Below are 57,671 nucleotides of genomic sequence, written 5' to 3' on the forward strand. Positions count from 1 at the left end.
CTCCTCGGTTGGTTTTTCTAAAGTGGCTTTTGCGTGCTTCTGTTCTAAGCTGCCATGACGCCACGTTTCTCGTAGGTGCAAGATGGCTTTCTCCATATCAACAAAAGCAAGGATGACTGCGACAACCCATACCCAATGCCAAAGAAAGCCGATCCAGGTTAAGGCGGTGATCAAGCCGATTTGATGATGGTCTTTACTGTGGGCCTTGTTAATCGGGATCTCATGCAGTTTCCAAAACCCATACACACCAGCGACAACTGAGGCGACAAGAATAAAACCCGCAACAATATGTAGGGCAGTGTCACTACCCGTGTCGACAAAAGGAACGCTCAAAAGACTCATACCATGCTCCATAATCAAGGGAGCCGCATTGTGCATATTGCTCATCAGAATCTTGCAAGAGCAACCAAAGACGTCAAAATGTATTAGGATTTGAAATAATCAGTATTTTTTAGGTTAAGGCGTAGTGAAATGTATTTTTTACGAGCGATAGGTTTTTCTCATCTTCATTTTAAGATCAAGCAACTGTACCAATTGCCGGAAGGGTGCAGTAGCTTACCTGAGTCGGTGTTCTATCAGCCGATGACATTGATCCCTGCGAACGAGGTCAATATTTGGTATCAGTGCATGGAAGAAGCCACAAAAGATCCCGATTTTTTGCTCAAGGCGACTCAAGAGAAGCGACTGGATATGTCGTCCCCTGCACACCGGTGGTTTTTCTCTGGCGCGGATTTAGCCTCAACAGTTCGGCGTATTAACTACGGGTTTAGTAGTGTGCAATCTGGGTGTTCAATGGTGGGTGCGCAAGTCGGCCCCATTTTGAAGTGGATTTACCGCAATCCACAGATTCAAACCGAGATGAAAGTGCATGATGGTATTCGCATGGCCACATTTATGTTGAAAGTTTTGCGGGAATATCTAGGCGAACATTTTGCACCGATGCGGGTACATTTACCTGGCAAAAGGGATAACCACAGTTTGTATCGTGACTATTTTGGCTGTGAGGTGGAGTGGAACCAACCACGGGTGGAGATTTGGTTTCATACTAGCCATCGTTTAGCCACTCAGATGCAGCATCGGCCAAAAGTGAAATCGTTAGCCATGAGCTATCAAGAACTGGATGATTTTCTCAATATGCCCGATCCGACGGATGAGCTTAAAGTGTTGTATGAAACCATCAACTACGCTTGTCATTACGGTTATCCAAGCCTTCAACGGGTATCTGATCTACTTGGTCTTTCTACGCAGCAGTGCCAACGTCGTTTGCACGCGTTAGGGATGAGTTACTCGATCGTACTGGGTTATGTATTAAGTAATATCGCGGTGAATCTACTCAGTCGTAAAATATCGATCGAAGAAGTCGCGCATCGATTGGGTTATGAACATGTTGCCAGTTTTAATCGCATGTTTAAAAAACAGCGCGGTGTAACGCCGAGCCAATATTGCCAACGGTTTGAAGTGTGACTGTGTTCGGTGGCATCAAGCGCCCACCAGAAAAAATGAATGAAATGAAGACATTTATGCAAGTTTATGTGTGATAACTAACAGTTGTCATAACGACAAATTATTATCATTAGACACACCCTAGCTTTTCACCGATAAAGCGCGTGACATCTAGGGTGTCAGGTGTGATTTCAACCGATGAAATCATTGTAATCCTCTCTGTTTTTGTGAGATACGATGTGGAACAACCATCCAAATTAGACCGCGTTCGCGCTGACTACAATGTGCATTACTGGAGCCAAGGTTTTTTTGGCATTGACGATCAAGGCGAAGTGTATGTATCGCCGAGAAAAGACAAAGCCCATCAAACGCAATTAAGCTCAATTGTTAAACAGCTCGAAGCGCGTGATTTAAATTTGCCTGTGCTTGTACGCTTCCCGCAGATCCTGCATCAACGCGTGCACAACATTTGTGACGCTTTCAATCAGGCGATTGAAGAGTACGACTACCCGAATAAATACCTGCTGGTTTATCCCATCAAAGTGAACCAACAAAGAGAGGTAGTAGACGAAATTCTGGCCAGTCAGGCCGAATTAGAACACAAACAACTCGGCTTGGAAGCGGGCAGTAAGCCTGAGCTTCTGGCGGTGTTGGCAATGGCTCAACAAGCCAGCTCAGTGATTGTATGTAATGGTTATAAAGACAGAGAGTACATTCGTCTGGCACTGATCGGTGAAAAACTGGGTCACAAAGTCTTTATCGTTCTGGAGAAACTCTCAGAGCTGGATCTGGTCCTGAAAGAAGCGAAAAGCCTTGGCGTGAAACCACGTCTGGGTCTGCGTATTCGTCTGGCTTCTCAAGGTGCGGGTAAATGGCAATCGAGCGGCGGTGAAAAATCGAAGTTCGGTCTGGCGGCATCGCAAGTGCTCACCGTGATTAACCGCTTGAAAGCGGAAAATCAACTGGAAGCGCTGCAACTGGTGCATTTCCACCTTGGTTCACAAATGGCGAACATTCGTGATGTACGTAATGGCGTGAACGAAGCAGTGCGTTTCTACTGTGAACTGCGTGAGCTGGGTGCGCACATTGATTTCTTCGACGTTGGTGGCGGCTTGGCCGTCGACTACGATGGTACGCGTAGCCAGTCATCCAACTCGATGAACTACGGTCTGCACGAATATGCGCGTAACATCGTGAGCACAGTCAGTGATGTATGTAACCTGTACGGTCAACCGCGTCCGGTGATCATTTCTGAATCCGGTCGTTCTATCACGGCGCACCACGCGGTGTTGATCACTAACGTAATCGGCACAGAAGCGTATTCACCAGAAGATATTCCTGCACCGGATGCAGAATCTCCAATGCTGATTAAAAACATGTGGCGTGGTTTTGAAGAAGTGCAGCACGGTACCGATGACCGCGCACTGATTGAAATTTACAACGACACGCAAAGCGATCTTTCTGAAGCGCACAGCCAGTTTGCTACTGGAGTACTGAACCTTGAGCACCGTGCATGGGCAGAGCAGTTGTCACTGCGTATCTACCATGAACTGCGTCAGAAGATGAGCAACAAAAACCGCTTCCATCGTCCAATTCTGGATGAGCTGCAAGAGCGTTTGGCGGACAAGTTCTTCGTGAACTTCTCACTGTTCCAGTCACTGCCAGATGCTTGGGGTATCGACCAAGTGTTCCCAGTGCTGCCGCTTTCTGGTTTGGAAGAGATGAACGATCGCCGCGCAGTAATGCTCGACATCACCTGTGACTCAGACGGTGCGGTTGAACAGTACGTGGAAGGCCAAGGCATTGAAAGCACACTGCCTGTACCAGCGTGGACAAGCGACAAGCCTTACCTGATGGGCTTTTTCCTCGTCGGCGCATACCAAGAAATCTTGGGTGATATGCATAACCTGTTTGGTGATACGCACAGCGTAGTGGTAAACATTAATGATAAAGGCGACTCTGAAATTGCCTTTATCAATGAAGGCGACACGGTTGAAGATATGATGCGCTACGTTCACATCGACGTAGATAAAATTCGCACCAACTATCGTCAACTCGTTTCTCAACGTGTTGCCAAAGAAGAACAAGAAACCGTATTGGCGGAACTTGAATTAGGCCTGAGCGGCTATACTTACTTAGAGGATTTCTAAATGAATGATTTGTTTACTAAAACTGATTATTCACTCTACTCAAACGCGATGACGTTTGTCCGTCGTCCTTATGTGCGTAACCCAGTAGATACTAACGCTGATGTCGTGGTACTTGGCGTGCCTTTGGATATGGCGACTTCAGGTCGTCCGGGTGCACGTATGGGGCCAGACGCGATTCGTCGCGCTTCAGTGAACCTCGCTTGGGAAGGTAAGAAATTCCCTTGGGATTTCAACCTGTTCAAAAAAATCAACGTGGTTGATGCTGGCGATTTGGTTTTTGATTGCGGTGATGCAGAAGATTTCACTTACCGCTTAGAAGCGGCGACCAACGAAATTCTGAAAAGTGGCAAAACTATGCTGGCACTGGGTGGTGATCACTTCATCACTCTGCCAATCCTGCGTGCTTATGCTAAGCACTATGGTGAAATGGCATTGATCCACTTTGATGCACACACGGACACTTACGCGAACGGCAGTGCGTATGACCACGGCACCATGTTCTATCATGCGCCAAAAGAAGGTCTGATCTCGGCTAAGCACTCGGTGCAAGTGGGTATTCGTACGGAATACAAACAAGAAGGCCACGGCTTCAACGTGATTAACGCGATGCAAGCCAACGATATGTCTGTCGAAGAGATTGTGGCGCAAATTCGCCACATCGTAGGTGACAAGCCGGTTTACCTGACGTTCGACATTGACTGCCTGGATCCCGCTTTCGCACCGGGTACGGGTACACCAGTGTGTGGCGGTTTAACGTCAGACAAAATCCTGAAAATCATCCGCGCGCTGAAAGGCATCAACCTGATCGGTATGGATGTGGTAGAAGTGTCTCCTCCTTACGATCAAAGCGACCTGACTTCACTGGCAGGTGCGACGATCGCTCTGGAACTGCTCTACGTTTGGGCATCCAACAAGAAAGACGAAGAGTAATCTGAGTTAAGCAATGTAAGGGCCTGAGAGATCAGGCCTTTTTCTTTTGTTCGGCTTGTTGAGCGGTTTGGTGAATACGATGTTTTTAACGGCATCATGGATTACATCGCCTAAACGCCAAACTTGACAATCATGACTTAGGCAGAATAAAAAAGCCTGATGGAATTCCATCAGGCCACAGAAATAACTGAAATAACGAGGGATTATTTCAGCGTTACACTGTAAGAGATTAACACTTTCAAATCGTTACGATCGTTCTTGTGCACGATGTCATCGCCGCGGAACAAGCTACGGAAAGTTTGAATGTTCAGACCTTCCAAACCGCCATCAAGGAATTTGTAACCGACGTTCCAATCTACCGAATACATGCTGCCATCGTAGATAGCTTTCTGTGCATCAGAGCGAACATGAGTTGCGTAGTTACCGCCCATTCCCGCTGATAGCCCTGGTACTCCAAAGCTTGCGAAGTTGTAGTTCACACCTAATTTTACTGCGCGAGTACCATCGGTGTTGTAATCGTCTAAGCCGGAAAGCGTCTGTTGGAAACTGCGGTTATCTGAGTTCGCCCATGGTGTGAGTCGGAAGTTGTAGTTGAGCTCTTCACCTTGAGTATCGGTTGCCGAAACTCCTGCAATCCATGTGAAGTTACCTTGTTTGATGTTTGCGCCAAAGCCGATATAGCTCTGAACTTTTGCATCTTTCACACCGGTTAACTCGGTTTCTTCTGCAATCGAACCGTGGTAGAAGCCAGTCAAATCGACTTTTGCACTACCTAGCTCAAAACCATATTTCGCCAGTGCTTGCCAGTTTGTACGGTATTCTTTACCGATACCGTAACCCACATCGAATGAGCCACCATCAAAATTGTAAACAGCACCCACAGTCTGAATGTAGTCAATTACATAACCTTGAGTCGGCGAAAGAGGGTTTTGTTGTTGGTGCCAAACTGTGGTCATGGGTAGGAAGTCTTTGCGCCAGTCATTCTTGAATTCATCAGCGAAAGCATAGCCGACTACCCAGTTACCAAAGTGCGCTTTAGCTTCAATACCACGGTAAGCGTGTGGGTTCAAACCCCAGCTCGAACGGATGGTTCCGAAGTTAATCGGGGTGTAACCACCACGTAGAGCTAAGCCGGCAGCGTCATCACCAAATTTTGCTTTCAGCGCAACTACCGATAGGGCTGCATAAGATTTTTCACAAGCGACACGAGTTGTTTTGCCTGTCGCTGGGTCATAAGTTTGGCTAGAAGGGTCGTTAGCACACTCATGATCAAAGTAAAGGATCTCAGACATTCCAGTGGTGTCGCCGATTTTCTGGTTGATGTTAGCCCAGATGTCGAGCCCCACGGTGTCTTTGAAGTAACCAGACTTGTAATCCCACGCCAATTGCAGAGTTTGGTTTTCAATATTGGGTTTGAAACTCTCGCCTTCTTTCCGCTCTTCGCGATCACGGAAGTAAAGGAATGAGTGCAGTTTAGAGCTAGAGCTGTCGTAGAACGCTTGTTTGGCTTCAGTCGCAAGATCAACCGCAGCTGCACTTTGGTTACGAATATCGTTTGGATCCAGTGTTTCTGCAAAGGCAGATGCAGCAAACAGAGCCGTTAAAACGGAGGTACAAACGAGGGTTTTAGAGCCTACATTTTTCATTTTCATACGCTTTCCATTTCTTAAAATTATTGATTTTTTGGTGAACTGATTCACCAGTGCAATAATATAGATCTTTTTATTCATTAAAATAGAAATGGTGTTTTAATTATTTAAAGTAAGATCAAAATCAAAACTGTAGATAAAAATCTAAAATAATAAAACAAAAATCACAGATTGAGACGGAGAGGTATTTACACCTGATTAAAGTGGGGCTAAGTGGAATGAAGTAAAGAAATAACGGTTGAAATATGATTTATCTTTCTGTTTTTTTTAAATAAAAAACGCCCATGAAGGGCGATTTGAGTTAAGAACAGCTATGCATTATCTTTTTGTGATCCAACGCGCTCATCATCCAAGTTATCTGGTAACTCAGAGGCTCATTGAATCCAATCGATGTGTTTCCATGTTATCCATGGAACGATCCCATCACTTTTCCTAATCGCTTAGGTTGGCCAAAAAGTGAGGAAATCGCTTGGTTATAGCAAGTCTTGCATTGCGATATGATCCATATCGGTGAAGACTTGGTTTTCACCCACCATACCCCAGATAAAGGTGTAAGCCTGAGTCCCCACTCCGGAATGGATAGACCAGCTTGGTGAAATAACCGCCTGCTCGTTACGTACAACGAGGTGACGTGTTTCTTTCGGTTCGCCCATCAAATGGAACACAGCTGCGTCATCTTGCATGCCAAAGTAGAAGTAGACTTCCATCCGGCGCTCATGAGTGTGGCAAGGCATGGTATTCCACAGTGAACCTGGTTCTAGTTGAGTGAGCCCCATCAGCAATTGGCATGTTGGCAACACATCTGGAACGATGTACTTGTAAATGGTTCGCTTGTTACTGGTTGCGGCATCACCCAAAGTTACTGGTGACGCTTCTTGTAAGGTGATCTTTTTGTTTGGATAAGCTTGATGAGCTGGCGCGCTGTTGTAGTAAAACTTCGCAGGATCCGCAGGGTTTACACTAGCGAACGCGATCTCTTTAGCCCCCATACCCACATACAAGGCTTCTTTGGCCGCAACTAGGTAAGTTTCACCATCAACCGTTACCACGCCATCGCCGCCGATGTTAATAAGCCCTAATTCGCGGCGTTGTAAGAAGTAATCAACGCCGAAAGTTTTGCCTAGGTCTGCCGCAAAACTCAGCGTTTGGTTAAGGGGCTTAATCCCACCAAACACGATGCGGTCGATATGGCTGTAGGTCATGGTGTATTGGTCATCGACAAAGATCGATTCAACCAAAAACTGGCTGCGTAGATTTTCAGTGTCGAGGGTTTTCGCATGTTGGCTATGGATTGCTTGGCGTATTTGCATTACTCAATTCTCTTTCAATAAGTATGTCACCTTGTTTCCCAGTGACATGAATCAACTGTATGGCCGTGTTTTTCGGTAATGGTGTTGCTCTTTTTTACCTTCTACACAGCCACCCGCATTCAACTTGTCCGCACTTTACCACTCTTACTTTAAATGAAAATTTTTGAAATGACGTTTTATTAACTTGCTCACAGAAAAGAAAACAACACAAAACTTAAATTGAAATGTCGTTTTAAAAATAAATTTCGTGTGATTAAATACTCTACATAGCTTGAAATGTAGATTGCAGTGTTAGGTGCGTCACTATGAAAAAGAAAATTGCTGTGCTGGGCGAATGTATGCTGGAGATCCAGAAAACTCAGTCGGGACTACGACAGGGTTTTGGTGGCGATACGCTGAATACGGCTGTCTACCTTGCTCGTTTAGCTCGCGCTGCAAATGTCGATCTATCGGTCAGCTACTTTACCGCACTGGGTAAAGACCATCTTAGTGATGACATGATCAAAAGCTGGCAACAAGAAGGCGTGGATACCACTCACGTGGCTCGTTATGCAGATAAATTGCCCGGCTTGTATCTGATTGAAAATCGAGAAGATGGTGAGCGTGATTTTCATTACTGGCGACAAGATGCAGCCGCACGTTACTGGATTGCACGGGAAGATAATGACCACTTGTACACCATTTTGTCTGACTACGACCTTATCTATCTCTCGGGAATTACCTTAGCCATCCAAGATAGTGTCTCGCTAATCAAGCTACTGAATTTAATGAAAAAGCTAAAAGAATCGGGCTGTGTGGTGGCGTTTGATAGCAACTATCGGGAGCGCTTATGGCCAACGCCAGCACAAGCTCAGGAATGTTATGAACAGATGTTGGCACTGACGGATATTGCATTACTGACCCTAGACGATGAGCAAAAGCTGTATCAAGAAAAAACGCAAAATGACACCTTAACGCGCTTACAAGCCTTTGGTCTGACTCAACTGGTACTCAAGTCCGGCAGTGATGGCTGCATGGTTGTGACGAAAGGCAAAGAGCAGTGGGTACCGACAACGGCGATTCACGATGTGGTTGATACCACTGCGGCGGGGGACTCGTTTAACGCTGCATATATCTATCAGTGGTTGTCTAGCCAAAACGCAATTCAAGCGGCTTTAGCTGGGCATACATTGGCGGGGCAGGTGATACGCCACTACGGAGCCATCATCGCGCAAGAGGCAATGCCAACACTGTGAACAGTCATGCTAGGAGAGAAAAATGAGTAAAAACCAATTAGAGAAACAGTTAAGTGCGATGAAAGTCGTTCCCGTGATTGCGATTAAGCGTTCGGAAGATGCGGTGCAATTAGCAAAAACCTTAGTGGAGAACGGTCTGCCTTGTGCTGAAGTGACATTTAGAACGGAAGCCGCAGCAGAGGCGATTCGCTTAATGCGCCAAGCTTATCCCGAGATGTTGATTGGGGCGGGCACCGTGCTTAGAACCGATCAAGTGGATGCCGCGATTGAAGCGGGGGTCGATTTTATCGTCAGCCCCGGTTTTAACCCAACCATAGTCAAATATTGCCAACAACGAGGTGTCACCATAGTTCCCGGCGTCAATAACCCGAGCCTTGTTGAGCAAGCAATGGAAATGGGCTTGAAGACATTGAAGTTTTTCCCTGCGAGTGCATCGGGCGGTACTGAAATGCTCAAAGCGTTGAATGCGGTTTACCCGGTGAAATTCATGCCAACAGGCGGAATTTCAGCCGCCAATATTCAAGATTATTTAGCCATTAGCAGCGTGCTGGCTTGTGGCGGTACATGGATGGTTCCGGGTCAATTAATTGATGAACAGAACTGGCCTGAGATCGGCAATCTGGTTCGCAAAGCGGTAGATACACTGACGGCTTGAAAGTGGTGATGGATGTTGAGGTAACGCCATCAAGTTGAAATCTGGGATGTAGAGAGTATTGGAAACATGACGTTAGAACAATTTGAAGTAGTAGAGCATCCGCACCGTCGCTATAACCCGTTGACTGGTGAGTGGGTGTTGGTGTCTCCCCACAGAGCGAAGCGCCCATGGCAGGGACAGCAAGAAGCTGCCTGTGAGCAGTCACTACCAAGCTACGACAAAGGCTGCTTTCTATGCCCCGGCAATCAGCGAGTCAATGGGGAAGTCAATCCTACCTACAGTGGCACCTATGTGTTTAAGAATGACTTTGCAGCATTAACGGAAACCACCCCCTTTGCAGAACAGTTGAATGATCCGCTTTTTAAAATGCACAGCGCACGAGGCGAAAGCCGAGTGATCTGTTTCTCTGCCGATCACAGCAAGACACTTCCGGAATTGGAATCTGCTGAAATTGAGCAAGTGATCCGGACTTGGATTGAGCAAACTCAAGAGCTGAGCCAACACTATCCTTGGGTTCAAGTGTTTGAAAATAAAGGTGCGACCATGGGCTGTTCCCAGCCGCACCCGCATGGACAAATCTGGGCCAACAGCTTTGTGCCTACGCTGGTGAGCCAAAAGGATCGACATCAAGCGGAGTATTTTGCTGAGCACGGTTCGCCTTTGCTGTACGACTATGTTCAGCGTGAATTAGCGCTGCAAGAACGCATTGTCGTTGAGACAAAGTTTTGGGTAGCACTGGTGCCTTATTGGGCGGCGTGGCCGTTTGAAACCTTGCTGCTACCTAAGCAACGAGTGAGTCGTTTAACGGAACTGTCTGGTGAACAACGTCAGGACTTAGCTATCGCGATCAAAGCACTGACCACACGTTATGACAACCTTTTCCAATGCTCATTTCCGTACTCAATGGGCTGGCACGGTGCCCCTTTCTTGGGAGAGCAAGATTGCCAATATTGGCAAGTACATGCGCTGTTTTATCCACCGCTATTGCGTAGCGCGACTGTGCGTAAATTTATGGTGGGCTATGAGATGTTGGCAGAGAGCCAGCGTGATTTAACGCCAGAACAGGCTGCAGAAAGATTGAGAAGTGTGAGTGCGGTGCATTACCGACAACAAGCTAGGTAAGAGCAGCAGTAACGTTTGTATATCCGCATAAATTTTTTTGCCTTAATTAAAATTTGGAACGTTGTTTTTAAAAAATATTCATCACTTTCATAAAACGAAAGCGAACATCGAAGTTACAGGAATCCAGAAATGATATTAGAAGCTTTTGATCTTAAAGGAAAAGTGGCATTGGTCACGGGGTGTAATACCGGTTTAGGTCAAGGAATGGCAGTCGCGTTAGCGCAAGCGGGTTGTGACATTGTAGGGGTTAACTATGCCGATGCAGCGGATACGCCTGAACTCGTTCAAGCGGCCGGTCAGCGTTTTTTCTCAATGACGGCCGATCTGAGTGATCATCAAGTTATTACTAAAGTCGTTGATGAAGCGGTGGGATTAGCCGGACGCATCGATATTCTAGTCAACAACGCGGGCATTATCCGTCGTGCGGATGCCATCGAATTTACAGAAAAAGACTGGGATGATGTCATGGACATCAATATTAAAAGCGTTTTCTTCCTTTCGCAGGCGGTCGCAAGGCAGTTCATCTCACAAGGCCAAGGCGGAAAAATCATCAATATTGCTTCCATGCTTTCTTTCCAAGGCGGGATCCGTGTGCCTTCTTATACCGCATCCAAAAGTGCCGTTATGGGTATCACTCGTTTGCTGGCCAATGAGTGGGCTTCACAAGGCATCAATGTCAATGCGATTGCTCCAGGATACATGGCAACCAATAACACGGCGGCACTCAGAGCGGATGCCGATCGTAATCAAGAAATTCTGTCACGCATTCCGGCTCAACGTTGGGGTTTGCCAAGCGATTTAGCTGGCCCGGTGGTGTTCTTGGCTTCGCCAGCATCTGATTACGTCAATGGTTACACCATTGCCGTAGACGGTGGTTGGTTGGCTCGCTAGTAAGCCTGTAATTCACCGCGTATCAGTCACAAACTTAGCATGTTTGTTTTGAAATTGTATTTTTGAAATGATGTTTTGGAAAATGTGACTCGACGTAATGTGAATATTTCATAAGCAAGTTATGATTTCAGTATGAGCTTGCTTATGAAGCAAATCGAATCATTGATGAGAATGACTTATATGACCAAACCTATTGCACTTCGACCATTGCCAAGCACTTTAGATGAACCTCGGGTACTCAATCATCTGAGTAAAGTGGTGGAAGCTATTGCACGTAATATTCCGAAAATTGGTGAGCGTAACCCTAAAATCGGTACTCACGATCATCAATGGGAATTTTGTGGCCAATTTGATTGGGTATCCTCATTTTGGACGGGGGAACTCTGGCTTTGTTACCAAATGACAGGCCAAGAAACCTTTAAAAACAGCGCTAAACTGCGCAAATCTTACTTTGCCAACATGCTTTTGGATCCGTTCTGGTTGGATCATGATTTAGGTTTTCAATACAGCTTAAGCTGTGTTGCGGACTACCAACTGACTGGGGATGAAGAATCCAAGATGATGGCGATTCGCGCCGCCGATCATCTGATTCATCGCTTCCGCAAAATTGGCGGTTACATTGTCGCGTGGAACGATACGCATCCCCTTGGCCCTGAAATCACCCAAGGGAAATCGATCATCGATTCTTTGCAAAATACCGCACTGCTCTTTTGGGCATCAAAGATGACAGGTTCACCCGTCTATGCAAATGCCGCTAAGCGCCACAGTGAAACGTTAGCCAAGCACATAGTGCGTGATGATTTCTCAACCTATCACTCATTTAATTTCCATCCTGTGACTCAACAGCCGCTTAAGGGTGAGACTTTCCAAGGTTACGCGGATGATTCTTGCTGGGCTCGTGGTCAATCATGGGCGATTCATGGCTTTGCCCAAACCTACCTTTATACCGGTGATGAGCAGTTTTTAACGCTCGCGAAGCAGCTTGCGAAATACGCGACTGACCACATCACGGACGATGGTGTACCTGTGTGGGATTACAGCCTACCGGCTGATGAAATTCAGTATAAAGACAGTTCTGCAGGCGCAATTACCGCGGCAGGCTTGCTGCTGATTGCGCAGTGCATTGACGATGAAAAAGAAGCAAAAATGTACCGCGATTGGGGGCTGTTCTTGCTGCAAGGTCTCATGACGCAATGCGATTTAACCGATGATGAACAGGCACTCGGTCTGCTGGCGGAAGGTGCATCCTTCGTCAAAATTGGTCTTTGCAACAACATGCTGCCTTATGGTGATTACTACTATTTAGAAGCACTGATGCGTGCAAACGGCTACCGGAACTTCTTCTGGTAAGTCAGTAACTTCTCTTCTCTAGGCTGAGGGAGTTCAGCCTAGAATCGCAACTTTTCGGAGTATGAAAGATGACTAAGATGACCTCACGTAAAGGGCATATGACCCTGCCTGTCGAAGTGGGACAGGAAGAGGTAGTTTTGGATTTATATCAGCGTTGGCAAGCGGATGCACTGCGCGATAGTGATGGCACCAGCATGCCAGCTTGTCTGGCAGAGCAAGACAGCGAAATCTATTCGATCATGTGTTTAGTGCGCGCCGACCAAGCCTTTGCGAACCAACACCCAGAATACTTGCACCGTAAATACTTAATGTCTTTCCCTGTTACGGCAATGGATGAAACCTTAGTGCTGACACCACTAAAAGGTTACAGCAAAGACAAGTATGAGCTGGATGACGACAGCGATCCTAAGCAATGGTGGGAAGTGCGTAACCGCACAACGAACCAAGTGATTCCTGCTGCGCAGTGGGAGTTTGATGCTGATCGCCAGCAGGTGACAATTTTCCAAGCGGTGCCTTACCATGAATACACGGTGACTTTCATGGCGCGCCAGGTTTGGGATAGCGTATCCATGTATAACGCGCTAACCAACGACTGGAAAGGGCCAAAAATCAAGAGTTTGGATCCTTATCATCCTGAGTGTCGAGCACACCTTCTTGCACATTTCCAAAAATGGCTGGATGAGCACCCGCACACGACCGTGGTTCGTTTCACGACTTTCGCTTTCCTCTTTGTGATTGATACTGGTGAAAAGAACCAAGATATCTATCGTGATTGGACGGGTTACGGTGAAACCGTTAGCCCGCGTGCTTTGGAAGATTTTGAACGCCGCTTTGGGTATAAACTCTCCCCTGAAGATTTTGTGGATGCAGGCTATTACAACGGAACGTACAAGGTACCATCGCAGCGCTACCGTGACTGGATGACCTTTGTGCAAGATTTTGTGGTGGAGTTTGCTGCGCAGTTGGTGGAAATGTCTCACCAAGCAGGCAAGAAAACCGCCATGTTCCAAGGCGACCATTGGATCGGTACAGAGCCTTTCTTGGATAGCTATCAAAAAATTGGTTTAGATATCAACATTGGTGCGGTGGAAGATGGCGTGGCACTGCGTCGCTTAACCGATTCACAAGGTAGCCAAATTCGCGAAGCACGGTTCTATCCTTATTTCTTCCCAGATGTGTTCCGTGAAGGGAATGATCCAGTTGTGGAATCCATGTCGAACTGGACTAAGATTCGCCGTGCGATGTTGCAAAAACCATTGGATCGAATTGGTTACGGTGGTTATCTCTCCTTAGCTAACCAGTTCCCGCATTTTATTGACCATGTGAGTGAGATTTCACGTGAGTTTGGTACTTATTTGGATAAAACGGCACGCACTGAGTCACAGAAATTGCCGGGTAAAGTCGCAGTATTAAGCTCGTGGGGCAAAGCACGTAGCTGGTTACAAAACCAAGCACGCGATCAGCGTTTTTATGTTCCGCCTCGTCCGGATGTGATGGAGTTTGTTGGCAATAACTTACTCGAATGTTTGGCAGGGCTGCCATTTGAAGTCGAGTTCATCAGTTTTGAAGACATCATCCAGCACGGCATTGGTGATGACATCAAAGTGATCATCAACACGGGCGATGCGAATTCTGCATGGAGCGGTGGCGAGTGTTGGGCCGATCCACAAGTGCTGGTGGCTTTACGTCGATTTGTTGCCAATGGTGGCGGTTTACTGGGCGTATGTGATCCTTCTGCACTGCAAAAGAATGGACGCTATTTCCAACTGGGTGATGTTTTTGGCCTTGAGAAAGAAACGGCATTGACCATGGGACGTGTCGCTATGCCACTGAACATCGCCAAAGATCATTATCTGAGCCAGTTTGTCGTTGGGGAAGAAGACTTCGGTAATCCAAGCTACGTTTACCCACAGGCAGATGATTTGGCCGTACTTGCGGCGCAAGGGCAGCACCTCGCTCTGACAGCAAGAAATTATGGCGAAGGTCGAGCGGTTTACTTAGGTAATCTGCCGTTTACTATGGTCAACGCGCGCTTGTTGCAACACATTCTGGTATGGCTGGGGGGGAATGAAGAACATCCTCAACCTTGGTTGTCATCTCATCCACTGGTGGATGTTGCCTATTATCCAGAGATGAACGTCGCGACCGCGGTGAACTTTTCAAGCTTGCCACAAATGCTGACTGTTGTGGATGAATGTGGATATAAAGTTGAGATTCGCTTACAAGGCTATGAATGGAAATGGATTGAATGATGAATTCATTCATAAATTAATAAAGGACGCTTAGGCGTCCTTTTTATATAACCCTATGTTTAAATTAATTTAAATCTCATACTACTACCTCAGGCTACGCATGTAGAGAATTCATACAGATGTTTTAAATTTGATCGAAATTACATTCTCTTAAAAATAAAAAAGCTTTTCATTATGGCTGTGTTACTGTTCCAAATAGAATTGCTTAAGCAATCAGTAAAGTGAAACACAGTGCCAACATTGGCAATGACGCCAGTGTTCGCGAAAGTTTTACGACAACGTCAAGTTTGGTTTCTCCTAATAACAAATGAAATCCCCTACAAAGAGAACAAACCATGATGATCAATAAACTGAAGACAAAGTGGTGGCTACTGGCACCCTATATGATCTGTCAATCAGCATTGGCCGACGACATTCAAACCCTCACGCAGCGTATTGCACCTGATTTTGCTCAGGTTGCCGTTGAAGCGGCTCAAGGTCTTGGGCAACCACTGTCTACACTCGCAGCGCAATATCTGGCTAATCAGCAAACGGATGGTCATTGGGCGGATATTGACTACGCGGCGATTCCAACTCAAGAAGCGCCTATTCGTGAGCACTTGACTCGTGTGCGTGCGTTGGCTGCCCAATATTACCTTTCCAATGATCCCACTTTTGCGGCAGGCGCCATCGCGGGTCTTTATCACTGGTACAGCGCTGACCGTACCAACAGTAACTGGTGGTGGAATGAAATTGGTAAACAGATTTATCTCGGCCCAATCGCCTTTTTGCTTGGTGATCAGTTACCCAGTGATTTGAGCACTTCGATACGCTCAGACATGCCGACAGAGCCTTACAAAACCGGCGCTAACCGCACGGATATTTCAAAAGGGGTGATTTATGGCGGTTTGCTCGGTAGCGATTCAGCGCAAGTGAAACGTGGGTTAGGTGGCATTGAAGAAACCATAGTGATCACTGAAGCGGAAGGTGTGCAAGCGGATTTCTCCTTCCAGCAACACGGTGCCCAACTTTATAACGGCGGGTATGGTGATGTTTTCTTTGATGCTGCTTCATATTGGGCTTACCAAGTCCGCGATTTGCAGTGGCATTTTGCGCCAGATAAAAATCGTCTCGTCGCGGATTACTTTCTAGACGGTGTCCGTTGGATGAGCCGGCATGGCACGTTGGATTATAATGCGCGAGGCCGTGGCTTAAGCCGAGTAGATAAGGCAAACCTCGGGCCTATTCTACGGCAAGCAGATTACGTTGCTGCGTTGGCTCCTGAACGCGCGGCTGAAGCGCAGCAGTTTAAACAACATGTGAATGGTGCGCCGGAAAGCATCGCAGGATTTCGCTCTTTTTACCGTTCAGACTATGCCAGCAAAGTCGGTACTGGCCACTTCATTGGCATCAAGATGAATTCTAAGCGAATCAAACCTACGGAAGCTGGGAACGGTGAGAATCTACTCGGTAACTGGATCGGTTTTGGTAGCACTTTCATCATGCAAAGAGGCGATGAATATCATGGCATCTTCCCTGTGTGGAACTGGGCTTTAGTGCCGGGCACAACGGCACCACAATTTGCGATTAAACCCGCAGACTGGGGACGCATCGAAATGCAAACTCAATTTGTTGGCAGCGTGTCGGATGGGCGTAATGGTGTTGCTGTCATGGATATGGATGCTTACCAAACCAAAGCAAAAAAAGCGTGGTTTAGTTTTGATGATGAGTTGGTGGCCTTGGGGGCTGGCATTCAATCTACCCGAGCAGAATATGTGAATACCACAGTTAACCAAACACGCTTGAATGGGCCTGTTACTGTGGATGGACAAGTATATAGCAAAGGCAGCCGTCAGTTAGTAAATGCTTCTTGGGTTCACCATGATGGTATTGGTTATGTTTTCCCAGCCAATTGGTATGGGCATATGGATAATCAAACCCAAAATGGTAACTGGAGAAACATCAACACAGGTCAACCGGATGCCCCCGTTTCAGCCGATGTTTTCATGCTACGTATAGGCCATAGTTGGCAGCCAACAAACGCCTCTTATCAGTACATAGTGGTACCGAATCGTGATGCGCAAGCGGTGGCCAACTACGCAGCCTCAGTGCCGGTTAGCGTTCTATCGAACACGCCACAGATACAAGCGGTAACGCATGTGAGCAAGCAGGTGAGTGGCATTGTGTTCCACCAAGCGGGAATGCTGCAATTGCCGAGTGGTAAAACCGTCACTGTGAATAAGCCAAGTGTGTTGGTGATTGATGAATCTCAAGCGACACCTCAAGTCACGTTGGCAACGCCTGGAATCGGTGATCAAGTACAGTTAAAAGTGGAAGAGGGCTCCACGGTTTGGGCAGCGACAGTCGTCACCGCTAAAGAGCCCCGTTTGCTTGGTAAAGGGGTGGTGGTTGAATTCAACGCCGTACCGGTTATTCCACCGGTGACGATGAGTGCCAATGCTGATGTTTTTGTGCGTGATGGGCAATACGCCAACCAAAGCTTTGGAACCAACAGTTACTTAGTCGTAAAAAGCGATATTACGGGCTATAACCGTAAAACGGTTCTAAAGTTCGACTTGAGTCAACAGGCGCTGTCCTCCCATTCACAAGCGGTGTTGAGACTGCATGTGAAAAACGTCAATACCGCCGCATCCCGAGCGATCACAGTATCTCGTTTAAAATCCAGTGCATGGCAAGAAAACAGCCTAACTTGGAGCACCCTGCCGCCGATTGAACAACAAGGTACGACGGTGACGATCTCACCTTCTCAAGTGAATGAGTGGATAGAGATAGATGTCTCGAATCTTATAGTGCAAGGTGAGTTGTCTTTGCTTTTAGAGAATAAAGGTGCCGCACATCAGAAATCGGATGTGAATTTCTCTAGCAAAGAGAGTGGGCTAGCCCCTCAATTGGTGATTCAACCATAATTCGATCCTTCCTAGGGCTTACTCTATTAGGCCTGCGTGAATGCAGCACGTGTGAGTAAGCCCTGTTTGCTTTCTGATCAAGGTGTGGGATAAATGACCAACTGCTGTTTGCCATTGGCTTTCGCTTGATAAAGTGCTCGATCAGCAAGGCTGAAAAAGCCATCGGTGTTCATATCGAGATTGGGGATCACAGTGGCAGATCCGATAGACACTGAAAGACCGTTAAACTGTTGCGCTGTTTCTTGAGCGAACTTAGCGATCAATTGATTTAATAAATGGTGATGTGTTTGTTGATCAGCACCACACATGATGACGGCAAATTCATCTCCTCCGAGACGGCAGATACGATCACCAGATCGCTGGAATGTGGCTTGCAAAAGATTAGCGAACTGTTTGAGCAGTTCATCTCCCGCCTGATGTCCTAGTTGATCATTGACCTGTTTAAATCCATCTAAATCTAACACTGCAAGTGTGATAGGTTGTTGTTTTTGGTAGATTTGCCAATATTCTTGAATGAATTCTTCATAGGCTCGTCGATTATAGAGTTGAGTTAAACTATCGGTACGAGCTGCGAGTGCTAGCTTATGGTTGACGCTTTGTAGCTCGTTAGTTCGAGCTGTGATGCGTTCTTCGAGAGTTTTGTTTAATCTTTCGAGCTTTTCTTGTCCTCGAAGCCTTGCCAGCATTTCGCCAAAGTTACGAGTGAATAACTGAATTAATTCATGTTGATGCGAGGAAAGTAGGCGTTGTCGCAGTAAATTATCGGCACAGATTAGCGCCATCAATTGGTTATCAACTGAAAGTGCAATCGCGGCATTCCAGCCATGGCCAACCATTTTTCTGTCATGCCACAGCGGAACATCATTGAGCATGATCAGCGTATTCGGAGTGGCATAGGCCTGATTAAATAAAGGCGATTCAGGATAAGGCATAGAAAAATAACTTTCGTTACGGATCACGCCATCGGTATCCACGCCATAAGTGCCTTGCAGTTTATCCGGCTCAGAATCGCTAGGAAGAAAAATACCAATGCGATCAATATCAAGTTTAGACACTGAGAATTCGACAGCTTGTTGGCAGATCTCCAGCGAATTTCTTGCTTGAGACATCAACTGGAGTGCTTGGCTAATCATTCTAACTCGGTTGTTATGGCGAATTTCAACGAGGATCCGTGAAGCCGTTTTAGCAAAGACTTCTAATGCCTCTTGAATATCGAAATCAAAAGGTTTTTGGGTGAGTAAATTATCCATGGCAATCCAGCCAAGAGGCTCTTGAGATTCGTTGCGTAGTACCACCATCGCATTCCACCCATGCCCAATCGGTTGGTGTTGATGATAAAGCGTAATATCTGACACTAAATGAAACCAATTATCTGGTTGGCTTAATACGCTTAAAAATCGAGGGTCTAGTTGAGTGTAAGGATAGTAATCATCAGATTCATCGCGATACTGGCCTTGGTCATCGGTTCCAAACACTCCGTGGTAGCGGCCCACCTTATGATCAATTAGAAAAGTACCGACACGATCTAATCCCAAATCTTCACGTAACAACTTAACACTCTGTTTTAATAGATCGAATTCGGTTCGGGCAGCCGTCAGTTCGGCGACGCCGAGTGCGACTTTACTCATGGCTTGGTGACGGCGAGTCTGTGTCTGTAGTTTATTGAGAATTAGGCCATATTGGTGATCAACGGCACGACGCTTCTCTGCCGCAGTCAGTTTTATATATTGAGTTAGCCAGAATTGTTGTAAAACGGTGGAAAGCATATGCCATTCATCGGCATAAGCTCGAAAATGTTGTTCATCTTCTAGCAATAAAATCAGTACGGTGGAATGCTCTTCCTCAAAAGAAAGACGGCACACCAAACTCGTCCTTTGCTCAATTAATAACGAGTGTGGAATAAGGACAAATCCAGCATCTCTTCTGAGTGTGGAAAGCCATTGCCACCAAGTGCTATCGAGTGTGTCGACAAAGTCAGACTCCATTAAACAAGAGCCTTCATGTAAAGCACAAAGAGTGAGTGCAGCGGGGTGACAGATTTGAGCGCCTGCTATCGGTAATAACGTACTTAAATGCTGGCATAGGAGCTGGGAAACATCGTATTGGCTTATCCCGATATGTTCAAGTTGCAGCAATGATGCTGCGGTTTCGGCCAGTTTTCTAGGCATTTAAGCGACCTATTGATAATGGAACAGATGAAGTGAGGAGTGACTACCAACTTAACTGTAAGCGGTGTCTGGCTACTTATTCGGTTTACAGATCTTGTTGGGCAACAACTATCACAAACTAGGAGTCATCAGAAAGTTTATTCTGTGAAATAAGTCTTTGAGTGTGACATTACAAATTATCTAACCCAAATATTCTGAAAATTTTCAAAGCAGAATGTGAAGTCGATAACACGACTCTGTATGGATGAGAGGGCTGTTCATTCATGAACAGCCCATTCTGTTTAGCGAGTTTTAGGTTGCTGAATGGCTTGGTTAAGCGCTTGTTCTAACTCCTGAACCAAGTCGGGCATTTGTTCTGCCAAGTTGGTGATCTGTCCAACGTCATCCTTTAAATCATAAAGTTGAGGTGAAGATTGGTTACCTTTCTCGTTCCCCGTGTATTGGCAAACAAAGTCATCATCGTGTGCGGGAATATAAGCATAACGTTGGTTTCGGAACACTTTTTTGTACTGCATACCTTCTAGCACCATGTCACTTCGCCCGATAGGATCTTTACCTAACAGGGTGTCGAGTAAAGGTTGGCTATCGGGGGCTTCTGTTTGGGTCAACGGGCGGTTGAGCAACTGAGCGAAGCTATGGTATAGGTCGACCTGATTAAAAAGCGCGGAGCTTTGACCAGAAGCGATTTGCTTCGGCCAACGGACGATAAAGGGAACCCGTGTTCCGCCCTCAAATAAGCTGTATTTCCCGCCTCGTAACGGTCCCGCCATACGATGTTGTCCATTGAGTTCAATGGCTTGATCTTTGTATCCATCGTTAAGTACGGGGCCGTTATCGCTAGAGAAGATCACTAAGGTGTTGTCTTTGAGTCCAAGTTCATCGATTTTTTTGAGGACTTTGCCGATACACCAATCCATTTCAACAATCACATCACCACGCACACCATGTGGGGTCACGCCACGAAATTTAGGGTTAGGAATACGAGGAACGTGCGGCTGATGAAGCGCGTAATACAAGAAGAAGGGCTGTTGCTGATGTTGCTCAATAAAGGATATGGCCTTATCCGCAAAGACTTCTCCCATGGTTTCATCATTCCATAACGCCGATTTACCACCCCGCATATGGCCGATACGGCTAATGCCATTGATGATGGTGCCGTCATGGCCGTGATCGTACATGACGTCCAGCAATTCTGGGTTTTGGCGACCATTGGGTACCTCAGGAAAGGCTTTATCCCAATCATAGGTGACTTCGATAGGGTCGTTGGGGTCGAGATTCGCGACTTGGCGGTTATGGATATAAACACAAGGCACGCGGTCGTTGGTGGCCGCCATAATAAAGGAGTGATCAAAACCAACATCATTCGGTGTACCTTGGATCTCCTGATTAAAATCCAATTCCCCATTGCCTAAGCCAAGATGCCATTTGCCAACAATGCCAGTGGCATAGCCGTGTTCTTGGAACAAATTGGCTAAAGTAGCATCGTCACTGGTAATGATTTGCGCGGCATCACCGGGTAACACCGCAGCATCAGGATTGCGCCAAGGGTAACTGCCCGTCAATAAACTGTAGCGAGAAGGCGTACAGGTTGCGGCAGTGGCGTAGGCTTGATCAAACTTCAGCCCCTCTGCGGCGAGTTGATCCAAATTCGGGGTTGGAATGTGATTCGCGCCATAGCAACTTAAGTCGCCAAAACCTAAATCGTCGGCATACAGAATAATGACATTGGGTTGGGTATTACTCATGAATTATCCTTCATTGATTGAACTGGATAGGGCAGGAGTGAGGCCAAAATGCCTTGTTCTGCCCAAGGATCCTGAATTCGGTGCAGTTCTTCGGCCATCAGTTGTAGGAGTGGTTTGACGAATGAATCCTGAGGCTCAAAGGGTAAATTAGTTAACTGGTACGGATCTGTTTGGTTATCGAACAACTGGGTGGCGATAAGCTCTGCTTGACGGTTGATTTCCAATGCCAGTGTGTAGCTATGGGTTCGGATGCCGCGACTCTGCGGGAAATAGGCAATCACTTCGCCTAAGGCGTTTTTCTCCCCATCTTGATTGCGTAAATAAAGTGCGCAGTCTGGTGAAGCAGGATGAGCGAGTGGTTGGTTAATCACGCAAGAGAGATCGCGACCATCTATCGAAAGAGGATCCGCCATCGTAACGCCAAGTAAGCCCAAGATGGTCGGCATAATATCAGGGCTGCTGAGCAAGGTTTGGCTGATGGTCGATTGCTGCTGGTGGCCTGTTTTAATCACAAAAGGCACGCGTAGTGCTTCATCGTAAATGACGTTTTTCGCATCGCTGAGGCTGTGGCTACACAAGGTTTCACCGTGATCACTGGTAAACACGACCACGGTATTGTCCCATTCGCCGATCTCTTCGAGTGCCTGAAAAATGCGCCCAATTTCTTTATCCACACCGCTGATGTTGGCGAAATAGTAACGCGCACTGTCGGCCTTGCTGGTTGAAGCATCGGCATTTTGGCGGACCAACAGTTCCTGATTGCTGGCAGCCTGATATAAAGCGAGGTCACTCTCGCGGCAATCATCAACACTGTTATACGGGCTGTGTGGCGGATTCATGGACACAAAAAGCGCGAAGGGCTTCTGTGCATCCCGCTCGCCATGCTGATTAAGTAGATACGCGATCGCTTTATCCGCCTCATGCTCGGCCGACCATGTTTTGGGCTGATGGCGTTGACCCTGCGTGTCGTAATAGTGGGGATTGCGATGCTCATCAAAAGTGCCGTAGCCATACCAGTAATCAATGCGGTGTCGGCGTTCTGGCTCGGTATAGGAATCCCAAACCGGGAACTGTTCTTCTACATAGCAGCCCGGCTTATCAGGCGCATTGGGAGTTGGGTAATCGAGATGCCATTTACCGATGTAACCAATGTGATAACCCGCATGTGAGAGTACATCCGTAAAGCATTCTGCCTCAGTCGGCAAATTTGAGATGGGGCGTAAAGAGTGGCAGTTCAGTGGAACGCCACTTCTATTAGGATATTGCCCGGTGAACAAACTACCACGATGAGGGCTGCATAGTGGGCAATTGCTGACAGCATGAGTCAGCAAGGTGGCTTGCTGAATAAAATTGTCCAACACCGGAGTGAAAACGGGATCTGGCTCGCCAGAGCAAAAGGGGCGGTAAGCGGCGTGTTGCCAAATACTCAACGCCATCACGCGCCACTGATCGGGAAACACATAAAGTAAGTTTGGTTTTTTCATTGATCCCAATCGGGCAGAGTTGTTTAGAGCAAAATTCTATAATGGAACGCCATTTCGAATTTGTGATCAAATCGCTACCTAAAGAAAAAATGAAAAGATGTTTTGATAAAAATGGATAAAATCGATTGGGAAGATAATTTGTCCTGCCATTGCAGGGCCGGATGCCTACACTGGATTTTTATTGATGTCAGAACAACGGATTTTTACTCGCAAACCAACGGCAAAACGGCCATTTCATATCTTGGCAAAGCCGATTGGGCCTTTGTGCAATCTCGATTGTGCCTACTGTTTCTATCTCGATAAAACCCAGTATTACCCCGGACAAAATCGCTTTGATATGGATGATGCCCTGCTAGAAGCGCATGTGCGGAACTACATTGAAAGCCAGCCAGCAGGATGTCGTGAAGTGACTTTTGGCTGGCAGGGTGGCGAACCCACTTTGCGTGGTATCGATTTTTATCGTAAAGCGGTGGCCCAACAGCGCAAATACGCGAGGCCGGGAATGCACATTGTGAATACCTTACAAACCAATGGGGTACTCATTAATGAAGAATGGGCGCAATTTTTGGCCGACCATCAATTTTTGGTGGGCATCAGTCTGGATGGTGATGAAGAGCTGCACGATCACTTCCGTAAGACGCGCAGTGGGCAAGGCACTTACCAATCGGTAGTGAAAGGGCTGCGTTGTTTGCAGCGTTATCGAGTGGAATACAATGTGCTGACTGTGGTGCAAGCGCACAACGGAGACCATGGGACAAGGGTTTACCAGCATTTAGTTTCGCTTGGCGCTCAGTTCATTCAGTTTATTCCGGTGGTGGAAAGTATTGCGGGGGAAGGCATATCTTCACGCAGTGTGAGTGCTCAGCAGTTTGGCCAGTTTATGATTGATGTCTTTGAAGAGTGGCGTCAGCATCATATCGGGCAAGTTTTTGTCAGCCACTTTGATAATGCGTTGGGCATGAGCCTCGGTTTGCCTTCATCGATCTGTGTGCATGCCCAACGTTGCGGCGACAACTTGGCGGTTGAACACAATGGCGATGTGTACAGTTGTGACCACTTTGTTTTTCCTGAATTCAAACTGGGTAATCTGCGTGAACACGATTATCCCGACCTGATTGAAACCCCAATCCAACAGAGTTTTTCAGAACGTAAACCCATAGGCAGCCAGCTTCATTGCCAAGGGTGTCCGCAATGGGATTTATGCCATGGCGCATGTCCTGCACAACGCTTAAATGATCGAGGGGAGCTTTCGCTCACTGCGCCACATCATCTTTGTGCCGGCTATATACAGTTTTTCACTCACCTTCGCCCCTATTTGCGTGCGATGGGCAAATGCTTAAGGGCAGGAAAAACAGCGCAGCAGTACCAAGATTTTCTTGGTTAGTCGCCAACCTTTTTGGTTGTAGCCCTTTCATGGCAAGGGGCTGCGCCTTATTTTCCATCACGATGTTTGTCCTTGCTGGTGGCTATCTTTCATTGAGTGTTCATCGAAGAAACCAGTATCTGATACGTTCCATTGTGTGAAATCCATAAATGAAATGGCTTTTTAAATTAAACGAAATTTTCATGATGAAAATGTGATCGGGGTAATTAATCACTGTGATTTATGGGGATGAGTTTTGATCCAAATATCATAAATATAAAAAAGCGTTTCAAAAATATTTGTTTGTGCGATTAAATTAATTCAATAGAGCAGCAAATGTCATTCAGGAGTCAGCATGTGCATGCGGTTGAAAGACCTAATTCAGCAACCTAAACCATTTAATCGCCGCAGCAATGTTAATGATTTAACAAAGAAAATTGCGGATTTACAGCTTGCCGTTGTTGCGGGCTCGGTGAACTGGGATGCACAAGCTTATGGTGCTGCACACTATTCTGAACAGACGGCTCAAATCGAATATTACTGTCGTCTACTTTGGCTGGCGGTACCGGCGAAGACATTATGCCTAGAGCTAAATCAGCAGTTGGCGCAGAAAATCATGGAGGGAACCAACCCTCAGTCCCCCAATTATTGGCAGAAAGCCAAAGATTATGATCAACGAGTGGTGGAGATGTCGGCCATTGCGATGGCTTTAGTGGAAGCACCTGAAATCTATTGGTCTCCCTTTTCTTCGACTGAGCAGCAAAATTTGGCACTCTGGCTGCTATCTGTAAAGCATCTGACTTTACCGCCGAATAACTGGTATTGGTTCCGAGTGCTTATCCTCACCGCTTTGCAGAGTGTGGGTGTTCGGATTGAAGATTGCGAGTGCGAAAGTGACCTTAATGCGATTGCTCAGATGCAGTTAGAACAAGGTTGGTACAAAGATGGTAGTGACTCGGTGATGGATTATTACAATCCGCTCGCCTTTCAACTTTATGCATTGATGTATTGCCGCTGGAAGCCGCAATGTCCTCGTGTTCCCAATTTACTTAAGCAAGCGGTTCTGTTCGCTGAAACTTATGTGAATTGGTTTGGTACCGATGGTAGCCAATTAGGGTACGGTCGATCACTGAATTACCGTTTTGCGATTTTGGCTTTCTGGGCTGAATTGGCGCGATTACTCCCTGAACATCGCAATCTACCTTTATGGCGCACGTTATGGACGCAGGGGATGAATTGGTGGGCAGAACAACCAATTTGGGATTGCAACGGCACGCCGATGCCGGGCTTTGCTTACCCTAATCTTTTGATGAGTGAGTTTTATACCAGCTCAGCTTCCCCATTGTTGGCCTTTAAAGCGTTTAACGCATTAGCGTTGGGAAATGACCATCCGTTTTGGCAAAGCGATGTTATTCCTCTTAATCCTCATTCCGAGGCTTATTGGGTCAACAATCATCATCAAGTTTGGCGAAATGGGGGCAGTTACCTCATCAGTAATGCTCCGGGAAGTAGTGAATTGCGCGAGTGTTCGGACAAATACTACAAATTCGCCTATAGCTCTCAACATGGTTTCTGTATCGATAGCTTGCGTTGGGTCAGCCAAGGTTGGATCGGTGACAACCTTCTCGCGATACAACACCCCGATACCCATGGTTGGTATGGGCGGAAGTCGAACCATCGAACATATCGAGTGGGCGATACCTTAGTTTCAGAGTGGTCACCTTTTACTGGTTGTGATGTGACGACTTACCAAACCCTGAAAGAGGGAAAAGAAATCCGAATTCATCGAATTGAAAGCCAGCGTGAATTGGCTTTCATTCAGACGGGCTACTGTGTGGACGCATGGCGTGCGTGGTTTACCCACAGTGAACCTGCATCAAAACGCATCGAGTCAGAACAATTATTTAGTGAACTGGCATTAATTCGGGGTCCTGGGGAAAACCGTTGTTACCCCTGTGCTCCTAATACCAACATCCTTTACCCACACGCTTGTGTGCCGGCTATATCTGGGGTTACGCACCAAGGCATTACGGAGTTAGAGGTTCATGTATCAGCAGGAAGTAAAAGCGTTGCATGAAGCAGCGTTAACTTAAACTTGGACAATCAAAAACATCAGGGAGTGACTGATGAAACAACATAATCTTATTCCAATATTCGGCAAAATCGCACTATCGGTTGCGGCAGCGCTGTCATTTTCAACTTGGGCCGCCACTTATAATGAAGCCCCACAACTAGCGGAGTTAGTCAAAGCAGGCAAATTGCCAGCGGTTGAACAACGTTTGCCCGAAAACCCATTGGTGGTTGAACCGAATGAGTCGATTGGTCAGTACGGCGGTACGTTAAATCTTGTCGGTACCGTTGTTGATAATGGACATCGTATTCGCACGGTGGCATACGATAACTTGTTTAACTTTGATACCACCTATTCAAAAGTTATCCCAAACTTGGCGACGGGTTTTACTTCTAACGCAGAGAACACAGAATATGTGATCACGTTGCGCAAAGGCGTGAAATGGTCTGATGGTTCTCCGTTTACCGCGGAAGACATCGCTTTTTATATCAATGAAATTGTGGGTGATCCAGAACACTCAGGTAACCGCCCGCTTGCTCTACCAACGCATGATGCAGCGCGTGCAGAAGTTGTTGATACGTACACCGTCAAAATCACGCTGAGCAAACCCAATGGCCTGTTCATCCGCAGCCTTGCGACGGTAGATAGTGAAAGTTATACCGCTTTCCCTAAGCAGTACTGCTCACAATTCTTACCTAAGTTCAACGATAAAGCGGTGGCTAATGCGAAAGCGGCAGGTTTTGACTCATGGCGCCAATATGCGGCAACCAAGTGTGAAGCGCACTACTTTATTGAGCATTACACTAACGTTGATCGCCCAGTGTTAACGGCATGGAAAGTGACTACGCCTCCGGGACCAAACGCAAGTTATGCCGTGTTTGAGCGTAACCCTTACTACTGGCAAGTCGATACCGAAGGAAACCAACTGCCTTACCTAGACGCGGTTCGTTGGCGCTATAGTGAGGATCAGGAAGAGATGGTGTTACGCGCCGCCAATGGTGAAGCGGATTACCAACATCGTAATATTGGCCAAACATCCTACCGCCCACTTCTGATCGAAAATGAGAAGAAAGGGGGCTACACCTACGAGTTCCGCCCCAGCACGCTCAGTACTGAACTGGCGATTGCGCTGAACCAAACCACGAAAGATCCACTCAAGCGTGAACTGTTCCAAAATAAAGATTTCCGCATTGCGCTATCTCATGCGATTGATCGCGAAGAGATCAGTGAAACCGTCTTCTCTGGTTCGGTTGGACCTTATCAGGTCGCTCCACTGAAAATCTCGCCTTTCTATGATGAGCAAATGGCGACGCAATACACGGAATTTGATCCTGAAAAAGCGAACAAAATCCTAGATTCACTCGGTTTGAACAAACGTGATAAAGAAGGATACCGTTTGCTCAAAAATGGCCAACGTTTGCGTATTGAAGCCATATCAAAGGTAGCGGATAAAGGTGTACTGGCCGATTCACTTGAGCTGGTGAAAAACCAGTGGAAAGCTGTCGGTGTGTTCTTAGACATTCGTGTACTTGAAATCAACCATGTGACCAACCTTCGTTTGACTAACGACTTCGACATGATCCCAATCATCGGTGATGGCGGTGTCGGTATCATTGACGATGCTCGTCACTATATGCCCTTTAGCCCTGAGTCAACCTGGGGATTGGGTTACTACCTGTGGGTCAGTGAGCCAACCAATGAGTTTGCAGTTGAGCCACCTGCACATGTTAAACGCCAACTTGAGCTGTGGAAAAAACTGACACAAACCTCATCGCAGGATGAGCAAAATGGGTACATGAAAGAGATTATCCAGATTGCTAAAGATAACTTCTATGTGATTGGTACTGTGGAATCCATGCCTGCCGGTGTTGTGGTGAATAATAAGCTGCACAACGTGCCTGAAAACATGCCTCAGTCATACAATTTCCCAACCCCGGGGCCAATGCGTATGAGCCAACTGTGGAAATCGAAGTAAACCCATCCCTTTGATCGTTAGACAGCCCCATCTTCGGATGGGGTTTTTTATTGCCTTCAATAAGCGATTGCCGCTGCCGTTGGTTGTCCTTACTCGGCTTGCAGTGATCACTTTGGTTTCTTGTATGCAAATTTCCATGTCATTTGCACGATGAATTGTCTGAGTGTGATCACGCTTCTTAAATAGGATGATGATCTACACATCAAAAATATGAAAAAGCGTTTTAAAAATTAAATTCAATGCGTTCTAATAAAATTGAACTTGAGTGAGGCTAAATCTTTGATCGACTTACTGCCCGTAACACAGGCCAAAACTTGAGATTAAAGATGAGCCATTTTGCTAGTGATTTACCGTATCGTAATTAAGGAACAGTAATGAGCAGTTTTTTTCTGTTTGCAGGTAAGCGTTTGGTGTCGATACTTGTCACGCTTTTCGCTGTCTCGATTGTTGTATTCGCCGTTATAGATCTTCCCCCCGGAGATTTTGCTTCATCAAAAATTGCTGAGTTGCAATCGATGGGGCAAACCGTGGATCCGCAAATGATTTATACCATGCGCGAAATGTATGGTTTGGATAAGCCGTTGCTCGAACGCTACGCTTACTGGATGTTGGGTTTAATGACAGGTGATTTAGGTATTTCCCTGACCACCAACCAACCGGTTTGGAATACGATTGAACCTCGTATTTGGCCCACCGTGTCACTGGCGGCCGCAGTGTTCCTCTTCCAATTTTTAATTGCTATTCCAATCGGTATGTACTCCGCATTGCGCCAATATTCGTGGGGGATTACGTTGCCACCATCTTTGGTTTTATTGGTATGGCAACGCCGAACTTTGTTATCGCGATTGTTGCTCTGCTGATTGGCTATTACAGCTTCGATACAGTGGTTTCTGGCCTTTATTCTGAAGCGTATCTTGATCAGCCCATGTCCTGGGCCAAATTCTTTGATGCCGCTTCACGCAGTTGGATTTATATATTGATTGTCGGGACTGCGGGATTGGCTGGCATTATTCGCATCATGCGCGCTAACTTGCTCGATGAATTGAAAAAACCGTATGTCAAAACGGCGCGAGCGAAAGGGCAAACCGAAGCGAAGCTGATCCTAAAATACCCAGTACGCATCGCAATTCTGCCTATTGTTTCAACCATAGGTTGGATGCTTCCTGCCTTACTGGGGGCTGACATCATCGTCAGTCAGGTCATGAATATTCCTACTTTGGGCCCTCTGATGTTGGCCTCTCTGCGCGCCCAAGACATGTATGTGGCGGGTGATGTTCTGCTCATCATGTCCATCTTGACCATCATTGGTACTTTAATTTCCGATTTACTTCTGTACTGGGTTGATCCTCGGGTACGAGTTGGCATCGCGAAGGAGTTTTAATTATGACAACCTCTACGATTCAAAGGGTCGGCCGCCTGTTTAGCCGTAAAAAGAAAGCACTGGATCTCTCAACAGCAACTCAGTGGCAGTTAATTGGCTTAAAAATGCGCCAACATAAGCTGGCTTGGTATAGCTTGTGGTTTCTGGTCATCGTGTATTTTATTGCTCTGTTTGCTGAGTTTTTTGCCCCGTTTCAACCAAGTGATAACTGGCGTCGTTTTACTTATGCGCCACCACAAGCGGTTAGTCTGTTTGAGCAAACGGATGCGGGTTGGCGTTGGGCACCTCATTTGGATCTCTATACCAGCAAAACTGACCCTCGGAGTTTGAAACGATATTACGATCTGAATCCGGATAAAAAGGCCTATTTTTCTTTCTTCGGAAAGACAGAAAGCTATGAGCTACTAGGATTCATTCCATTCAGCTACAAATTCATAGTTCCTAAAGATCCTAAAAAGCCGTTCTTCATCTTAGGTTCTGACCGCATGGGACGTGATTTGTTATCTCGCCTCATTTATGGGGCGCGAATCTCGCTCTCGGTTGGTCTGATGGGGGTATTCACTACGTTTGTGCTGGGTATCTTGATCGGTGGCATTTCTGGATACTTTGGTGGTGCGATTGATAACTTTATTCAGCGCAGCATCGAATTCATGAAATCCATCCCGACATTGCCATTGTGGATGGCGTTGTCAGCCTCCTTACCGGCACAGTGGAGCTCATTAACCAAGTATTTCCTCATCACCATTATTCTTGGCCTCGTGTCATGGCCTGATATGGCTCGTGTGGTACGCAGCCGATTTATGTCTCTGCGTAACGAAGAGTATGTTGCCGCAGCATGGCTGGATGGTAACAGCCCATTTGAGATCATCCGCCGTTACATGGTGCCCAACTTCCTCAGCCACATCATTGCGGTGGTGACTTTGGCGATCCCAGCGATGATTTTGGGTGAAACCGCGCTCAGCTTCTTGGGCTTAGGCTTGCAAGCTCCGATGGTCAGTTGGGGTGTATTACTGCAAGAGGCACAGAATATCCGAGCACTGGCAGATGCCTCTTGGCTACTCATTCCAGCAGTAGCGGTTGTCGTCGTGATATTGGCAATGAACTTTGTGGGAGATGGTCTGCGTGATGCCTGTGACCCATACCATGATCAGGGAGCAAAATAATGAATAATAAAATTCTACAAGTCATCGATCTGAATGTGAGTTTCCCAACCAGTACCGAGCACTTTCATGCGGTGAAAGGGGTATCGTTTGATCTGTATCGTGGTGAAACGCTCTCGGTGATCGGTGAATCAGGCTCTGGTAAATCCGTGACTTCTTCAGCGATCATGCAATTGTTGGATAGACCTGGTCGAATTGACTCAGGCAAGATTCTCTATACCACAGAGACCAATGAAACCATCGACATCGCGCAAATCGATCCTCGCAGTGCTGAAATGCGTTTATTGCGCCGCTTTAATTTCTCACTGGTATCGCAAGAGCCGATGGCGGCATTAAGTCCAGTACATACGGTTGGCGATCAGATTAAAGAAGTGTTGTGCTTGGTTGAGCCAAACATCAGCAAAGAAAATGCTCACCAAAGAGCGATTGAGCTGCTCTACCAAGTGCAAATGCCGGAGCCAGAGAGCCTCATCAATAAGTATTCGTTTGAGTTATCAGGCGGGCAGCGCCAACGGGTTGTGATTGCTATGGCGATCGCTTCTCGCCCTGATATCTTGATTGCGGATGAGCCGACGACTGCGTTGGATGTGACCACCCAAGCGGAAATCCTGCACTTATTCGACAAGCTCCAGCAAGAGATTGGTATGGCGATTTTGTTTATCACTCATGATCTTGGTGTGGTGGCACAGATTTCAGATCGTGTCGCAGTAATGGAGAAAGGGGTACTCGTTGAATGTGGTGACGTTCGACAAATCTTTGAAAACCCGCAACATCCTTATACCCAGAAATTGATGAAAGCCACTCGCGCGTTAGAGAAACCATCCAAAGTCAAAGTGCCTTACGCAATGCGAGAAGAGAAGAGTAATCAGCCCATTCTCGACTTACAGGGTGTCACTAAAACTTTTGAAAAACCGGCCAAAATGTTCCAGAAAAAGAGCTGGATGACGGCTGTTGATAATGCTGATCTTACTCTCTATCCAGGAGAGTCTCTGGGTATTGTGGGGGAGTCAGGGTCTGGAAAAAGTACACTTGGTCGTGCCATCTTAGGGATGTCTCCGGCGAGTTCTGGCACCATTCTTTATGTCGATGGAAAGAGTGAAACTACCATTGAGCTTGCTAGTTATAAACGACAGGTGCGTGATCCTCTGTTTGCTGACATGCGTTTGATTTTTCAGGATCCGTGGTCGTCACTGAATCCAAGAATGACCGTATTCGATATCATTGAAGAACCACTGACCAAACTGCGTACCGAAATGAATAAAACGCAGCGTGAAGAACGAGTACGTAACATCATGAAGTGGGTTGGTTTACCACCGGAATTTTCAAGCCGTTATCCACATGCCTTTTCTGGTGGTCAACGGCAACGAATCGTGATTGCTCGCGCATTGGTGACGATTCCGAAAGTGGTCATTGCTGATGAAGCCACTGCTGCATTGGATGTATCACTACGTTCACAAGTCTTGGACTTGCTGATTGAGTTTCAAAATATCTATGGCACCGCGTTTATTTTGATCACTCATGATATTGCAACAGTAAAGTATTTTTGCGATCGAGTGCTTGTCTTACAACATGGCAAAATTGTTGAGCAAGGCAGCGTGGATGAAGTGATATTTAACCCACAGCAAGCGTATACCAAACAATTGATCTCTGCGGTTCCTATTGCCGAGTTGCCACCTGAGGCCGTTTATCACTACGCCATGGGAAGTTGTTAAACCTCTTCGCTTGCGGCCTATATTGTTCAAAAACGCGAATATAGGCCGCAAGCCGATTTCTGAAAATGCCAACGATTGTGCTTTAAGAAAATTTATTAAGGTTATTTTTGATAACTGGATGCATAACTTGCCTTGTGCTTTGGTTCTCTATCAATTTGTTATTGAAGTAATTTGTGCTCAAAAGCTCGTAAAATTCACAAATTGTGTTAATTCGGGCGAGAAAAAAACAAAAAAATCGAACTCAGGTCTGTTTTTTTGTAGAACATTATTTTAGATTGGCACCTGACATTGAAACCAGTTGAATTGTTTGAACTAAATAAAAGTCGGTGATTTGGGCCGTTTTTGGTAGGTCATAGCAAAGTTGAGCATGTCAAAAGCCGGAATTTAGTAATAGGTATAAAAAATGACAATTGATAAACAACCTGAATCTGTTTCATCGGTAATGAAAACCTTTGGTATTCTTCAAGCACTAGCAACTCAGAAAGATATTGGTATCAGTGATCTAGCACAGCGTCTGATGATGTCTAAAAGTACGGTTTACCGTTTTTTACAGACGATGAAAACGATGGGCTATGTTTCTCAAGAAGGTGAAACGGAAAACTACTCACTGACATTGAAACTGTTTGAATTAGGGGCTGCGGCCTTAGAATATGTTGACTTGGTTGAACTGGCGGATGTGGAAATGCGCCGAATTTCAGATTTAACCATGGAAGCACTGCATTTGGGTGCTCTTGATGGGGATGGAATCATTTATATCCATAAAATTGATTCTAAATACAACCTGCGTATGCAATCTCGCATCGGACGCCGCAATCCGCTTTACTCGACTGCAATTGGTAAAGTGTTGCTTGCCGAGCGTAACGAAGAGGAAGTGCGCCAAATTTTGGCTGATGTAGAGTTTACTCAATCCACCGAAAATACACATAGCGATGTAGATTCATTGTTGAAAGAGTTGCCTGTTGTTAAAGAGCAAGGTTTTGCTCAAGATAATGAAGAGCAGGAAGTTGGACTTCGTTGCCTAGCTGTACCCGTTTATGATCGTTTTAACCGTGTGGTTGCTGGCATGAGTGTTTCACTGCCAACCATTCGTTTTACTGAAGAAAAGCAGGTTGAGTATGTGCAAGAGCTGCACCAGGCTGCGGCACGTATTTCTGCGAAACTAGGGTGTGCTGAATACCCTTATTTAAGTCAAAAATAAGCACTAAACGCTTTATTGATGGTGACAAGAGCAGCTTCTGGCTGCTCTTGTACTTTTCCTTTCTATGACGCTTTATCGCATAAAATTCACGAATGAAAATTATGTTGATATTCATGGTTTTAATTCATCTTTGTTCTCCTGAGCGTTTGAACTTTCTGTGATAGATCTTGCATATCTTCAATCTATGCACCAAGTTTTAATGGTTGGCTAGGTGGCCCTCGTGTCATTTCTTTCAATTACTCTAAGACACGATCCCACCTGAAGAGGAACCGCAATTGAATGCATGAAAAACGGCAGGGGGAGTCATGACTCTAGGATTCAAAGCAAGAATTTATACCAGCGTGGTTATTCTAGTGACCATATCGCTGGTTATTCTAGGTACTATCAATATGTTATCTCTTAAGCGAGAGATGATTGATTCATTAACCACCGAAACACAAAACAAGCTCAACTATCATGTTTCTGAACTCGAATTTTGGGTAAAAAGTCGCTACGAAGCGGTATCTCGTGGTGCGAAACTGTTTAATCCGCAGCTTTCCGATGCAGATAACCTCAACCAAGTCCGTTTATTAGCTGAAGCAGCCCAAATCACCAATGTGATTGTGGCCTATGAAGATGGCCGTTCTTACATGTCGTTGGATAAAGAAGGGGGCATAACCAGCGATCGATTTAAATTTACTGAACGAGATTGGTATCAGCAGGCGAAAAGTCGTCGTAGCTCCTTTTTAACGGAAATTTACCAAGATCAGGTGACGGGTAAGAAAGTCATCAGTGCTGTCACTCCTATTGTGAATCAAGGCCGATTTGTTGGGGCTTTGCTGGGTGATATCCAACTGGATGATATCATCACCCAAGTGAGTAACATGCGCTTTGCTGGTGGTGCCGCGACGCTGACTGACAAAAATGCAGTGTTTTTTGCCAGTGACGATCCAACGGATATTGGCCGTACGCCTTCCCAAGTTAGCCCCTCATTCCGTGAAATGGAAGAAGGGTTCCATCGTCAAGAAAGTGGTCATCTCTCCTTTCCTTATTTGGGGATTGAGTTTGATGGTTATTACAAACGTGTAAACCTGACCGATGACATGTATTGGACCTTGATGGTGTTTGTCGATAAAGGTACGGCGCTAGCGGATGTGAACGTTGCGGTGACAAATGCTGTGACCACAGGGATTGTTTTGATTGCGATCAGTGTTGGGGCGATCATTCTCATCATCAATCAAATCTACAAACCTTTACTGCGTTTAAAAGCAGCGGTGCTGGATTTAGCACAGGGTAGTGGTGATCTCACCCGTCGGCTTGAGGTGAATGGGAATGATGACTTGGCGCAGATCAGTGCGGGCTTCAACCGATTTTCATCTAACCTACAAGACATGATGTTGCAAATATCCGATGCCACACAAGTGATTTCAAGCAGCATCGAGCAGCTAAGCCATACCGCGAAAGAGAATGAGCAGATGTTGATTACTCACTCTTCGGAAACGGACCAAGTCGTCACTGCCATTACACAGATGAGTGAAAGTGCGCGTACTGTGGCAGAAAGTGTTACCCAGTCGAATCAAATTACGGATGCGGCGAGTAAAGAAGCACAACAATCACTGGTGATTGTAAATAACGCGGTTTCAACCGTGACTTCTTTGGTCAATGATGTGGAAAAAATGTCGGAAAGCATCACGAGCATGAACCGTGATGCGAACAAAATCAGTGAAGTGCTGAGTGTGATTGGCGCGATTTCTGAACAAACCAATCTACTGGCCCTAAATGCGGCGATTGAGGCGGCGCGAGCCGGGGAGCAAGGTCGCGGGTTTGCGGTGGTTGCGGATGAGGTTCGCGCATTAGCAGCGAGAACACAAAATAGTACTACGGAAATTTCCGATATGCTGACCAAGCTACTAGAAGGCACCGACAGCGTTGTAGTGGCAATGGATCGAACAAAACAACAATGCCAAACCACGGCGGATAAAACCTCCGAAGTGTCCGGTAGTTTGAACATGATGAGTTCGTCAGTCAGTGATATTGACGATCTGAGTACGCAAATTGCTGCTGCAACCGAGGAGCAAAGTACGGTGGCGGCTGAACTAAGCCGTAACATGCTGTCGATTCGGGAGATTGTTGAGTCTTTGGTGGTCAGTGGACGCCAAACGGTGGGGGCGACCGAATCGCTTTCTCAATCTAACCATGACCTAGAGCAACTGGTAAGCAAGTTCAAACTGCGTTAATTAGGGTGTTTTATCATGAGTCATGCGTTATCAGATAGCTGGTTGGCTTTGCAAGCCAACCAGCTTCATCCTCGTTTTGAACAGCACTATTGTGCAGTCAAAGCGAAGTTTTTCTCACGTGATCCTGAACTATGGCCGTTATATCGCTCATTAGAGATTCAGCCTCTGCTACATTCACGTCGAGAAACACCAGCGGTTAACCACCACTTATTAAAATTGCTTACCACGCGAGATGAAGTTCCACGTTTTTCACGCTATCAGGGAAAACCGTTTGATGAAGTTGCGTTGTATGCGGCGCAGCATTCGAAGAACTGGGACGATCCAAGATCGGTCGAGAATGTGATTTCAACGCCCTGCGATCCTGCTATTCACGGTGGATTACTGGCAATGATTGCCAACCCCAACTTAGTGTACGGCGAATATTCCGGTATGGCGGCTGAGCTAGAAAAGCTAGTGGTGCGGCAAATTGCCTCGTTGGTGGGGTATTCAACGGAGCAAGCAACGGGCATTTTTACGCAAGGCGGCACTTTCTGTAATTTGTACGGTTATCTTTTGGGGCTGCGTAAAGTAATACCAGAATCGATCTCTAAAGGGATCGCGACACGCACGTTCAAAATGTTTAATTCAGAAGCAGGACATTACTCGAATATGACCAACTTGGCTCTGTTGGGAGTGGATGTTCAATCACAGGTGATCCGAGTTCGTGTGACAGACAATAATGAAATGGATCTGAACGATCTCCATCGACAACTGAGTCAGTGCTTCGAGCAACAACAATTGGTTCCAACGATTATGCTCACATTTGGTACCACAGATACTTTCGCGCTAGATGATGTCAAAGCCGTGTATGATTTGCGTGAATCTCTGTGTCATCAGTATGCCATCTCGCGTCGACCCCATATCCATGTCGATGCGGCAGTCGGGTGGCCCCTGCTTTTTTTCGCTAGTTACGATGTGCAACGCAACCCTTTAGCGATTAATCCCGCAACATTGGCAGCATTCACCGAATGGTTGCCTAAAATTCGCGCGTTACAGTGGGCTGACTCCTTTACTGTCGATTTCCAAAAATGGGGTTATGTCCCTTATACCTCCAGCTTGGTGATGGTGAAAAATAGCCATGACATGCAATCGTTGAAATCGGATCCGAGTTATTTTTCGTATTTTGAAAGCACAAGGCAGCAAGAGACGCATTTGCAGGCAACGATTGAATGCTCGCGTAGTGCGGTGGGGGTTTTTGCCGCGTATTCCGCATTACAAATGATGGGGATTGAAGGCTATCAAGTAATCTTGGCGCACGGTTTACAAAACGCGAGTTATTTACGCGCACAACTGGCAACACTTCCCCACTGTAAACTGATTGCCGAGCAAAACCATGGTCCAAGTGTTGCTTTTCGCCTTTATCCGCCGAATGTTAAATCAGCGCGTGAAGCGTTTGCTTTAGAGATGGATCTCAGCCAGCATCCCGACTATGTTGAAAAATTAGTCACGCACACCTTGTACCACCGGCATCATTTTTTAGAGCGTAAGGGAAAATCACTCAACAGCAACTGGGTAGAGTCATTAACCCGTACGCATTATGATCGTGATGGTCGATGTTTGCATTTACCGGGTGAAAAAGTGGTGCTGATGAATCCGCATACCACGCGCACTCACCTCGATGCCTTTATGAACGACATCAGCCGCCGATGATCACGTTGTTAGAGATTGACTGCGTGGAAATATCGCCAATTGGGGCGGATATGTAACACAATGTAAGTATCTGAAGAACAACTGTAAGAGTTGGTAAAGAGAAGCTGTGCTGGTGTCGCAGTTAGTTATACTGCGGGCTTGGTATTTATTGGGGGACACATTATGACCAGCACCAAGTTTCTCGTTAGGTTTTCCATGGCTTGCATGGCGTTTGTGCCAACGTTAGGTTTTTCTGCCCTGACAGTGATTCCTGAGCCACCACAGTTGGCTGCAAATGGATATGTTTTAATCGATTTTCATACTGGGAAAATTCTGGTCGAACACAATGCTCATCAAAAACTCAATCCTGCCAGCCTAACCAAATTAATGACTTCGTATGTCGCTGGACAAGAGATGAAGCGTGGCAATATTCACGCGGATGACCAAGTGCGGATCAGCAACAATGCCTGGGCAAAAAAATTCCCAGACTCATCAAAGATGTTCATTGAAGTAGGTACTTACGTCAACTTGATGGATCTTTACCGTGGATTAATCGTGCAGTCGGGTAATGATGCTAGTGTCGCGATTGCTGAGCATGTCGCAGGCTCCGAAGGGGCGTTTGTGAGTTTAATGAACTCATGGGCGCTGCAACTGGGGATGAACAATAGCTCGTTTGCGAATCCACATGGGCTAGATAACCCGAATTTGTATAGCACACCCTATGATATAGCTCTGCTCGGACAAGCGATTATTCGTGATTTACCGGAAATCTATACCCTCTATAGTGAACCGTCATTCACTTATAACGGTATTACGCAATATAACCGTAACGGTCTACTGCGTGATGGCAGCATGAATGTGGATGGGATGAAAACGGGTTATACCAGTGGTGCGGGTTACAGTTTGGCCAGTTCAGCAACCAACGGGGAAATGCGCTTAATTTCCGTCGTTATGGGGGCTAAAAGCGTTAAAATTCGTGAGGCAGAAAGCAAGCAGTTACTCAGTTATGGTTTTCGATTCTTTGAGACAGTGAGCCCTCATCAAAAGGATAGCGTGGTTCAAAGTCAGCGGATTTGGTACGGAGACAAAAATGAAGTGGCGTTAGGCAGCAAAGAAACGGTGTACCTGACTCTGCCTCGAAATGATGTCAAAAAACTCAATGCGGTGATTGAGCTAGACAAAACGTTAGAAGCTCCGATTAACAAAGGCGATCTGGTTGGATCCATTATCTACTACATTGATGATGAGAAAGTTGGGGAGGCTCAGTTGGTGGCGCAAGAATCTGTTGAGCAAGGTGGTTTCTTTAAGCGTTTATCTGACTGGTTCAAGTTGCTTTTTGCAGGTTGGTTTTAGGCTGACGATTCCAGTCTATCGATAATTATCTCACTACAAACTGGGAGTTTGATCCCAGTTTGTAGCCTGACGATCAACATACATCGCAAACTCACATCAGTTTGACACGCGCCACAGCAAATTCTGGCATTCTGCTTGCCATTCACAACCACGATGAGGAGGCTGAAATGGAACTGAACCAAGAAGACCGTAATGCACTGTACGATGTTTGGATGACAAAAAAAGCCAAAATGCATATGACCCAGATGGAAATGACCAAACGTCTTGGTGTGAGTCAGGTTGAGTTTTCAGATCTGCTGAGAGGCGATGCGCCGCTTTCCATGTCTTTTGTGAGCCGTTTTTGCCAGCATTTACATGTTGAACCGCACAACGTGTTGCCGACCTTAAAACGCAAAGCACGGGCTGGTGAAAAATTAGTGCATTTACAAAACCGAGTGACAGTGGATGGGGATATCAAGCGGGTATATGTTGAAGGCAATCAAGTCATTATCGAATATACTCACCTCGCCAAATAGTTGCCTTTGTTTCTCGGCGCCCCTCAAGCAATATTTTCTATTCCAGAACCTGAAATTGCAGCCAATAGTGCTGCAATTTCAAGCGGTAAGATCACTTCAACTCGTTTATCGTTCAGCGTAACGGTACAGCAATTCCGTCAATTGCGTTGACCACGCTAGCGCGCTTTCAGGTTGTGCAGCAATCAGCTTTTCAACTTCAGCACAATGGGTTTCTAGATCAACAGTTTGTTCTAGATGGAAAGCAATTGCATAGAAATGCCACATGAGTAAGCGAGTCATGCGCTGAGTATTTTGCATGGCTTGATCTGTTCCTTCAAACAGGCTAGGAAGATCACCAAGGGCAATCGCATGCATTTTTACCATCGCATCAATGTGAGCCATATGGGCTTTTTCTTCGCCTTCAAATTCTTCGTCATCAAAGTGATACAACTCACGCAAAATGTCTTCACTGATCAAACGATGTAAAATGCGTAAGCTGAATTCAGTCAGCTCTTCTTTGTCCATCGCACGAATGCATTGATAGGTGTAGTCTCGCTCCATGGAGTTACTCTTTTCTTAGTCAACAGAATGAAACATTGTAAAGCCTTTTTTAATGAGTGCCAGTCAATCTTATTTGAGTAAGTTGTCGATTACATTCGGCCGTGATGAGTTTCTAGAATCTTATATTTCGAACATATTCATTTTGTCTGCCAATACTATTCTGCATCATGTCAAACCTGAATCATGAATTAATCAACCATTTAAGTGAGGGACTATGAAAAAGACAGCGTGGGTATTAGCGATGGCGGCCAGTATGAGCTTCGGTGTACAGGCTTCCGAATGGGGGTATGAAGGAGAGCACGCTCCGGAGCATTGGGGCAAAGTAGCCCCGCTTTGTGCAGAGGGTAAAAATCAAAGCCCGATTGATGTCGCGCAAAGCGTTGAAGCGGATCTACAGCCTTTCACGCTCAATTATCAAGGGCAAGTGGTTGGGCTGCTCAATAACGGGCACACTTTACAAGCGATAGTTAGTGGTAATAACCCACTGCAGATTGATGGCAAAACGTTTCAGCTTAAGCAGTTTCACTTTCATACCCCTTCTGAAAATTTGCTAAAAGGAAAACAATTCCCACTGGAAGCGCATTTTGTTCATGCCGATGAGCAAGGCAATCTGGCGGTTGTTGCGGTGATGTACCAAGTGGGTTCGGAGAATCCGCTGCTTAAGGCTCTCACGGCGGATATGCCGACCAAAGGGAATACGGCTCAACTCACGCAAGGGCTCCCTTTGGCTGATTGGATCCCGGAATCGAAGCACTACTATCGTTTCAATGGCTCATTGACTACGCCGCCTTGCAGTGAAGGTGTACGTTGGATTGTGTTAAAAGAGCCAGCACATTTGTCGAATCAACAAGAGCAGCAGCTTAGTGCCGTGATGGGACATAATAATCGACCCGTACAACCGCATAATGCTCGTCTTGTCTTGCAAGCCGATTAAATACAAGGCTTAGCAGCCATAAAAAATGGCGTCCAAGAGGACGCCAAAATCTTCGCAGAAATTAAATTCACAGAAGTTAAATTGGGATGAGAAAAGTCTCACAACAGAGATAGTAAGCCGAGGAGTTACTATCTCTTTACTGCCGGATTAAAGATTAAATGCACTATTTGACGAGATGATGTCTGTTTTGCTGCGATTTGATGACGTCCTGAAAATAAATGCATTATCCCCAAACTACTTGGAGTTGTAGGTAGGCGGCAAGTGAGTTCATCCCCATGAGCATAGGCAGCTAGGTGATTGGGGGGAACGAGAGTAGCCAACACCGCTGCAGCTTCAAATAGGAAGGGAATAAAAAGGCGAGCACTCTGGCTCGCCTTTACTAAACAGATTACCGATTAGTCTTGATAACTGTCAATGCTTGGGCATGAACAGACGAGATTACGGTCGCCGTACACGTTATCGACACGGTTCACCGTTGGCCAGTATTTGCTGGCTTTGGTGTGTGCCGATGGGAAGCAGGCGATTTCACGTGAGTATGGACGATCCCAATTCTCTTCGCGCAGATCGGCTTGGGTATGTGGAGCATGCACTAGAGGGTTGCTTGCAAGCGGCCATTCGCCATTTTTCACTTTGTCGATTTCGCCACGAATCGCAATCAATGCATCACAGAAGCGATCCAGCTCCGCCAAATCTTCCGATTCCGTTGGCTCAACCATTAAGGTGCCTGCGACAGGGAATGACATAGTTGGCGCATGGAAGCCATAGTCCATCAAGCGCTTCGCAATATCTTCTTCGCTAATTCCGGTTTCTTCTTTCAGAGGACGGATATCGATGATGCACTCGTGCGCAACTCGACCATTCGCACCACGGTAAAGGATCGGGTAGTGCGGACGCAGACGCTCCATCACATAGTTGGCATTCAAAATCGCGAGCTTGGTGGCTTCAGCCAGACCTTCTGCACCCATCATCGCAATGTAGGCCCAAGAGATCGGCAGAATGGACGCGCTGCCAAGATCGGCTGCGGAAACCGCGAAATCAGAGCCTTCTACGCCACCTTCAATGTGTCCTGGTAGGAAAGGCGCTAGGTGCGATTTCACACCGATAGGTCCCATGCCTGGGCCGCCGCCGCCGTGTGGAATACAGAAGGTTTTGTGCAAGTTCAGGTGTGATACGTCTGAGCCGATAAAGCCCGGCGAGGTCAAGCCCACTTGCGCGTTCATGTTTGCGCCATCAAGGTAAACTTGACCACCTGCTGCATGCACCATTTCACACACTTCACGCACTTGTTGTTCATACACACCATGCGTTGAAGGGTAGGTGATCATGATGCTGGAAAGATTGTCTTGGTGCTTTTCAATCTTGTCTGCAAGGTCAACCATATCAATGTTGCCGTTTTCATCGCATTTCACCACCACGACTTTCATCGACACCATTGCCGCTGTGGCTGGGTTTGTGCCGTGTGCTGAGCTTGGGATGAGGCAAACATTGCGGTGGCCTTCGCCGCGGCTTTGGTGATAACGCTGAATCGCCACTAAACCTGCATATTCACCGGAAGCTCCAGAGTTGGGTTGCAGTGAGAAAGCATCATACCCCGTGATTTCACACAGTTTTTGCTTCAGGTCTTCAGCCAACGCCGCATAACCCGCAGCTTGTGCTTTTGGTACAAACGGATGCAGTGCGCCAAATTCAGGCCAAGTGACAGGGATCATCTCCGCAGTGGCGTTGAGCTTCATAGTACAACTGCCCAGTGGGATCATGCCGTGAGTCAGAGAGAAATCTTTGTTTTCCAGATGCTTCATATAACGAAGCATCTGAGTCTCACTGTGGTGTGTGTTAAACACAGGGTGAGTCAAAAACGCGCTTTGGCGACGGCAACTTTCTGGAATCGCTGCGAGTTCATTGGCAGCAATGCTGTTTGAAAGCGCATGAACATCTTCTTTAATGCCAAAGATGGCAAATAGTGCTTCAACGTCTGCCACTGTCGTGGTTTCATCAAAGCTCACGCCAAGCTGATTAGGTAGCTTACGCAAGTTGATGTCTGCTTGTTGCGCAGCTTGGTACAGAGCATCGGTTTTTGCGCCCGCATTGATCGCCAGCGTATCAAAGAAATGCTGATGCGCCAGTTCGTAACCCGCTTTAGTTAAGCCAGCAGCAAGAATCGCTGTGAGGTGGTGAGTGCGTCGCGCAATGGTACGTAGACCTTGTGGGCCATGGTACACCGCATAAAACGCGGCCATGTTGGCCAACAGCGCTTGCGCGGTACAGATGTTTGAGGTCGCTTTTTCGCGGCGAATGTGCTGCTCACGGGTTTGCATTGCCATACGCAATGCTTGATTGCCTTTCGCATCAATCGAAACGCCGATCACACGTCCCGGCATCGTGCGTTTGTGCGCATCACGTGTTGCCATGAAAGCCGCGTGTGGACCGCCGTAACCCATAGGCACACCAAAGCGCTGTGCTGAACCAATCACCACATCAGCGCCCATTTCACCGGCAGGTTTGAGCAGCACGCTGGCAAGTAAATCGGTCGCCACGGTGACTAAGGTTTTGTTGGCTTGTGCTTTGGCGATGATGTCAGTCAGATCGCGCACTTCACCGGTTGTACCCGGGTATTGCAGCAGTGCGCCAAAAGCTTCTTGTTGAGTGATGTTGTCAATCGAATCGACTTTTACCTCAAAGCCAAGGAATGCTGCGCGAGTTTTCACCACTTCAATGGTTTGTGGATGCACGTCATCGGCCACAAAGAACAGGTTGCTTTTGCTCTTGCCTGCGCGTTGACACAGTGCCATCGCTTCGGCCGCCGCTGTCGCTTCATCCAGTAGTGACGCGTTAGCAATTTCCATCGCGGTTAAATCCATCACCATCTGCTGATAGTTGAGCAGAGATTCAAGACGGCCTTGCGAGATTTCTGGCTGATAAGGGGTGTAAGCGGTGTACCAGCCCGGGTTCTCCATCACGTTACGTAAAATGACGTTGGGCGTGAAGGTGTTGTAGTAACCCTGACCGATGAAAGTACGTTTAAGCTGGTTAAGCTTAGCGAACGATTGGATGGTCGCCAGCATGTCAGCTTCGCTTTGAGCTGGTGCGAGCTGCATTGGCGCTTCTAAACGGATTTGTGTAGGTACGGTTTGGGCGATCAGCGCATCCAAACTTTCCGCATTCACCGTTTTAAGCATGGTGGCTTGTTCTTGTTTATCTGGCCCGTTGTGGCGTGCAACGAACTCATTTTGTGTGCTTAGGCTGTGAAGTAATTCTGTCATTGTCCTTTACCTTCTTTCCATGTGAGCATGCGAACAACCTTGGTGGAATCACCACTCACTTGGCGATCAAACATCACTCATTTGCGGTGAGTGACTTTGAAAAAAAGCCGCCCGAAGGGCAGCTTTTTCATGCATGTGGCGCTTAGTCTTCTTCGATTGAAGCAAGATACTCTTCAGCGTCTTTCAGATCTTTCAACTCATCTGGATCTGACATTTTCACTTTGACGATCCAACCGCCATCGTAAGGCTCTTCATTAATCAGCTCTGGGCTGTTTTGTAGCTCTTCGTTGACTTCAATCACCACGCCAGTCACAGGGGCGTAGATGTCAGAAGCGGCTTTCACCGATTCAACCAGTGAAAAGCTGTCACCCGCATCAATTTCGGCATCGATTTCAGGTAACTCTACAAACACTACGTCACCGAGCATTTCTTGGGCGTGCTCAGAGATGCCGATGGTTACTGTACCGTCACCGTTGTCGCGAACCCATTCATGGCTTTCTGTGAACTTCAGTGTCTTGTCCATTGCGTATTCTCCAAAAAATATCGTACTGATAAAAAGCTATTGATAGAGCGGGAAGCGTTGGCATAGTGCTTTCACTTGTTTACGCACTTGTTGCTCAACTTCTGGGTTGCCTTCTGGGCTGGCCACCAAACCATCCAGAACATCCCCAATCCACTCACCGATGAGTTTGAATTCTTCACGGCCGAAACCTCGGCTGGTTCCGGCAGGCGTACCTAAACGAATGCCCGATGTAATCATAGGCTTCTCTTCGTCAAATGGGATGCCATTTTTGTTACACGTGATCCCTGCACGCTCTAAGGCTTGTTCAACTTGGTTGCCTTTCAAACCTTTAGGTCTAAGATCGACCAACATGAGATGCGTATCCGTTCCGCCAGTCACAATGTCACACCCGCGAGTTTGCAACACTTCAGCCAGCACTTTTGCGTTATCGATCACCGAATCAATATAAGTACGGAATTCAGGACCGAGCGCTTCACCAAATGCCACTGCTTTAGCGGCAATCACGTGCATCAGTGGGCCACCTTGTAAACCAGGGAACACGGCAGAATTGATCTTTTTGTGGATCTCTTCGTGGTTGGTTAAAATCATGCCGCCGCGCGGGCCACGTAGAGTTTTGTGTGTGGTAGTGGTGACGACATGAGCATGCGGCAGCGGGCTTGGATGTGCACCGGTAGCCACCAGACCAGCAATGTGCGCCATATCGACCATTAACAGCGCGCCAACTTCGTCAGCAATCGCGCGAAATTGAGCAAAATCGATAGTGCGAGGAATCGCACTGCCGCCTGCGATGATCATTTTGGGTTTGTGTTCTAACGCCAGTGCGCGAACCGCATCGTAGTTAATTTCGAGGGTCTGACGATCCACACCGTATTGCACCGCATTGAACCACTTACCTGAAAGAGCAGGGCGCGCACCATGGGTGAGATGACCGCCTGCATCTAGCGACATACCCATAATGGTATCGCCCGGTTGCAGCAGAGCAAGCATCACAGCGCCATTGGCTTGAGCGCCTGAGTGTGGTTGAACGTTTGCGTATTGACACTGAAAAAGCATTTTGGCGCGTTCGATAGCAATCTGCTCAACGCTGTCAACATGCTCACAACCGCCGTAGTAACGACGGCCCGGATAACCTTCGGCGTATTTGTTAGTCAGGCAAGTGCCTTGCGCCTGCATTACGGCTTTAGAGACGATATTTTCAGAGGCAATCAGTTCGATCTGTTCATTTTGGCGGGTGTATTCAGCTTGAATGGCGGCAAATACCGCATCGTTGGTTGCCGCCAGCGGAGTAGAGAAGAAGTTCTCAAGGCTAACGTTGGGATAAGCTTTGTTTAGATTTGCATTCATAGTAGATGGCCTTCCAATCTGATAACCGCACTAAGATGGGGTCATCGCTCCTTTTTCTGATCGCAATACTCATCGCGATCGGCTGAGTCATTCCTAATCTTGATTGCCCTAAACCTTGGCAATCTATCCCCTTCCTACTTGAATCTGCAGCGGCGTTGGCTACGTTCTTTCACCCCAATCACATAGTCTATCTATGTTCATGGGGATTCACTCACTTGCCGCCTTGCTGCAATTTCAAGTAGTTTGGGTATAACCCCAATGCGTAGGGTCGAAAACTCGCAGTTATAAACTGAAAAATCAGCCAGAGCAGCGAGTGATTGCATCTCTTCATCTAACAAGTCGGTAACATACTCTTTGCTTACAGAACAATCAATCAAAAATTTCCTATAGGAAACACGGTTTCTGATCTGCTTAGCAAAAGTGGCTTTATTTCTTTGTGTACCCTTTAATCAACAAATCGCTTCATGCCACAATGCTCGGCACACAGGAAGTTTTACAACGAGAGGGAAAGCATGTCAGAAGACATTTATGATGAGTACCCATCCATCACTTTGGCGCGCGAATCGGGCGAACAAGGCATCGAGCCACTCAAGCTAGGTCAGCGGATCAAAGATATCCGCACGCGATTAGGCATCACGCTTGAAGAGGCGAGCCAGCGTACTGGGCTCGCTCGCTCTACACTGAGCAAAATTGAAAACGAGCAGATTTCGCCCACCTTTCAGGCTATGCAAAAATTGGCGCATGGCTTGCAGATTGACATGCCGCAACTCTTTGAGCCACCAAAGAAAATAGTGGCGACAGGGCGGCGTGATATTACCCGTAAAGAAGCAGGAAAGCCGCACCCAACCCATACCTATGAACATGAATTGCTCGCGACTCAGCTTTCTAACAAAAAGATGATGCCGTTCAAAAGCCGTGTGCGGGCTAGAGCGTTTGAAGAGTACAGCGACTGGGTGCGTCACGATGGTGAAGAGTTTTTGCTGATCCTTGAAGGTGAAGTGATGTTCTACAGCGAATTTTATGAGCCGGTACATCTGGTGGAAGGGGACAGTGTGTATTACGACGCCAACATGGGACACATGCTGGTTTCGGTGAGTGAAGAAGATGCGCTGATCCTCTGGGTCACCGCAAGATAGTGAGTTTCCTATCCGAAACATCCGCGTATAACAACCCAAGACGTGGAGTGTATTGGTGGTGGTTTTTGATAACCATTCCTTAACAATGTTGTTAACTGTGATGGTGAGCACTGTTTTAATTTGGTGAATCCTCTAAAACGGGCTCGGCTTGTTTATTATCGGAAACATAGTTTCCTCACTAAAGGAATCTTGCCACGGTAGATTGCGCCAAAAGCGCAGCTTTGGCTTATATGGAGAACAAGAATGACTGAACAACACGAAACCTTACTGACGACACCGCTACATGCGCTACACATTGAAGTTGGCGCAAAGATGGTGCCTTTTGCGGGCTACGATATGCCAGTTCAATACGCCCTTGGGGTGAAAAAAGAGCATATACACACCCGTGAAGCAGCTGGTCTGTTTGATGTTTCCCACATGGGGCAACTGCGTTTGTACGGTGCTCAAGCGGCTGCCGCCTTAGAAGCCTTGGTTCCGGTTGATATTATTGATCTCCCTGTTGGCAAACAGCGTTATGCGTTTTTCACCAATGCCCAAGGTGGCATTATGGATGATTTGATGGTGGCCAATATGGGGGATCATCTGTTTGTGGTGGTGAACGCGGCGTGTAAAGCGCAAGATATTGCGCATCTAAAAGCGCATCTGCCTGCGGATGTTGAGATGGAAGTGATTGAAGATCGCGCTCTGCTTGCTCTGCAAGGCCCCAAAGCGGCGCAAGTGCTCGCACGTTTGCAACCTGCCGTTGCCAAGATGCTGTTTATGGATGTTCAACTCCTTGAGATCAATGGTGCAGAATGTATTGTCAGTCGCAGTGGCTACACCGGTGAAGATGGCTACGAAATCTCAGTGCCTGCTGATAAAGCGGCGGCACTGGCTCGTAAACTGACGGATTTTGAAGAAGTGGAGTGGATAGGCCTTGGTGCGCGCGACTCACTGCGTTTGGAGTGTGGTTTGTGTCTCTATGGACACGATCTCGACCCAACCACAACGCCAGTCGAAGCAAGCTTGCTGTGGGCTATTCAGCCTGTTCGCCGCAAAGATGGCGCGCGTGAGGGCGGTTTTCCCGGTGCAGAGATCATTCTCAGCCAGATTGAAACCAAACAAGTTAGCCGTAAACGCGTCGGTTTGGTCGGACAAACCAAAGCACCAGTACGCGAAGGTACCGAGCTGTTTGATGCGCAAGGCAACAAAATTGGTATCGTGACCAGTGGTACTGCTGGCCCAACCGCAGATAAACCGGTTTCAATGGCTTATGTCAGCACTGAACACGCCGCTTTAGGCAGTGAAGTGTTTGCCGAAGTGCGCGGGAAGATGCTGCCAATGACTGTCGAAAAAATGCCTTTTGTGCCTCAGCGTTATTACCGCGGAGCATAATTTCTTCAGCGTCATTCTTATGAGTAACGCTTATTAACAAAGGAAGGGAAACCTTCCTTTGTGCTTTTTGCAACGGAGGTTTGCAACCTGAGCTGACCAAGAAAGCGGTTGTCATTTCAGCTTATTGGTTTATGATGCTGCGACGTACTTAAGCTGGTGCATCCGTATTTGCGCCAAAATTTGTACCGAATTTTTTGAACTCGTTACGCCGCTATTTATTACAGAATGAATTTAAGCGTAATTTTTTCACACAAGTGTTGCTTGGTGTGCAACACCACTGTAAGGATATTACATGCCTATTATTACTCTTCCTGACGGTAGTCAGCGTCATTTTGACAACCCAGTATCTACTCTCGAAGTTGCCCAATCTATCGGCCCAGGCCTTGCGAAAGCGACCATTGCTGGTCGTGTGAATGGTGTACGCGTTGATGCTTGCGATCTGATTGAACACGATGCCAGCCTAGAAATCATCACCACGAAAGATGAAGTCGATGGTTTAGAAATCGTGCGTCACTCATGTGCGCACTTGCTTGGCCATGCACTGAAGCAGCTTTACCCAAATGCGAAAATGGCGATTGGTCCAACCATCGACAGCGGTTTTTACTACGACATCGATCTCGAGCAGTCTCTCTCTCAAGAAGATCTTGAGAAAATCGAAGCTCGCATGGTTGAGTTAGCGAAAACCAAATACGCGGTTGTCAAAAAGAAAGTGAGCTGGCAGGAAGCGCGCGATACCTTTGAATCGCGTGGCGAAAGCTACAAAATGGAAATTCTTGATGAAAACGTGGCGCGTGATGATCGCCCAGGTCTTTACCATCACGAAGAATACATTGACATGTGCCGTGGTCCACACGTACCCCACATGGGCTTTTGTCAAAACTTCAAATTGCTGAACATTGCAGGTGCATACTGGCGTGGTAACAGCGATAACAAAATGCTGCAACGTATCTACGGTACAGCGTTCCATGATAAGAAAGCTCTGCAAGCGCATTTAACTCGTCTTGAAGAAGCCGCAAAACGCGACCATCGTAAAATCGGTAAGCAACTTGATCTGTTCCATATGCAGCAAGAAGCACCGGGCATGGTGTTCTGGCACCACAACGGTTGGTCAGTCTTCCGTGATCTGGAAATTTTTATTCGTCATAAATTGAACGAATACGGTTACCAAGAAGTAAAAGGTCCATTGATGATGGATCGCGTACTTTGGGAACGTTCAGGTCACTGGGACAAATACGCAGATGCGATGTTCACCACTTCATCTGAAAACCGTGAATACGCGATCAAGCCGATGAACTGTCCTGGTCACATCCAGATTTTCAACCAAGGTTTGAAATCTTACCGTGATCTTCCACTGCGCATGGCAGAGTTTGGTTCATGTCATCGTAACGAGCCATCAGGTTCACTACACGGCATCATGCGTGTGCGTGGGTTTACTCAAGATGACGCGCATATCTTCTGTACTGAAGACCAAATTCAGCAAGAAGTAACATCGTGCATCAAGATGGTGTATGACACCTACACGACTTTTGGTTTCCAAAACATCGTGGTGAAGCTTTCTACTCGCCCAGAAAAGCGTGTGGGTAGCGATGAAATTTGGGATAAATCAGAACAAGCGCTGATCGATTCTCTGAAGGCAATGGAAATCCCATTTGAAATTCAGGAAGGCGAAGGTGCGTTCTATGGTCCGAAAATTGAGTTTACACTCTACGACTGTTTAGATCGTGCGTGGCAATGTGGTACAGTGCAGCTCGATTTCAACTTGCCTACGCGTTTAGGTGCCACTTACGTTGGTGAAAGCAATGAACGCTTAATTCCGGTGATGATCCATCGTGCGATTTTGGGTTCACTTGAGCGCTTCATCGGTATTCTGATTGAAGAATACGCAGGATTCTTCCCAACTTGGTTGGCGCCAGAGCAGGCTGTTGTTGTAAATATTACGGATAAACAAGCCGACTATGCTCATGAAGTCGCTCAAAAGCTACAAAAATGTGGTATTCGAGCAAAAGCAGACTTGAGAAATGAGAAAATAGGCTTTAAAATCCGCGAACACACTTTGAAGCGTGTTCCGTACATGTTGGTTTGTGGCGACCAAGAGATGGAAGCCGGTGAAATCGCAGTACGTACACGTAAAGGTAAAGATCTTGGTAAATTTAAATTGGATGATTTTATTAAACATATCCAAGCTGAGATTGTAAGCCGTAAGCTTAATCTGGAGGAATAAACTATTAAAGGCGGAAGACGTGGCCAAGTTCCGGTCAAGCAAAACCAGCACCGTTTAAACGGTGAAATTCGTGGCGTTCGTGAAGTTCGTTTAACTGGCGCAGACGGTGAGTCTGTAGGTGTCGTTTCGATCCAAGAAGCACTGGCTACAGCAGAAGAATCTGGTTTGGATCTCGTTGAGATCAGCCCTAACGCCGAGCCACCAGTCTGTCGTGTGATGGACTATGGCAAGTTCCTCTTTGAGAAGAGCAAGGCTACAAAAGAGCAGAAGAAGAAGCAAAAGCAGATCCAGATTAAGGAACTTAAATTCCGTCCTGGAACTGATATCGGAGACTATCAGGTAAAACTACGCAACCTGATCCGTTTCCTTGAAGAAGGCAACAAAGTGAAAGTAACTATTCGCTTCCGTGGCCGAGAGATGGCTCACCAAGACATCGGTGTAGACGTTTTGAATCGACTGAAAGAGGACACTGACGAATTCGCAGTGGTTGAGTCTTTCCCGACCAAAATTGAAGCACGCCAGATGATCATGGTGTTAGCCCCTAAAAAGAAGTAATTAGCGGCATTACAAGTAATGAACCTAGCCGTTGAAAGGCGGCTGGGTTTTATTCGCCCTAATTACATTGTTATTTAACTACTACAATGCGGAGTTATTCATCATGCCTAAGATGAAAAACAACAAAGGTGCTGCTAAGCGTTTCAAGAAAACTGCTGGTGGTATTAAGTACAAGCACGCTACTAAACGTCACATTCTGACTAAGCGTACTACTAAGAACAAGCGTCAGCTGCGTCCAAACGCCATTCTGCCTAAGTGCGAACTGGCTGCTGTAGCACGTATGCTTCCATACGCTTAATTCTTTTTAGTTTAATATTCGTTTAGTTTAGGAGAGACATAATGCCTCGCGTAAAACGTGGTGTACAAGCTCGTGCACGTCATAAGAAAGTTTTAAAACAAGCTAAAGGTTACTACGGTGCACGTTCACGTGTTTATCGTGTAGCGTTCCAAGCAGTTATTAAAGCTGGTCAATACGCTTACCGTGACCGTCGCGCTAAGAAACGTCAATTCCGTCAACTGTGGATTGCACGTATCAACGCAGCGGCTCGTCAAAATGGTCTATCTTACAGCCGTTTCATCAACGGTCTGAAGAAAGCATCTATCGAGATCGATCGTAAGATCCTTGCTGATATCGCAGTATTCGACAAAGCAGCATTCGCTGTTCTGGTTGAAAAGGCGAAAGGCGCTCTGTAATAGCGTGTTATTAAGAAAGGGGAGCATTTATGCTCCCTTTTTTCTATCTGTTAAATCTCATGATTTCGCAAAGAACCCATTCTAAAGACGGGATAATGGGCTTAATACACCACTTGCCCCTCTATCAAGCACGTGCGTATAAATCTGCGTTGTTTTCACATCGGTATGACCCAATTGTTCTTGTACGGTACGTATATCAGCACCCACTTCAAGCAAATGGGTCGCAAATGAATGTCTGAGAGTATGGCAAGTCACGGTCTTTTCAATCCCAGCCTCTTGCGCAGATCTTCTCACCGTTCTTTGTAGTACTGTTTCATTCATATGATGACGCCGCATGACATCGGATTCCGGATCTAGAGATAACTGAAAGGACGGAAAAAGATAGTGCCAACGAAACTCATAAGGTGCATTTGGGTATTTTTCTTTTAAGGCTGTGGGCAACCAAACACCGCCGTAATTTTTCTGGTGCAGATCTCTATCGTAATAGCGCTTTGCCAAAGCAATTTGCTCTTTAAGATAGGGATAGAGTTCTTTTGCTAAAGTGACAGTACGATTTTTTCCACCTTTACCTTGCCATATTCTGATAGCACCATAGTCAAAGTCGATATCTTGGACTCTCAAGCGCATACACTCCATCAACCTTAACCCCGAACCGTAGAGTAACTTGATGGGAAGTTGATGCTTAGGATCGACAATTTCAAGTAAACGTCGAATCTCATCTCTAGTCAGTACAACCGGTAACTTTCGTTCTAGTTGCGAGCGTTGAAAGCGGATCTCAAGAGAAAGGGGTGTTTTCAGAATTTCTTTGTATAGAAAACTGAGTGAATTCAAGGCCAGTGATTGAGTCTTTGTGGCCACTTTACCTTGCACGGCTAAGTAGGTTAAAAATTCTTCGACCTCTTTATCTCCCATTAAGCTAGGGTGCTTTTTATTATGAAAATGGATGTAACGAGTGATCCAATGAAGGTAAGCTTCTATGGTTTTTTTGGCATAGTATCGAGTTTGCATAAATTCGCGAACACTTAACAAAAACTGGGATTTCATATAGTTCTCACTGAATATTTGACTGGTTATTTATACAGTATTTGTTGGTTGTTTTTATGTCAAGATGCTATGCAGACATCAGCAATCTATAAGCTGAGATTTTTGAATGGTGTGATGCTCAACATACTGATTTAGAAGGTTGTTATGGTAGTATGCACCCAGTGGTCTATTAATTAGATAGCGGTAGCCTACCTGTTGGAAAAGTAAGAAGCTGTCTAGAAAGCGTTAGCTTCTTGAAGCAAGAATCATCAAAATCTTGAGTCCAATATTCTTGAAAAATCGGCTTCATATTTTGAAAGTTCACGAATCAGCCTTTGTGTTTCAATCGGATACTTATGTGGTAGAAAGTGTTGATAATTGAGCAGTTTCAAAGTTGCTGAAAGCCAACAAGTCTCGATGCTTCAACATTGTTGGATGTTCAACTCGGTCAACTTGGCTTCACAAAAGGCAGCATTGTCGCTGAAATCGCGCTTTCTTTGATGTGGATTCTGTAAGTGGTCAACTTAACCTTGAACGCTGTAAGTTATGGCAGCCAACGTCACAGCTTTTGGCGTTGGACGTGTGTTTGCTCGATGCTTTTGCGTAGAATGACATTTCAAGCAAATGCGTTTAGAAACTATTGCTAAACAATAGGCTACGAAGCTAACAAACGCCTCAAGAGGGACTGTCAACGCGTGGCGTTTCCAGTCCCATTGAGCCGCGGTGGTTGCAGTTGTTGTGTTTGGGTTTAGTGTTATGCGTTGCCAGCCCCTTAGGCGGGCGTTAACCTCACACAACCATTCACATAAACACAAATGTATCTATGTCACATCAAGGATGTGGGAGGTATATCTCTAATTTCCAATTGTTTATTAAACATGTTGCACTATATAATCTACTAATCGTAAGTATCAGCACACAAAGAACTTAACCAAAAGTGTGCTTTACAACTCTCAGGTTATAACCCTAATAACCTGTATATGAGTACGATAACAGGGTGTAAATATGAGGTCATAATTTGAACGACAATAAGGAAATTTTACGATTTTATGTACTACTTTTTCTAGTATCGACGCTAGTTCTGTTAAGTGAGTATCTAACTGTACCAACTTTAACAGCGATAACTACGTTAGGTAGTTGGTATTTTCGTAAATAAGTCTTCAAACTAAACTTTAAATATTTAACCAAGGTACAAATCTAACGCAGTTATCTTTAGTGTTAAGAGCCGCGACGAAAAGATAGTCACCTTAAGCAAACCGCTAACACCGGTTTGCGACAGTATTTAAATTTAAAATCTGAATATAAGTTAGTAGCGCACAGTCTAGTTACAGCTAGTATGCGCTCAACCTCTTATCAAACAACAAAAGGAAATTGAAATTATGAGCAAATGTCCAAATCAACAATGTCACTCAGAATCATTTGAAGCAGTAAAATCAGATATCTCTGGAGTAAAATATCCAATGATGTTTATTCAATGTTCAGAATGTGAAACTGTTGTAGGTGTCGAACCAACTTATTATGTACCTCAAATGTTACAGGATTTAGCCAAGGCTTTAGATATCCCGCCACTACCCTAGTAAAGATTGCATGAGGTATTAATAAGAATTTTCGACTCTTCCTCTGTAATATGCCCGTCATCGACAAGTTTTTTGATACGGGCTTTATATTCCTCAGTCATAAGATTATCAATTACCATAATATATTCTCCTTATGAGATTTAATTTAATTTGTTACCGTGAGGTAACGGATATTGTTTTATGTAGCTATACAACACCCAGCTACACTAGGGTCTGTTTCGTGTACTTTCGTACACAGGGTTAACAAAGCATTTAAGAAGGATTCACAACGCTTGGCGTTCCAAGCAAGAGTGTTACGGTTCACAGCTTCGCGTTGTTCACCTCTTAATGCAGCGTTATGGCTCAGGAGTTAAAATGGCGTATGTATTAGCAAATAAAGGAAGCAAAAATCAGATGCTCTATGCATTTGAGCCTAGTTTTAATACCAATTCTGTTGAATACAAAACTGTTCGTTTGGAGCATGTTCAATACGATCACCAAGGCAATATCCTGATTGATTCCGATACCCTAAAGGAATTTGAGATTTTAGGGATTCCAATTTTTGAAAAAAAATCCTCGGCTAAAGAGTTCTTAGTTGGACTCGATTTGGGGGCGCATGCGAAGTATGTTGGAATTCGTTATAAACGGGCTTATGAGCATAATTTTACAAATCTCAGTGCATTTTCAAGCTGGACAGGGCTCAATCGGTAAGCTTCGCCATAACAAACGCCTCAAGAGGGACTGTCAACGCGTGGCGTTTCCAGTCCCATTGAGCCGCGGTGTTTACGGTTATTGTGTTTGAGTTTAGTGATATGCGTTGTCAGCCCCTTAGGCGGGCGTTAGGCACAGGGTGGAAAATTGGAACTACAACAGTTAAATCAGCGCCATCTTAAATGCTTGCTCGACCATGTTTGCCTTGACTCAGAATTGACGTTTTGTGAAGGGGCTGTGCCACCAAAGTATGTTCTGATTCGTTCTTATGAGCAGCTCCAAAACTCAAAAGCTGAAATTTGGTCATTACCCTACATGATGTCAGTGGGCAATAATGTCGTTGGTTTCTGTGGCTTCAAAGATGAACCTCAAGATGGTGAAGTTGAAATTGGATACAATGTTTCGCCTTATAAACAAGGTCGAGGATTTGCAAAATTGGCAGTCAATCAACTTTGTCAGTTAGCGTTTAATATGGATTCAATTGAAAGTGTTGTGGCTTTGATTTCATCGGCGAACCTCGCTTCGTTGAATGTCGTACGAGCCAACAACTTTGTTTTCATTGGTTTTGTGGTTGATAGCGACAATGAAAAATTGGAAAAATGGGTGCTACAGCGTGCATCCTGTGCCTAACAAACGCCTCAAGAGGGACTGTCAACGCGTGGCGTTTCCAGTCCCAATGAGCCGCGGTGGTTGCAGTTGTTGTGTTTGAGTTTAGTGGTAATGCGTTGTCAGCCCCTTAGGCGGGCGTTAGTTTCTATCTAGAAAAATCATCAAACGCTCAGGTTCAACTTTCTGAAAAATCAGCTTTAAGCGTACAAGTTGCACAATTTAGCTTTTGAGTTTTGACTGATGCTGATTTGGTAGAAAGTGTTGAAAGTTCAGTTGGTTCAAAGTCGCTGAAAACCAACAAGCCTCGAAGCTTCAACGTTGTTGGATGTTTAGCGCGGTCAGCTTAGTTGCACAAAGGGCTTCATCATCGCTGTGATCTTGCTTTCTTTGTCGCGGACTCTTAACCGTAGCCAACTTAACCTTGATCGTTTTAAATCTTGGCAGCCAACTTCACAGCTTTTTGCGTTGGACGTGTGTTTGCTTGATGCTTTTGCGTAAAATTACTTTCAAGCAAATGTGTTAAAAGTCATTTTTAAACAATGAGCTACGAAACTAACAAACGCCTCAAGAGGGACTGTCAACGCGCGGCGTTTCCAGTCCCATTGAGCTGCGGTGGTTTCGGTGGTTGTGTTTGGGTTTGGTTGTTATGCGTTGTCAGCCCCTTAGGCGGGCGTTATGCTTAATCCATAAAAATCAGTTGGTTGTGTTATCGATTTCTTTGGCATTTCGTTCAGGTTTTGTCGGCAATTCAATATTGTTTTTCGCTGCCTAATGAAGCGGCAATGTATCTGGCGCTGTAAATTCTGAGTGATTGCCTCATTGGGTTTTTGAGTCCACGCGAGGTGAGTTTTGCTCTCTCAAGTCGCTTTGAGCGGTTTGGTGCCTTTATTTACAGGCCGAAAGTTAGTCGGCAATTGAGTATTGTTTTGCGCTGCCTAATGAAACGGCAATGTTTCTATCGCTGTAAATTTTAGTGTCATTGCCTCATTGAGTTGTTGTGCTCATGTGTGGTGACTGGGTTTGTCGGAGAGGGTTTCCACATTGGCTAATTTGTAGGATGAAGCTCTGCATTGGTTAGTTCACAGGTAAAGTTTGAGTAAGTTCCGATTTGAGCGACACTGTGGTTTGTCGAATGATTTCAGTGGGTTATTCTTGACTGGGTTCAAATGTAAAGTGTTGAAGCTTAAGCATAACAAACGCCTCAAGAGGGACTGTCAACGCGTGGCGTTTCCAGTCCCAATGAGCCGCGGTGGTTGCAGTTGTTGTGTTTGAGTTTAGTTGTTTGCGTTG

At 46.1% G+C, this 57,671-nt stretch carries 42 protein-coding genes and 3 pseudogenes (1 of these 45 running past the window's edge); 34 read left to right on the plus strand and 11 right to left on the minus strand.

Features of this window, described 5'->3' with window-relative positions; all coding sequences use genetic code 11:
- A protein-coding gene (locus EPB59_RS17770; protein ID WP_154174139.1) for an MFS transporter permease crosses the window boundary here: on the minus strand, window positions 1-342 show its 5' portion. 12 nt of this gene lie to the left of the window's left edge; 342 of the gene's 354 nt are visible here — the first part of the coding sequence; its start codon is at window positions 340-342; the stop codon falls past the left edge of the window.
- Window positions 343-471: 129 nt separating this feature from the next.
- Here EPB59_RS17770 and EPB59_RS17775 point away from each other — a divergent pair, with 129 nt between their 5' ends.
- From EPB59_RS17775 to speB, 3 genes are all read left to right on the plus strand, one after another.
- Window positions 472-1,464, plus strand: coding sequence for an AraC family transcriptional regulator (locus EPB59_RS17775; protein ID WP_055034262.1), 993 nt, complete (start codon window positions 472-474; stop codon window positions 1,462-1,464).
- A gap of 218 nt (window positions 1,465-1,682) precedes the next feature.
- Window positions 1,683-3,593: an arginine decarboxylase gene (gene speA, locus EPB59_RS17780; RefSeq protein WP_195707143.1), complete on the plus strand. Its 1,911-nt coding sequence runs from the start codon at window positions 1,683-1,685 to the stop codon at window positions 3,591-3,593.
- Window positions 3,594-4,523 (plus strand): agmatinase, encoded by a 930-nt coding sequence (speB, locus tag EPB59_RS17785; protein ID WP_055028039.1) that lies wholly within the window; start codon window positions 3,594-3,596, stop codon window positions 4,521-4,523.
- 203 nt (window positions 4,524-4,726) lie between these two features.
- On the opposite strand, the gene EPB59_RS17790 is transcribed toward speB, so the two are convergent.
- Window positions 4,727-6,175, minus strand: coding sequence for an OprD family outer membrane porin (locus EPB59_RS17790; protein ID WP_000782646.1), 1,449 nt, complete (start codon window positions 6,173-6,175; stop codon window positions 4,727-4,729).
- A gap of 470 nt (window positions 6,176-6,645) precedes the next feature.
- Entirely contained in the window at window positions 6,646-7,482 is an 837-nt protein-coding gene (gene kduI, locus EPB59_RS17795; RefSeq protein WP_148498113.1) for a 5-dehydro-4-deoxy-D-glucuronate isomerase, read from the minus strand.
- Between the two features lie 305 nt (window positions 7,483-7,787).
- Here kduI and EPB59_RS17800 point away from each other — a divergent pair, with 305 nt between their 5' ends.
- The 7 genes from EPB59_RS17800 (at window position 7,788) to EPB59_RS17830 (ending at window position 17,893) form a co-directional block, all read left to right on the plus strand.
- Window positions 7,788-8,717, plus strand: coding sequence for a sugar kinase (locus EPB59_RS17800; RefSeq protein ID WP_154174142.1), 930 nt, complete (start codon window positions 7,788-7,790; stop codon window positions 8,715-8,717).
- Window positions 8,718-8,739: 22 nt separating this feature from the next.
- Complete coding sequence (locus EPB59_RS17805) at window positions 8,740-9,372, plus strand: bifunctional 4-hydroxy-2-oxoglutarate aldolase/2-dehydro-3-deoxy-phosphogluconate aldolase (protein WP_154174144.1); 633 nt, start codon at window positions 8,740-8,742, stop codon at window positions 9,370-9,372.
- 66 nt (window positions 9,373-9,438) lie between these two features.
- Window positions 9,439-10,494 (plus strand): galactose-1-phosphate uridylyltransferase, encoded by a 1,056-nt coding sequence (gene galT, locus EPB59_RS17810; RefSeq protein WP_154174146.1) that lies wholly within the window; start codon window positions 9,439-9,441, stop codon window positions 10,492-10,494.
- Between the two features lie 129 nt (window positions 10,495-10,623).
- Window positions 10,624-11,385, plus strand: a complete 762-nt coding sequence (gene kduD / locus EPB59_RS17815; protein ID WP_154174148.1) for a 2-dehydro-3-deoxy-D-gluconate 5-dehydrogenase KduD — start codon at window positions 10,624-10,626, stop codon at window positions 11,383-11,385.
- 180 nt (window positions 11,386-11,565) lie between these two features.
- On the plus strand, window positions 11,566-12,735 hold the full coding sequence (locus EPB59_RS17820) for a glycoside hydrolase family 88 protein (protein WP_195707195.1): 1,170 nt from the start codon (window positions 11,566-11,568) through the stop codon (window positions 12,733-12,735).
- Between the two features lie 68 nt (window positions 12,736-12,803).
- Window positions 12,804-14,987 (plus strand): 1,3-beta-galactosyl-N-acetylhexosamine phosphorylase, encoded by a 2,184-nt coding sequence (gnpA, locus tag EPB59_RS17825; protein WP_154174150.1) that lies wholly within the window; start codon window positions 12,804-12,806, stop codon window positions 14,985-14,987.
- A gap of 335 nt (window positions 14,988-15,322) precedes the next feature.
- Window positions 15,323-17,893, plus strand: coding sequence for a polysaccharide lyase family 8 super-sandwich domain-containing protein (locus tag EPB59_RS17830; protein WP_154174152.1), 2,571 nt, complete (start codon window positions 15,323-15,325; stop codon window positions 17,891-17,893).
- A gap of 77 nt (window positions 17,894-17,970) precedes the next feature.
- On the opposite strand, the gene EPB59_RS17835 is transcribed toward EPB59_RS17830, so the two are convergent.
- From EPB59_RS17835 to EPB59_RS17845, 3 genes are all read right to left on the minus strand, one after another.
- Complete coding sequence (locus EPB59_RS17835; protein ID WP_142727316.1) at window positions 17,971-20,061, minus strand: sensor domain-containing diguanylate cyclase; 2,091 nt, start codon at window positions 20,059-20,061, stop codon at window positions 17,971-17,973.
- Between the two features lie 281 nt (window positions 20,062-20,342).
- Entirely contained in the window at window positions 20,343-21,806 is a 1,464-nt protein-coding gene (locus tag EPB59_RS17840; RefSeq protein WP_154174154.1) for a sulfatase family protein, read from the minus strand.
- Window positions 21,803-23,290 (minus strand): sulfatase family protein, encoded by a 1,488-nt coding sequence (locus EPB59_RS17845; protein ID WP_154174156.1) that lies wholly within the window; start codon window positions 23,288-23,290, stop codon window positions 21,803-21,805. Before EPB59_RS17845 ends, EPB59_RS17840 begins: the two co-directional genes overlap by 4 nt.
- 184 nt (window positions 23,291-23,474) lie before the next feature.
- Here EPB59_RS17845 and EPB59_RS17850 point away from each other — a divergent pair, with 184 nt between their 5' ends.
- The 11 genes and pseudogenes from EPB59_RS17850 (at window position 23,475) to EPB59_RS17900 (ending at window position 39,902) form a co-directional block, all read left to right on the plus strand.
- On the plus strand, window positions 23,475-24,674 hold the full coding sequence (locus EPB59_RS17850; protein ID WP_154174158.1) for an anaerobic sulfatase maturase: 1,200 nt from the start codon (window positions 23,475-23,477) through the stop codon (window positions 24,672-24,674).
- A gap of 334 nt (window positions 24,675-25,008) precedes the next feature.
- Window positions 25,009-26,730, plus strand: a complete 1,722-nt coding sequence (locus tag EPB59_RS17855) for a DUF2264 domain-containing protein (RefSeq protein WP_154174160.1) — start codon at window positions 25,009-25,011, stop codon at window positions 26,728-26,730.
- Window positions 26,731-26,779: 49 nt separating this feature from the next.
- Window positions 26,780-28,699, plus strand: a complete 1,920-nt coding sequence (locus tag EPB59_RS17860; protein WP_055050408.1) for an ABC transporter substrate-binding protein — start codon at window positions 26,780-26,782, stop codon at window positions 28,697-28,699.
- Window positions 28,700-29,073: 374 nt separating this feature from the next.
- Window positions 29,074-30,080, plus strand: a pseudogene (locus EPB59_RS18935) (ABC transporter permease).
- A gap of 2 nt (window positions 30,081-30,082) precedes the next feature.
- Window positions 30,083-31,243, plus strand: a complete 1,161-nt coding sequence (locus tag EPB59_RS17870; protein ID WP_055050409.1) for an ABC transporter permease — start codon at window positions 30,083-30,085, stop codon at window positions 31,241-31,243.
- On the plus strand, window positions 31,243-32,952 hold the full coding sequence (locus EPB59_RS17875) for a dipeptide ABC transporter ATP-binding protein (protein WP_154174162.1): 1,710 nt from the start codon (window positions 31,243-31,245) through the stop codon (window positions 32,950-32,952). Before EPB59_RS17870 ends, EPB59_RS17875 begins: the two co-directional genes overlap by 1 nt.
- Window positions 32,953-33,355: 403 nt before the next feature.
- Window positions 33,356-34,150: a DNA-binding transcriptional regulator KdgR gene (gene kdgR, locus EPB59_RS17880; RefSeq protein ID WP_000151010.1), complete on the plus strand. Its 795-nt coding sequence runs from the start codon at window positions 33,356-33,358 to the stop codon at window positions 34,148-34,150.
- Between the two features lie 305 nt (window positions 34,151-34,455).
- Window positions 34,456-36,366, plus strand: coding sequence for a methyl-accepting chemotaxis protein (locus EPB59_RS17885; protein ID WP_154174164.1), 1,911 nt, complete (start codon window positions 34,456-34,458; stop codon window positions 36,364-36,366).
- A gap of 15 nt (window positions 36,367-36,381) precedes the next feature.
- Complete coding sequence (locus EPB59_RS17890) at window positions 36,382-38,055, plus strand: pyridoxal phosphate-dependent decarboxylase family protein (RefSeq protein ID WP_154174166.1); 1,674 nt, start codon at window positions 36,382-36,384, stop codon at window positions 38,053-38,055.
- Window positions 38,056-38,250: 195 nt separating this feature from the next.
- On the plus strand, window positions 38,251-39,387 hold the full coding sequence (locus EPB59_RS17895) for a D-alanyl-D-alanine carboxypeptidase family protein (RefSeq protein ID WP_055050413.1): 1,137 nt from the start codon (window positions 38,251-38,253) through the stop codon (window positions 39,385-39,387).
- 167 nt (window positions 39,388-39,554) lie between these two features.
- Window positions 39,555-39,902, plus strand: a complete 348-nt coding sequence (locus tag EPB59_RS17900) for a helix-turn-helix domain-containing protein (protein ID WP_000422467.1) — start codon at window positions 39,555-39,557, stop codon at window positions 39,900-39,902.
- Window positions 39,903-40,007: 105 nt separating this feature from the next.
- Here the strand turns inward: EPB59_RS17900 and EPB59_RS17905 are convergent, their stop codons facing one another.
- Window positions 40,008-40,442 (minus strand): hypothetical protein, encoded by a 435-nt coding sequence (locus tag EPB59_RS17905; protein ID WP_055050414.1) that lies wholly within the window; start codon window positions 40,440-40,442, stop codon window positions 40,008-40,010.
- 214 nt (window positions 40,443-40,656) lie between these two features.
- Between EPB59_RS17905 and EPB59_RS17910 the strand changes: the two genes are divergently transcribed.
- Entirely contained in the window at window positions 40,657-41,376 is a 720-nt protein-coding gene (locus EPB59_RS17910) for a carbonic anhydrase (protein ID WP_154174168.1), read from the plus strand.
- 395 nt (window positions 41,377-41,771) lie between these two features.
- Here EPB59_RS17910 and gcvP read toward each other — a convergent pair whose 3' ends face one another.
- From gcvP to EPB59_RS17925, 3 genes are all read right to left on the minus strand, one after another.
- Complete coding sequence (gene gcvP / locus EPB59_RS17915; protein ID WP_154174170.1) at window positions 41,772-44,636, minus strand: aminomethyl-transferring glycine dehydrogenase; 2,865 nt, start codon at window positions 44,634-44,636, stop codon at window positions 41,772-41,774.
- 142 nt (window positions 44,637-44,778) lie between these two features.
- A complete protein-coding gene (gene gcvH / locus EPB59_RS17920) occupies window positions 44,779-45,159 on the minus strand; it encodes a glycine cleavage system protein GcvH (RefSeq protein WP_000361813.1) in 381 nt (126 codons plus the stop codon).
- A 36-nt stretch (window positions 45,160-45,195) separates the two neighbouring features.
- Window positions 45,196-46,503 carry a serine hydroxymethyltransferase gene (locus EPB59_RS17925; protein ID WP_154174172.1) on the minus strand — a complete coding sequence of 436 codons (1,308 nt, stop codon included), beginning with the start codon at window positions 46,501-46,503 and terminating at the stop codon, window positions 45,196-45,198.
- Window positions 46,504-47,015: 512 nt separating this feature from the next.
- Here EPB59_RS17925 and EPB59_RS17930 point away from each other — a divergent pair.
- The 6 genes from EPB59_RS17930 (at window position 47,016) to rplT (ending at window position 52,482) form a co-directional block, all read left to right on the plus strand.
- Window positions 47,016-47,639, plus strand: coding sequence for a helix-turn-helix domain-containing protein (locus EPB59_RS17930; protein WP_154174174.1), 624 nt, complete (start codon window positions 47,016-47,018; stop codon window positions 47,637-47,639).
- Window positions 47,640-47,882: 243 nt separating this feature from the next.
- Window positions 47,883-49,013 carry a glycine cleavage system aminomethyltransferase GcvT gene (gcvT, locus tag EPB59_RS17935; RefSeq protein WP_154174176.1) on the plus strand — a complete coding sequence of 377 codons (1,131 nt, stop codon included), beginning with the start codon at window positions 47,883-47,885 and terminating at the stop codon, window positions 49,011-49,013.
- A gap of 292 nt (window positions 49,014-49,305) precedes the next feature.
- Window positions 49,306-51,234, plus strand: coding sequence for a threonine--tRNA ligase (gene thrS, locus EPB59_RS17940; protein ID WP_154174178.1), 1,929 nt, complete (start codon window positions 49,306-49,308; stop codon window positions 51,232-51,234).
- A gap of 66 nt (window positions 51,235-51,300) precedes the next feature.
- Window positions 51,301-51,789 carry a translation initiation factor IF-3 gene (gene infC, locus EPB59_RS17945; protein WP_324253295.1) on the plus strand — a complete coding sequence of 163 codons (489 nt, stop codon included), beginning with the start codon at window positions 51,301-51,303 and terminating at the stop codon, window positions 51,787-51,789.
- Window positions 51,790-51,892: 103 nt separating this feature from the next.
- Window positions 51,893-52,087, plus strand: coding sequence for a 50S ribosomal protein L35 (gene rpmI, locus EPB59_RS17950; RefSeq protein WP_001885060.1), 195 nt, complete (start codon window positions 51,893-51,895; stop codon window positions 52,085-52,087).
- Between the two features lie 41 nt (window positions 52,088-52,128).
- The gene (gene rplT / locus EPB59_RS17955; RefSeq protein WP_001138366.1) at window positions 52,129-52,482 is read left to right on the plus strand and encodes a 50S ribosomal protein L20; all 354 of its coding nucleotides are present in this window, start codon (window positions 52,129-52,131) and stop codon (window positions 52,480-52,482) included.
- Between the two features lie 81 nt (window positions 52,483-52,563).
- Here the strand turns inward: rplT and intIA are convergent, their stop codons facing one another.
- Window positions 52,564-53,526 (minus strand): integron integrase IntIA, encoded by a 963-nt coding sequence (gene intIA / locus EPB59_RS17960; RefSeq protein ID WP_154174180.1) that lies wholly within the window; start codon window positions 53,524-53,526, stop codon window positions 52,564-52,566.
- Window positions 53,527-53,958: 432 nt separating this feature from the next.
- Here intIA and EPB59_RS18700 point away from each other — a divergent pair.
- The 6 genes and pseudogenes from EPB59_RS18700 (at window position 53,959) to EPB59_RS18000 (ending at window position 57,430) form a co-directional block, all read left to right on the plus strand.
- Window positions 53,959-54,112: pseudogene (locus EPB59_RS18700) on the plus strand (DUF645 family protein).
- A gap of 772 nt (window positions 54,113-54,884) precedes the next feature.
- Window positions 54,885-55,082, plus strand: a complete 198-nt coding sequence (locus tag EPB59_RS17970) for a hypothetical protein (protein WP_154174182.1) — start codon at window positions 54,885-54,887, stop codon at window positions 55,080-55,082.
- A gap of 354 nt (window positions 55,083-55,436) precedes the next feature.
- The gene (locus tag EPB59_RS17975) at window positions 55,437-55,772 is read left to right on the plus strand and encodes a hypothetical protein (protein ID WP_053037611.1); all 336 of its coding nucleotides are present in this window, start codon (window positions 55,437-55,439) and stop codon (window positions 55,770-55,772) included.
- 147 nt (window positions 55,773-55,919) lie between these two features.
- Entirely contained in the window at window positions 55,920-56,402 is a 483-nt protein-coding gene (locus tag EPB59_RS17980; RefSeq protein ID WP_154174184.1) for a GNAT family N-acetyltransferase, read from the plus strand.
- Between the two features lie 342 nt (window positions 56,403-56,744).
- A complete protein-coding gene (locus tag EPB59_RS17990) occupies window positions 56,745-56,879 on the plus strand; it encodes a DUF645 family protein (RefSeq protein ID WP_241666256.1) in 135 nt (44 codons plus the stop codon).
- 329 nt (window positions 56,880-57,208) lie between these two features.
- A pseudogene (locus EPB59_RS18000) lies at window positions 57,209-57,430 on the plus strand (DUF3709 domain-containing protein).
- The last annotated feature ends 241 nt before the right edge of the window (window positions 57,431-57,671 follow it).

This window comes from Vibrio metoecus (assembly GCF_009665255.1).
GTDB classification, from domain to species: Bacteria; Pseudomonadota; Gammaproteobacteria; order Enterobacterales; family Vibrionaceae; genus Vibrio; species Vibrio metoecus_B.

Bases quoted from the DNA above. Each gene is read 5' to 3' on its own strand.
- EPB59_RS17870 (WP_055050409.1), top strand. From the start codon at position 30,083: ATGACAACCTCTACGATTCAAAGGGTCGGCCGCCTGTTTAGCCGTAAA.
- EPB59_RS17855 (WP_154174160.1), top strand. From the start codon at position 25,009: ATGTGCATGCGGTTGAAAGACCTAATTCAGCAACCTAAACCATTTAAT.
- EPB59_RS17975 (WP_053037611.1), top strand. From the start codon at position 55,437: ATGGCGTATGTATTAGCAAATAAAGGAAGCAAAAATCAGATGCTCTAT.
- EPB59_RS17840 (WP_154174154.1), bottom strand. From the start codon at position 21,806: ATGAGTAATACCCAACCCAATGTCATTATTCTGTATGCCGACGATTTA.
- kdgR (WP_000151010.1), top strand. From the start codon at position 33,356: ATGACAATTGATAAACAACCTGAATCTGTTTCATCGGTAATGAAAACC.
- EPB59_RS17820 (WP_195707195.1), top strand. From the start codon at position 11,566: ATGACCAAACCTATTGCACTTCGACCATTGCCAAGCACTTTAGATGAA.
- speB (WP_055028039.1), top strand. From the start codon at position 3,594: ATGAATGATTTGTTTACTAAAACTGATTATTCACTCTACTCAAACGCG.
- EPB59_RS17830 (WP_154174152.1), top strand. From the start codon at position 15,323: ATGATGATCAATAAACTGAAGACAAAGTGGTGGCTACTGGCACCCTAT.
- EPB59_RS17885 (WP_154174164.1), top strand. From the start codon at position 34,456: ATGACTCTAGGATTCAAAGCAAGAATTTATACCAGCGTGGTTATTCTA.
- thrS (WP_154174178.1), top strand. From the start codon at position 49,306: ATGCCTATTATTACTCTTCCTGACGGTAGTCAGCGTCATTTTGACAAC.
- intIA (WP_154174180.1), bottom strand. From the start codon at position 53,526: ATGAAATCCCAGTTTTTGTTAAGTGTTCGCGAATTTATGCAAACTCGA.
- EPB59_RS17800 (WP_154174142.1), top strand. From the start codon at position 7,788: ATGAAAAAGAAAATTGCTGTGCTGGGCGAATGTATGCTGGAGATCCAG.
- EPB59_RS17970 (WP_154174182.1), top strand. From the start codon at position 54,885: ATGAGCAAATGTCCAAATCAACAATGTCACTCAGAATCATTTGAAGCA.
- kduI (WP_148498113.1), bottom strand. From the start codon at position 7,482: ATGCAAATACGCCAAGCAATCCATAGCCAACATGCGAAAACCCTCGAC.
- EPB59_RS17875 (WP_154174162.1), top strand. From the start codon at position 31,243: ATGAATAATAAAATTCTACAAGTCATCGATCTGAATGTGAGTTTCCCA.
- EPB59_RS17900 (WP_000422467.1), top strand. From the start codon at position 39,555: ATGGAACTGAACCAAGAAGACCGTAATGCACTGTACGATGTTTGGATG.
- gcvH (WP_000361813.1), bottom strand. From the start codon at position 45,159: ATGGACAAGACACTGAAGTTCACAGAAAGCCATGAATGGGTTCGCGAC.
- galT (WP_154174146.1), top strand. From the start codon at position 9,439: ATGACGTTAGAACAATTTGAAGTAGTAGAGCATCCGCACCGTCGCTAT.
- EPB59_RS17845 (WP_154174156.1), bottom strand. From the start codon at position 23,290: ATGAAAAAACCAAACTTACTTTATGTGTTTCCCGATCAGTGGCGCGTG.
- rplT (WP_001138366.1), top strand. From the start codon at position 52,129: ATGCCTCGCGTAAAACGTGGTGTACAAGCTCGTGCACGTCATAAGAAA.
- EPB59_RS17910 (WP_154174168.1), top strand. From the start codon at position 40,657: ATGAAAAAGACAGCGTGGGTATTAGCGATGGCGGCCAGTATGAGCTTC.
- EPB59_RS17805 (WP_154174144.1), top strand. From the start codon at position 8,740: ATGAGTAAAAACCAATTAGAGAAACAGTTAAGTGCGATGAAAGTCGTT.
- EPB59_RS17930 (WP_154174174.1), top strand. From the start codon at position 47,016: ATGTCAGAAGACATTTATGATGAGTACCCATCCATCACTTTGGCGCGC.
- EPB59_RS17905 (WP_055050414.1), bottom strand. From the start codon at position 40,442: ATGGAGCGAGACTACACCTATCAATGCATTCGTGCGATGGACAAAGAA.
- gcvP (WP_154174170.1), bottom strand. From the start codon at position 44,636: ATGACAGAATTACTTCACAGCCTAAGCACACAAAATGAGTTCGTTGCA.
- rpmI (WP_001885060.1), top strand. From the start codon at position 51,893: ATGCCTAAGATGAAAAACAACAAAGGTGCTGCTAAGCGTTTCAAGAAA.
- gnpA (WP_154174150.1), top strand. From the start codon at position 12,804: ATGACTAAGATGACCTCACGTAAAGGGCATATGACCCTGCCTGTCGAA.
- EPB59_RS17925 (WP_154174172.1), bottom strand. From the start codon at position 46,503: ATGAATGCAAATCTAAACAAAGCTTATCCCAACGTTAGCCTTGAGAAC.
- EPB59_RS17895 (WP_055050413.1), top strand. From the start codon at position 38,251: ATGGCTTGCATGGCGTTTGTGCCAACGTTAGGTTTTTCTGCCCTGACA.
- EPB59_RS17835 (WP_142727316.1), bottom strand. From the start codon at position 20,061: ATGCCTAGAAAACTGGCCGAAACCGCAGCATCATTGCTGCAACTTGAA.
- EPB59_RS17890 (WP_154174166.1), top strand. From the start codon at position 36,382: ATGAGTCATGCGTTATCAGATAGCTGGTTGGCTTTGCAAGCCAACCAG.
- kduD (WP_154174148.1), top strand. From the start codon at position 10,624: ATGATATTAGAAGCTTTTGATCTTAAAGGAAAAGTGGCATTGGTCACG.
- EPB59_RS17790 (WP_000782646.1), bottom strand. From the start codon at position 6,175: ATGAAAATGAAAAATGTAGGCTCTAAAACCCTCGTTTGTACCTCCGTT.
- EPB59_RS17850 (WP_154174158.1), top strand. From the start codon at position 23,475: ATGTCAGAACAACGGATTTTTACTCGCAAACCAACGGCAAAACGGCCA.
- EPB59_RS17860 (WP_055050408.1), top strand. From the start codon at position 26,780: ATGAAACAACATAATCTTATTCCAATATTCGGCAAAATCGCACTATCG.
- EPB59_RS17775 (WP_055034262.1), top strand. From the start codon at position 472: ATGTATTTTTTACGAGCGATAGGTTTTTCTCATCTTCATTTTAAGATC.
- gcvT (WP_154174176.1), top strand. From the start codon at position 47,883: ATGACTGAACAACACGAAACCTTACTGACGACACCGCTACATGCGCTA.